The organism is Serratia sp. N21D137, from assembly GCF_047530005.1.
Classification (GTDB): Bacteria; Pseudomonadota; Gammaproteobacteria; order Enterobacterales; family Enterobacteriaceae; genus Chania; species Chania fonticola_B.
Genome location: NZ_JBLJAJ010000003.1, coordinates 1 through 57671 on the forward strand (window position 1 = coordinate 1; position 57671 = coordinate 57671).

The following is a 57671-nucleotide window of genomic DNA, read 5'->3' on the forward strand; positions in this document are numbered from 1 at the left end:
GTACGTAATGACATGGCAGATCTCTCATCCCACGGCATAAGCAACTCCACTCAGAAGTACTCATACCTATGTTGTAAGTGTCTACCATGTCCCCGAACAAGTGTTCATGATGTCCCCGGTCTGTACACTCCCACAGTGAGAGGGTTGAGGTGAGGGACGTCACCTTAACTAACCAGTACTCCGCTGCCCCTATCGGGTAACCTCTGCCTTGGCCAACTTTTCGTAATAACACGCCAGTGCGCTGTGATCGGCATTGCCCAGACCATCTGCGCGCAGCGCCTGCATCATTTCCATCACCGCAGCGGTCAACGGTAGCTGCACCCCCACGCCATGGGAGGTATCCAGCGCGTTGGCCAGATCCTTGATGTGCAAGTCAATGCGGAAACCCGGTTTGAAATTGCGATCCATCACCATCGGTGCCTTGGCTTCCAACACCGTGCTGCCCGCCAGCCCACCACGGATCGCCTGGAATACCAGGTCTGGGTTGACCCCGGCCTTGGTGGCCAACACCAGCGCTTCGGACATGGCCGCAATATTCAGCGCCACGATCACCTGATTCGCCAGTTTGGTGACGTTGCCAGCGCCAATATCGCCAGTGTGCACCACCGAACCGGCCATGGATTTCATCACGTCAAAACAGCGATCAAACACCTCTTTATCGCCGCCCACCATCACCGACAATGTGGCATCTATCGCTTTAGGCTCACCGCCGCTCACCGGCGCATCAAGCATGGCGATCTGTTTGGCAGCCAGGGCTTCGCTGATTTCACGGCTTGCCAGTGGAGCAATAGAACTCATGTCTATCAGCACAGTCCCCGCTTTGGCTCCCTCAATCAGGCCATTTTCTCCCAATGCCACTTCCCGCACCTGCGGTGAGTTAGGCAACATGGTGATCACGATATCGCTCAATGCGGCCACCGCCTTTGGCGTGGCGGCAACATCGGCACCCAGCGCAGCCAGTTCAGCCACCGCTTCGGCATTGCGGTCCATTACCACCAACGAATAACCCGCCTGCAGCAGGTTTTTGCTCATGGGTTTCCCCATAATGCCCAAGCCAATAAATCCAATTTTCATCCCGTTCCCCTTATTCAACAGCCTGTTTAAACCGATCGCACAAGGCCTGCGTGGCCGTGCGGAATACGCCAAGATCGCTGCCGACGGCCACGAATCTGGCTCCCCATTCCAGATAACGGCGGGCATCAGCGTCAGCCGGTGCCAAGATGCCGCTGGCTTTTCCGTGCGCGCTGGCTCGCTCAAAAATATGACGGATCACCGCCTGCACCTCCGGGTGATTTGGCTGGCCGAGATACCCCAAAGCGGCGGAAAGATCCCCCGGCCCGACAAAGATGCCGTCCACGCCCTCTACGCCAGCTATCGCGTCCAGGTTATCGACCCCCTGCTGGCTTTCGATCTGCACCAGCACCGCTATCTGCTGGTTAATCTGGGCGAAATAGTCCAGCACGGTGCCGTAACCGTTGCTACGGTGTGACACCGAGACCCCACGGATCCCCGCAGGGGGATAACGCGTCGACGCTACCGCCAACTCTGCCTGCTCAGCACTTTCCACAAACGGGATCAAAAAGTTGTAGAAACCGATATCCAGCAGGCGTTTGATAATCACCGGTTCGTTGCAGGGCGGCCGTACCACCGCGGCGCTAGGGCTGCCCTTGAGCGCCATCAGTTGCGGCACGAAAGTGCCAATGTCATTCGGCGCATGCTCGCCATCCAGCACCAGCCAGTCGAAACCGGCCAGCCCCAAGACTTCGGTGGAGATCGGGTTGGCAAGCGCAGACCAGCAGCCGATCAGGGTTTCGCCCGCGAGCAACGATTGACGAAAAGGGTTATGGCAGCTCTTCATGAAATTTCCTCTGTAGACGGATTAACGCACCAGGCACGGGCGTTTGTTATCAAAGATCCAGCCAGGGATCAGGTACTGCATACCCTGCGCATCGTCGCGTGCCCCAAGCCCGTGTTTCTGGTAAAGCTCATTGCCCTGCATTAAACGATCCCGATCCAGCTCGATCCCCAATCCTGGCCGTTGTGGAACCTGTACGCGGCCACCGACAATCTGCAGCGGTTCCCGCGTCAGCCGCTGGTTGCCCTCCTGCCAGATCCAATGGGTGTCGATCGCCGCAATGTTGCCCGGTGCCGCCGCGGCCACATGGGTGAACATCGCCAACGAGATATCGAAATGGTTATTGGAGTGTGAGCCCCAGGTCAGGCCGAACTCATGGCACATCTGCGCAACGCGCACCGATCCCTGCATGGTCCAGAAATGAGGATCCGCCAATGGAATATCCACCGACTGCAACTGCAGCGTATGCCCCATCTGCCGCCAGTCCGTGGCGATCATGTTGGTCGCGGTAGGCAGGCCAGTGGCACGGCGGAACTCCGCCATCACTTCCCGCCCGGAGATGCCCTGCTCTGCCCCGCAAGGATCTTCGGCATAGGCCAACACGTTACGCAGCTGTTTGCCGAGTGCGATCGCTTCTTTCAGCGACCAGGCCCCGTTGGGATCGAGCGTGATGCGCGCCTGAGGGAAGCGCTGCGCCAACGCCGTGACGGCCTCAGCCTCTTCACTGCCCGCCAATACGCCACCCTTTAGCTTGAAATCGTTGAAGCCATACTTATCAAAAGCCGCTTCCGCCAGGCGCACAATGCTTTGCGGCGTCAGCGCTTGTTCATGACGCAGGCGATACCAGTCGCAGGCCTCATCCGGCTGGCTCTGGTAAGGCAGCGGCGTTTTGTTGCGATCGCCGACATAAAACAGATAACCGAGCATTTCCACCGAGTCACGCTGCTGCCCATCCCCTAACAGGGCCGCTACCGGCACATCAAGGAACTGCCCCAACAGGTCCAGCATCGCTGCTTCAATGCCGGTCACCACGTGGATGGTGGTACGTAAATCGAAAGTCTGTAGGCCACGCCCGCTGGCATCCCGATCGGCAAAGCGTTCGCGCACCCGGTTCATCACGTTCTTGTATTCCCCCAGGGTTTTGCCGACCACCAGGGACTGGGCCTCTTCCAGGGTTTGGCGAATTTTCTCCCCTCCAGGGATCTCCCCTAGCCCGGTATTACCGGCGTTATCCTGCAAGATCAAGATATTACGGGTGAAGAATGGGGCGTGAGCGCCGCTGAGATTGAGCAGCATGCTGTCGTAACCGGCCACCGGTACAACCTGCATGGCAGTAATTTTTGGTGCTGTTGTCATAGAGATGTCCTCAAAATTGTGGGTTCAGTTGCCAAACTCGCCGCCGTGTCATTGCCTGCTGGCCTTAGCCATGGGTTTCAGTTCGATACGCTTGATATCTCCCACGATGAACAGGTAGCTGGCCACCGCCAACAGCGCATGGATCCCGACGTAGACCAGCGCGCCGTTAAACGATCCGGTGGTACCAATGATGTAGCCGATGGCGATCGGCGTGACGATGCCGGAGATATTGCCGAACATATTGAACAGGCCACCGCTCAGGCCGCTGATCTCTTTGGGGGCGGTATCTGCCATCACTGCCCACCCCAGCGCGCCCAGCCCCTTACCGAAGAACGCGGCGGCCATGATGCCCACCACCATCCATTCGGTTTCAACGTAGTTGCAGAAGATCATCGACATCGACAACAGCATGCCCAGCACGATCGGCGTTTTACGGGCGAAGGTCAGCGACTGGGTACGGCGCATCAGGTAGTCGGAAATCACACCGCCGAGCACCCCACCGACAAAACCACAAATGGCAGGAACCGAGGCGACAAAGCCGGCCTTGAGGATCGACATCCCCCGCGCCTGCACCAGATACACCGGGAACCAGGTGATAAAGAAATAGGTCAGCGCGTTGATGCAGTACTGGCCGATATAGACGCCAATCATCATGCGTGATTGCAGCAGCTGCTTGATCTGGAACCACTTCTCGCCTTTGACCTTCACCTGCGTGGCCTGTTTCTGATCCATATTGATCAAGGCACCGCCGGCTTCGATATAGTCCAGTTCCGCCTGGTTGATGCTGGGGTGATCTTTGGGATTGTGCAGCACCTTAAGCCAGACAAAGCTCAGGATGATGCCCAGCCCGCCCATAAAGAAGAACACGTGCGACCAGCCAACGGCATGCGTCAGCCAGCCCATGATCGGTGCGAAGATCACCGTGGCAAAGTATTGGGCCGAGTTGAAGATCGATACCGCCGTGCCACGTTCATGGGCAGGGAACCAGGCGGCGACAATCCGGCTGTTGCCGGGGAATGACGGTGCTTCTGCCAGGCCGACCAGGAAACGCAGCGCAAACAGCGCTATCACGATGCCAAAACCGCTGAAGATATCCACGAAGCCTTGCAGCAAGGTAAACAGCGACCAGATGAAGATGCTCCAGAAGTAGACCCGTTTGGAGCCGAAACGATCCAGTAACCAGCCACCGGGGATCTGACCAATCACATAGGCCCAGGAAAACGCCGAAAAGATATAACCCATTCCAACCGGATCGAGGCCAATATCCTGAGCCATTGCGGTACCGGCAATAGAAAGCGTGGCACGATCGCCATAGTTAAATGAGGTGACGATAAACAGCATTACCACGATCCAGTAACGCTTATTGGTTCGCTTGATGGCACTGTTGGCAGCGCTGATAGTAGACATGGTGCTCTCCTGCATTACTATATTCATCCTGAAAAACCGCTAAAAATAGCTCAGAACGAAAGGTTTAAATTAAATTGCAGCCTTTTTTGAGCAGTTCGATTAATACGGCATCGGCAATTTTTAAACGCATTAACGCTTGGTGGAGAAAAGTATAGGGAACCGGCTGCCGCGACTCATCGGGCAAATAACCCAATAACAGGGCTAATATGGCGGCTTGTTTATGGCGTATGCCCAATCGGGCGCGGGCTGGCTCACGGATCCCCCAGTTGCGTGAGCTATCTCACAGCGGATTAGCACAATGCCAAAGATTGACTCCCGGGAAACGCCAAATCTAGGTCATTTGCATAATGCCCGACACCATTGCGAATGTTATGCTTTTTGCTGAGCCAGTTTTTCGATTATTACCCACGGCGTACATAAATCAGAGTACGTGAGGTTTCACTATGTCCGAATATGCAGTTGGCAGTATTAAAGCATTACCGCGCTATATTCAGGTTCATCGGCAAGATAACGTCGCCATTGTGGTTAATGACTATGGATTGCCTAAAGGGGCAAGCTTCCCTTGCGGTCTGACATTATTGGAGCATATTCCCCAAGGGCATAAAGTTGCGCTGCAAGATATTCCTCAAGACGGCACTATTTTGCGCTATGGCGAAGTGATTGGCTTTGCCGCACGGGATATTCGCCGTGGCAGTTGGATTGATGAATCGCTGGTATTGCTTCCCCCGGCCCCCGAGTTGGCCAGCTTGCCACTAGCCAACAATGTGCCCCAGGCATTACCGCCTCTGGAAGGTTATACCTTTGAAGGCTACCGTAATGCCGACGGCAGCGTTGGCAGCAAGAACCTGTTGGCGATCACCACCAGCGTGCACTGCGTGGCCGGTGTGGTGGATTATGTGGTGAAAATCATTGAGCGCGACCTGCTGGCGAAATACCCCAACGTTGACGGCGTGGTGGGTCTGAATCATCTCTATGGCTGTGGCGTCGCCATCAACGCTCCCGCAGCGGTGGTCCCTATCCGCACCTTACATAATCTGGCGCTCAACCCGAACTTTGGCGGCGAAGTGATGGTGGTGGGGCTAGGCTGCGAGAAGTTGCAGCCGGAACGCCTGCTGCAGGGAACCCCAGATGTACACCCCATCTCCGTGGATGAAAGCCGGATTGTGCGCCTGCAAGATGAGAAACACGTTGGGTTTCAGGCCATGGTGGCCGATATTCTGGCCGTGGCAGAGCAGCACCTGCAACGCCTGAACCGTCGCCAGCGGGAAACCGTGCCGGCCTCAGAGCTGGTGGTGGGGATGCAATGTGGCGGTAGCGATGCCTTTTCCGGGGTGACGGCCAACCCGGCGGTAGGTTTTGCTTCCGACCTGCTGGTACGTTGCGGGGCAACCGTGATGTTCTCCGAAGTCACCGAAGTGCGTGATGCCATCCACCTGTTAACCCCACGGGTTGCCGATCAACAAGTTGGCAAGCGCTTACTGGAGGAGATGGCCTGGTATGACGATTACCTCAACCAAGGGCAAACCGATCGCAGCGCCAACCCTTCACCCGGCAACAAGAAAGGCGGTTTGGCCAACGTGGTGGAAAAGGCATTAGGCTCGATTGCCAAATCTGGCAGTAGCGCGATTGTCGAAGTGCTCTTCCCCGGCCAACGCCCCAGCAAACGTGGGCTGATTTATGCTGCCACTCCCGCCAGCGACTTTGTTTGCGGCACGCAGCAGTTGGCTTCCGGCATTACGGTGCAAGTGTTCACTACCGGCCGGGGAACCCCTTACGGCCTGACTGCCGTGCCGGTGATCAAAATGGCAACGCGCAGCGCGCTGGCCGAACGCTGGCACGACCTGATCGATATCAACGCCGGAACTATCACCACCGGGGAGGCAACCATTGAGCAGGTGGGCTGGCAACTGTTTGAACTGATCCTGGATATCGCCAGCGGCCGCAAACAAACCTGGTCAGATCAATGGGGTTTGTTCAACGCGTTGGCGGTATTTAACCCGGCACCGGTTACTTAAGTGCAACGCCCCTCACCCTAACCCTCTCCCCAAGGAGAGGGAACCGAACGTGCAACTATTTAGCCTCCCGACTCCGTATTAGCTGGGGGTTTAAATATCGCGACACTGAAGCTTGAGGCTGGCGTACAGCTAGCCTAGTCTTCATCAAGCTGTAACCCCACATACAGCAACAGGCGTGCATCGAAATTGGCCAGGTTCAACCCGGTGAGTTCGGATATGCGATTGAGACGATACTCCAGCGTATTGCGATGAATATAGAGTGCCTTGGCGGTCGCGGTGGGTTGCACATTATTCAGAAACCAGGCGTTTAAGGTACGCAGCAACAACCCATTTCCGTCCATGGCCTTCAAACGCTCCAAAGGCCGAGCCAGCTCATCCGCCTGCCAACCGCTACGCAGGCTGCCCAGCAATACCGGCAGCATCAGATCCTGATAATAATAGGCCCATCGCTCAGGCATGCGCTGCTTGCCAACGGCCATGGTGGTGCGCGCAGTGCGATAGGAACGCACCAGGCTGCCTGGGCCAACGAAATAGTTGCCGAGCGCAATACGCACTCGTAAACGGCTGCTTTCATTGATCCGCACCAGCAGATTCTCCACTCTCCGCCGATGGGCCTCGGCATCCCAACGCCCATGGTGATTCAGCGCCGGTTTAAGTACCACCATTTCACTGAGAGAAACAATGGCGATCAGGTTGTCACGTTCCGGCAGCGTCAGCAGGTCCTGTAACTGCTGCAACTCGGCCATGGCGCTGTCGACTCCCAACTGGCCGCTATCCACCTCCACTACCGCCGCGACGCGGGGCTGGTTGGGATCTATCCCCAGGCGGTGCGCCCATTCCATCAAGGCCGGTGACAGATCCTCCGTACGGATCAGGTTCAACACGAACTCTTCACGAAAGCGGCTGTCCTGCGCCAACAAACTCAACAATCGCGCCTGCTCCAGCATCATTTCAGCGGTCATGCAGACCAGTTCACCGTACTGCCGCAGTTGCACCGGATCGCCGGTCAGGCCGATGACCCCAACGATATTCCCGTCAACGTGCAACGGCAGATTAATACCGGGCCGAACGCCGTGCAAATGACGGGCAACGGCATCGTCTATAGCGACCACCCTGGCCTGAGACAGCACCAGCAATGCCCCTTCATGCAGTTCCCCCAGCCGCTCAGGATCGCCACTGCCAATAATCCGGCCCCGGTTGTCCATCACGTTGATATTGCTATCAATAATTTTCATGGTGCGAGCGACAATTTCCCTGGCTAGCTTGGCATCAAGATGATACTCCGCCATTGCGTCTTATCCCCGTCGGATGATAAACCAACGTTCAGCATACCGACGCGCCTCTACTGGCACATTGTGCAGATGCCCAAATGCGTTTTGGCCGGGCGTGAGTTTGTGCTCAAACTCACAGTTTTTAGCCATAAAAAAAGGCACGCCGAAGCGTGCCTCTGTAGAACAACGTGACAACATTACTGCATCAGCAGATACAGCGTCGAGTCGCCACGTTGGATGTTCAACGCCAACACCGCAGGCTTGCTGTCGAGCACCTTACGCAGTTCGCCCAGGTTAGTGATCGGCTGCTGGTTCACACCCATGATCACGTCGCCTTTTTTCAGCCCGATGCGCGCAGCGGCACTGCCAGGTTTCACCTTCTCAATCTTCACACCTTTCACTTTGTCGGTGCTGTTGCTCAGTTCTGCACCTTCAATGCCGGTGTAAATATTGCTGGAATCAACCTGCTCCTGGCTGCTTTGCTCAAGCGTTACGTCAATGGTCACCGGCTTGCCGTCGCGGATAATACCCAGCGCCATCTTGGTGCCCACCGGCAAGCTGCCGATTTCAGCACGGAACGACGCAAAGCTGGAGATGGCTTTACCGTTCAGGGTGACAATCACGTCACCGGCCTTGATACCGGCCTTGGCAGCGGAGGATTTCGGCACAACCTGGCTGACGAATGCGCCACGCTGGGCGTCCACTTTCATCGCTTGCGCCAGCTCGGAGTTCAGCTCGGTACCCATGATGCCCAGCTCACCGCGTTTAACCTGGCCATATTCCACCATTTGCGAGGTCAGGTTTTTCACCATGTTGCTTGGAATAGCGAAGCCGATACCGATGTTGCCGCCGTCCGGCGCCAGGATCGCAGTGTTAATGCCAACCAGCTCACCGTTCAGGTTAACCAACGCACCGCCGGAGTTACCCCGGTTGATCGCCGCATCGGTCTGGATAAAGTTTTCGTAGTTTTCAATGTTCAAGCCGCTACGCCCCAAGGCAGAAACGATCCCGGAGGTCACGGTTTCACCCAGGCCATACGGGTTACCGATCGCCACGGTGTAATCACCCACGCGCAGCTGCTCGGAATCGGCCATTTTGATCGCTGACAGATTTTTGGCATCTTTCAGCTGGATCAACGCGATATCAGAACGCGGATCCTTGCCGATCACCTTGGCTTCAAAGCGACGGCCATCGCTCAATTGCACCGTGATCTTGCTGGCATTGTCTACCACGTGGTTGTTGGTGACCACATAGCCTTTGTCCGCGTTGATGATGACGCCTGAACCCAGGGCCTTAAAGGCTTCCTGGGTAGTTGGCCCACCCGGTGCGCCACCTTGGCACATTGGGGAACCTTGGAAGGGTGAACCATCCTGGCAGAACGGCGACATTTGCTGTACCGTTTTCGCATTCACCGCGGCACTTCCTTCCACGTTAATGCTTACCACTGAAGGCATCACTTTTTCCAACATCGGTGCCAGGCTTGGCATCGGTTGGGCGCTAGTGGAGGCAGAAGCCGTTTCTGCGGCGTTGGCGGTAGTTACCGGACCCATTGCCAAACCAATACTCAAAGCCAGGGCGCTTAAAACCAGTGCTGTTTTTTTCATCTGTGTGTCTCTTAAAAGTCGTTCAAAAGGAATACCGGGTCTTGGTGCTTAGTAAGAGCCTGCTGATAAGCTGAAGTTCCCCTGGTGCGGCGGGCTAATAGTAAACAAATATTGTCGGTCTTTACAAAACTCGAAATAATGTTCCAGCTTGAGAGTTATCTCGCTAAAATAAGCGAGAATTATCTCATGATTTTATTCCGCCGCCATTAAACGACGATATTCATCATAGGCATAAAGGTCGGTCATGCCGCTGATATAATCCTGTAACAACCGCGCCCGGAAATAATATTCCCTAATAGCCTGCTGCTCGGCAGAAAGATGCTGCAAACCTTCCACCGCCTCGACATAGGCCAGGCGATGTTTGGTCGAAAGCTTGTGAAACAGCCGCGTTTCAATCGGGAACGCCCGGTGGCTGTCTTCCCGCACCAGCTGGCTGAAATCGGCCAGCGACATGGCCAGCAGCGGGCTATAAATGTCCAGCAGGCCGTTGATCACCCGGTAACCCTGGAGTTCCAACTGCTCCACTTCCGGGTGGTTGAACACGTGTTTGAACGCAACGTTCTTGAAGATAGCCAGCAGGCGGCAAGCCGGGCTGGCATCCTCCAACAAGGCTCCGTTAAAGTGGCCGTGATACACCGAGTCCAGGTTATCAATAAACCGCTGGGCCGCATGGGGAACCAATTTGACAACGGTAAATACCCGCAGATACATAAAGAACTGATCTTCTGAACTGCGACGCGCCCCGCTGCGCTCTATTTTGCGAAACGCACTGGCCACGGTCTTATCAAACAGATCCCCTGGAGCAATCTCGCCCCATTCCTGGGTTAAATGCTGATACAGCTGCTCCACGGTAAAGATGTTCTTTTCTACCGCGTCTTCCAGATCGGCCACGCAATAAGAAATATCATCGGCGGCTTCCATAATATAGGTGAGAGGGAAACGATCGAACTCTCCCATATGTAATTCACGCCGCAAACGATCGACAAAGGCTTCTTCCGCCAGATAAAACCCCGGCTTCTTCATCAGATAGCTGTGGCTGGCGGGAATATCGCTCGCCCAATAGGCCGGGCGGGTATATTTCAGGATGCAGCCAACCTGCGCATAGGTCAGGTTCAATTTCAGCAACGTGTAGACCAGGCGGATCGCCTGAGCATTGCCCTCAAAATGGCTGAGATCGTGGCGAATACGGCTGCGCAGCCGGTTAAGGTCGCTCTCCCCTTCATGCAGGCGTAACACCTCTACCTGGCAGCGATCGTGGCTACCCGGCTCACTGCCACAGCTGGCGGGATCGAGCCGCTGGCGGAACCAGTCGTTGATGGCCGATTCGCCGAAATGGCCAAACGGCGGATTGCCGATGTCGTGCATCAGGCAGGCCATTTCGACAATGCTCTCGAAAGGATCGAGCAGCATGCTCAGGCCAAGCGCATCAATACGCTTTTCCTGTTTGAAGCGGTTGAGGATCTCTTTGGCAATATGCCGCCCCACCTGTTGCACTTCCATCGAGTGGGTCAGACGGCTGCGCACCGCCGCGTTACGCTCCAGCGGAAACACCTGCGTTTTCTGCTGCAAACGGCGTATCGCCGCAGAATTGACAATGCGACCGCGATCGCTCTCGAACTGGCGAATGATGTCGTACTCTTCTTCGGCTTCAATCGGCTTGCTAAAAGGCCGCTGAAAGCTGATCTTCTGCTTAAAGTCGATCCCGGACATCTGTTTCTCCTCCCGTTGCGCATTCCCTCCGTGATAACAATTCCCGGCGGCGGATGCAACGGTATTGCGGATTATCTCTCTCACAGAGCCATGATAGACTATGGCGCAATTTCCATACCCTATCAGCGAGTATTATTTATGAAAGTAGGCATCATCGGCGCAATGGAAGAAGAAGTTACCCTGCTGCGCGAGCAAATTGCGAACCGCCAGACCCTGCAACGTGCGGGTTGTGAGATCTATACCGGCCAAATCAACGGCGTGGAAGTCGCCCTGCTCAAATCGGGCATCGGCAAAGTGGCAGCGGCCCTGGGTACCACCCTGCTGCTGGAACAGTGCCAACCCGATGTGGTGATCAATACGGGTTCCGCCGGTGGCCTGGCCGCTACGCTGAACGTGGGTGATATCGTCGTGTCTGAAGAAGTGCGCTATCACGACGCAGACGTGACCGCCTTTGGCTACGAACCGGGCCAGATGGCCGGTTGCCCGCCAGCTTTCGTTGCCGATCCTGCGTTGATCGAGTTAGCGGAAAACTGCATCAAACAGCTTAACCTGAACGCGGTACGCGGCCTGATTTGCAGCGGTGACGCCTTTATTAACGGTGCCGAGCCTCTGGCCCGCATCCGCAACACCTTCCCAACCGTCGCCGCCGTTGAGATGGAAGCCGCCGCCGTTGGCCACGTTTGCCATCAGTTCGGCACGCCATTCGTGGTGGTACGCGCGATTTCCGACGTTGCCGATAGTGAATCCCATATGAGCTTCGACGAGTTCCTGGCGGTGGCCGCCAAGCAGTCCTCGCTGATGGTCAATGCCATGCTGCAAGCCCTGGCCAAGCGCGGTTAATGTGAAGCTGCGTCTGTGCGCCCTGCTGAGCTGGCTGATCCTGGGGATGCTGCTGCCTGCCAGCGCCGCCCAACGGGTGATCAGCCTGGCACCGAGCACCACGGAGCTTGCCTACGCGGCCGGTATGGGGGATACCCTGCTGGCCGTCAGCGCTTACTCCGATTATCCCCCTGCCGCCAAACAGTTGGAACAGGTCGCCTCCTGGCAAGGGATCAACCTGGAACGGATCCTGGCGTTGAAACCCGATCTGGTTCTCGCCTGGCGTGGCGGTAATCCCCAGCGGGTATTGGATCAGCTCGCCTCCTTCGGCATCCCGATTTTTTATGCAGATGCCAAGAATATTGACGAGATCGCCCAGTCGCTGGATGCGTTGGCGCAGTACAGCCCTCATCCGGAACAGGCACATCAGGCCGCTGCCAGCCTCCGCCAACAGGTAGAGGAGCTGAAAACGCGCTATGCCGGCAATTCGCCAAGGCCAGTGCTGCTGCAGTTTGGCACCCAACCGCTGTTCACCAGTTCGGCGGCCACGTTACAAAGCCAGGTGTTGTCCTTGTGCGGCGCAGAGAATATCTTTGCCGATAGCCCCGTGCCTTGGCCGCAGGTGAGCCGTGAGCAAGTGCTGGTGCGTAAACCACAGGCCATAGTGATCAGCGGGAATGCCCAGCAGATCGCCAATGTGAAAGCCTTCTGGGGCCCACAGCTGGACGTGCCGGTGATTGCCCTTGAGGAAGATTGGTTTAACCGTGCCGGGCCACGCATCATGCTGGCGGCACAATCACTGTGCGGTCAATTGGCGGAGATCCATTGATGGTATTTTGGCTGGATATTCTTGGTACGGCGGTGTTTGCCATTTCCGGCGTGTTGCTGGCGGGCAAATTACGGATGGATCCCTTTGGTGTATTGGTACTGGGGGTAGTGACCGCGGTCGGCGGCGGGACGATCCGTGATATGGCGCTCGCCAACGGCCCGGTATTCTGGGTAAAGGATCCCACCGATCTGGTGGTAGCGATGATCACCTGTGTGCTGACGCTGCTGCTGGTACGCCAGCCGCGTCGGTTGCCGAAATGGATCCTGCCGGTGCTGGATGCCATCGGGCTGGCGGTGTTCGTCGGGATCGGCGTCAATAAGGCGTTCGCCGCAGGCAGTGGACCGCTGGTGGCGGTCTGCATGGGAGTGATCACCGGCGTCGGCGGCGGGATTATCCGTGACGTGCTGGCCCGTGAGATCCCGATGATCCTGCGAACCGAGGTCTACGCCACCGCCTGCATCGTTGGCGGAGCGGTGCACGTCACGGCGTTCTACAGCTTTGGTATGCCGTTACAGCATGCCATGATGTTGGGGATGATCATCACGCTGGGCATCCGCCTGGCCGCCATTCGTTGGCATCTGAAACTACCGGCCTTTATCCTCGAACAGTAACTCTTGCCTCCGCCAGCTTCGGCGGAGGCTTTGCTGTTAATTAGTATATTCGACTATTATATAAGCAATGTGCTATTATTTTGCGCTATTAAAATGCGCTTGAATAATGTAATCATCCAGTTAACTCTTCGTTAAAAATTATCCCGCGCCATTAAGTTCCGTTCACTTTTGCCGATAGGTCCTATTGCTGTGGCCTGCGGATAGGTATTGTTTTGAATTTAAGCATGAAGAAAAATCTTTTGATCGCCAGCACACTGTTGTTGAGCAGCAGCGTGCTGGCCGAAAACACCAGCGGCAAGATGGGTATCAGTCTGACGATTGTGCCCACCTGCAGCGTAACCACGACCGGCAACACGCCACAGGTAGAATGCGGCAATGGCACAGTCTTACAGCCGAAGATGAGCCATAGCAAACGGATAGTAGACGATCGGGAAAGCGAACTGATCACCGTGGAATGGTAGGCACAAAAAAACCCGCGCACCGTACAGGCAGGCGGGTTTTTTAACGGCGGCAGATCAGATACTGAATGAAGAACCGCAGCCGCAGGTGGTTTTGGCATTCGGGTTAGTCACGATAAAGCGTGAACCTTCCAACCCTTCGGTGTAATCCACCGCGCCGCCAACCAGATATTGCAGGCTCATCGGATCAACCACCAGCGCAACGCCCTGTTTCTCGATGGTCATATCGCCGTCGTTGATCTTGTCATCAAACGTGAAGCCGTACTGGAATCCACTGCAGCCACCACCGGTAATGTAAACCCGCAACTTCAGGTTTGGATTCTCTTCGTCAGCAATCAGGAATTTCACCTTGCTTGCTGCTGCCTCGGTAAATTGCAGGGGCAGTGCTGTTTCATCACTCATACTCGTTACTCCCAACAGTGTTTCACATCAGGCGACGACGACGGTAACCTGATTAATGGTGCTGATTATCTAATACCTGAGTGTTGCGTTCAAGTATTCACCGCATTTGTTGTATTTTCTTTACCTGTTTTCTCGGCCAATGCCTGCTGCTGCCTTTGTAAGGTGCGGGCTAAAATGGCGGAATACAATGGCTTACCGCCCAGGAACTGCGCCACCAGGGTCGCGCCGAGGCAGGTAATAATCATCGGCAAAATCAGCTGATAGTTATCGGTCATTTCCAATACCAGCACAATACCGGTTAACGGGGCACGCACGGTAGCAGCAAACAGCGCCCCCATGCCCGCAATAGCAAAGGTGCCAGCCTCAAGCCCATACTCTGGGAACAGGTGAGCGCCAAAAAGACCAAAAGCGGTGCCTAGCAGCGTCCCCAGGGCGAGCATCGGTGCAAAAATACCGCCCGGTGCGCCTGAACCGAAGCAGAGCACCGTGGTGATCACCCGTGCGATAAAGATAAACAGCAGCATGCCGACGCTGTAATTACCCGCCGCCGCGATCGGAATCAAGGCCGAACCGCCACCCGCAGCTGCTGGCTCGATCAGCCCAAGCACGCCACAAGCGCCCCCTAGCAGAGCACCAATCAGCAGGAACTTGCTCATCTTGCCACCATGAAAACGGGCAAACATATCCTGGGTACGAAACACCAGTGCGTTAAACATCACCCCCACGGCGCCAAACACCGTCCCCAGCACCAGGTACAACCACAGCGTATTGAGCGGTGCCGAAGCAAGTTTACCCACCTCGATCAGCGGACTTTCACCATTAAAAATGCGAAAGACAATGCTCGACATAATCACGCCGATAAACACCGCCTTGATGGAGATCAGGTTGTAACGAAACTGCGGCCGCATCTCTTCGATCACGAACAAGATCCCCGCCAGAGGCGCGTTGAACGCGGCGGAGAGACCCGCTGCAGCACCGGTGGCCAGCATGGAGTGGCGCGCTTCCGCACTGCGCATACGGAAAATATCCAACACCATTCGCCCGGCATTGGCCCCCATCTGTACCGTCGGCCCTTCACGCCCTAGTACCATGCCTGCACCGAGCGTCCCCATACCACCGATAAATTTCACCGGGATCACCCGCCACCAGCGCACCGGGCGTAACTCTTCCAGTGCCCCTTCGATCTCTGGGATCCCTGATCCCCCGGCCTCTGGCGCAAAACGTTTGACCAGATAAAAGCCAAAAGCGGCCAACATGGCTGACAATATAAACGCCAGCGGCCACACCAGGAACGAGGAATTGGCAACAGAGGCCAGGCCCGACAGCCGCTGCTGCTGTACCCACTCCACCGCTTTATCAAAAGCGACGCCCAACAATCCCGCCAACGTCCCTACCACCGCCGCCATGATCAGGATGACAACCGGCGTTTTATCCTGGCGAATAAACTGACGGACTCTATAGTTGCGAGTCAGGCGCGCGCCTGAAGCCGCAGGAGGCTGTTGCTGTAATTCAGTCATAGTGGGTTCATTATTGAATTGAAAAATCAGACTAATAGCGATGTAAGCTATTCTAGCTCAGTCGTTGTCCTACCGCCCCCACAAAATCGGTATCGGTCCATGATCGTTTCATAACTGCGTACACTCCTCTAGAATAGCGCGGTCAAATCATTCAACAGCAAACCCAGGAGCCGGTTTATGAGCTTACACAGTAAGTCCGAAAGTCTGTACGCCCAGGCGCAACAGCTGATCCCAGGCGGAGTCAACTCCCCAGTGCGTGCATTCACCGGTGTAGGCGGTACCCCGCTGTTTATCGAACGTGCCGACGGTGCCTATCTGTTTGATGCCGATGGTAAAGCCTATATCGATTATGTCGGTTCCTGGGGCCCGATGGTGCTGGGCCATAACCATCCGGCGATCCGCAATGCGGTGATCGAGGCGGCACAGCGCGGCCTGAGCTTCGGCGCACCTACCGAGATGGAAGTGAAAATGGCCGAGTTGGTGACCAATCTGGTGCCAACCATGGATATGGTACGTATGGTGAACTCCGGTACCGAAGCCACCATGAGCGCCATTCGTCTGGCTCGGGGTTACACCAACCGCGACAAGATCATCAAGTTTGAAGGCTGCTACCACGGCCACGCCGACTGCCTGTTGGTGAAAGCCGGTTCCGGCGCACTGACGCTGGGGCAGCCGAACTCACCGGGCGTGCCGGCAGACTTCGCCAAGCACACGCTGACCTGTACCTATAACGATCTCGACTCCGTGCGTACCGCATTCGAGCAGTACCCTTCAGAGATCGCCTGCATCATCGTTGAGCCGGTGGCGGGCAACATGAACTGCATTCCACCGCTGCCAGACTTCCTTCCGGGCCTGCGCGCCCTGTGTGACAAGTATGGTGCGCTGTTGATCATTGACGAAGTGATGACCGGTTTCCGCGTCGCGCTGGCCGGTGCTCAGTCTTATTACGATGTGGTGCCAGATCTGACCTGCCTGGGCAAAATTATCGGTGGTGGCATGCCAGTGGGGGCCTTCGGTGGCCGCCGTGAAGTGATGGCCGCTCTGGCACCTACCGGGCCGGTGTATCAGGCTGGTACGCTGTCCGGCAACCCGATTGCCATGGCCGCCGGTTTCGCCTGCCTGACCGAGGTTTCCCAGGTTGGCATTCACCAGACCTTGACCGAACTGACCAACAAGCTGGCAGAAGGCCTGTTGGCGGCGGCCAAGGCAGAGAATATTCCGTTCGTGGTCAACCATGTAGGCGGCATGTTCGGGCTGTTCTTTACCGATGCGCCAACGGTCACCTGCTATCAGGACGTGATGGGTTGCGATGTCGAGCGCTTCAAGCGCTTCTTCCATCTGATGTTGGATGAGGGGGTTTATCTGGCCCCGTCGGCGTTCGAGGCTGGCTTTATGTCTGTCGCACACAGCGAGGAAGATATTCAGCGCACCGTCGATGCCGCGCGCCGCTGCTTCGCCAAGCTGTAATCTGCTGGCGGGCGCCACTCTGCGCCCGCCGTTATCTTCAGAGCAAGGTACCGTAAATCGTCAATATCGCCACGACGACCACCACAATCAGGGTCACTTTACGCGCTAACGTTACCGCGGCGCGCGGCGTCTGAACCGGGTCCATATGCGGTTCACGGGCCAGAGAGAACTGCGCCAAACGCGTCAATACCTGATACTGCGAAGTATGACGATCCCCCAGCGAAGCAAACCACGCGGGCAGCGCCCTTTCGCCATGTCCAATCAGCGCATACGCTACCCCTGCCAGACGAACCGGGATCCAGTCCAACACATGCAGCAGGAAGTCGATCCCCGTTTGCGAGCGTTGCAGCGGTGTATGATGCCGTGCCAGCCAGGTTTGGTAGGCCCGCAGAAAAGCATAGCCCGCCAGAGCGAGCGGCCCGTATGGCCCGCACACCGCAAACCAGAACAGCGGTGCCAAATAGTAGCGATAGTTAATCCACAACAGGGCATTTTGCAGTTCACGCAGGCGCTCTGCCTCGCTGCACTGCACCGGTAAACCGTGGATCAGCGCCAGCTCTTCCGCCATCTGATCGCTGGCGTGGGTATCGCCCTGCCGCGCGGCCTGCAAATAGGCCCGATAATGTTTGCGTGTGATCCCGGCCCCAACGCACAGCAGACCCATCACAATCCACAGCAGTAGCGCCACAACGCCGAAGAACAGGCCCTGGGCCAACCACAGAATGCCCCAGACGATAAACATCCAGACCAGGGTCATTGCCAACGTTTGTGCCAAAGAAAACCGATGCAGCCGCTGAAACACCACTTCTAAACGATGATCCAACTGCCAATGCTCACCCAGTTTAAAAAGGCGTTCCCACGCCAAAACCAGTAACAGCGTAAACAGCGTCATTAGCTAATCCTCTCCTTCTGTCTGTTCCCCAGCATAATGCTTGCGATGGGACGAGTGCCAGCAGCAGAGTAGCATGTTTCCGCGAAGTGAATTTAATGCGTTGATAATAAATGGATTTGTTACCTGCGCTGTCACATCAAGCACTGTCCCCGGCAGTCGCGGCCTGTGGATGCCAGTCAGTACAAAAAATATCTTAACGTACACTCTTTTTCGTTTCTCAAAGGTAGCCCTAAAATAACGCGGTGAATGGCCTATATCCAGTATCTTATTAATACTGAATATAGGCCTGATTACCCCATGATGAAAACGTTATGGGTTAAAAAATACGTTCGTCACCATTGGCCTTCAATAATATTAAGGCTCCAACGCTTCCGTATATTCAGACACACTCACTCTAATTGCTGAGTATTGGAAAGTATTCACGGAAAGAGGGTAATTAGAGGGATCACTGAATGGCTCTTTATACCTTACCACGGAGTAACCGAAGGAATCGGGAACGATCACTTCTGTGGCACTTTGACTTGTCTGATAGTATTGCCCATCGGATAAATCCTTAAATGCGAACTGGTAGGTAGTATTTCTCTGGAGCAACCCATTATCATCGACACTACGATCATCATTGGTCATCCAACCGCCTGTTAGACGAACATAAGTATTATCAATGGTATCGCCAACTTCTGCTTTATACAGTCGATAGAGAACATTTAACGGTAGCTTTTTCATAGTAAATCCTCGTAATACACCTGTGGTGTAAGTTATAAGTTATTGCAAAATTCTATTGATAATTTTATTAACCCAGCAGAACACTGTCTGGATAAACAGTATGTCAAATAAGGGAAGGTTGAGATATTCAATGCGGTTGTGCTGTTGGTAGAACAACTTGCAGCATGGCTAAGGTGGCACGCCGTAGGGGCGCGGCATGTGTTAAGGTCAGATGTGGACGTAAAATTGTGGCACATTCAGTCCCCTCTCCCTGTGGGAGAGGGTTAGGGTGAGGGGGATTACAACATCACTAACCTATTGATATTATGTAGAACTCGCGACTGGCACGGGGCTATAAAACAGAGTAGCATGTGCACTCACCGCTTATAGCCCATTTCCGGAGTTTGCCATGCCGACCCGTCGCTACAGTGCCGACAGCCGCCGTACCGCGCTTCTCGAACGTATTGCCAATGATGTCCCTGCCGCCGTCGCCCAGGCGCTGAGCGAAGATCTGGGGGGCACCGTGGATGCCGAGCGCGATATCACCGCACAACTGCTACCCGCAGATAAGCAGGCCAATGCCACGGTGATCACCCGTGAACCCGGCGTTTTCTGTGGCCGCCGCTGGTTGGAAGAGGTTTTTATCCAACTGGGTGGACAGGTGAAGATCGAGTGGTTGGTGGAAGATGGCGATAAGCTGGTGCCCAACCAGCCGCTATGCCGCCTGAGCGGCCCAGCGCGTATACTGCTGACAGGCGAACGCACCGCGCTGAACTTTGTGCAAACGCTCTCCGGCGTAGCCACGGCGGTAAGCCGCTATGTAGCGTTGCTGCAAGGCACACAAACCCGGCTGCTGGACACCCGCAAGACACTGCCTGGCCTACGCACCGCGCTGAAATACGCCGTGCTGTGCGGCGGTGGCAGCAATCACCGTCTCGGCCTCTCGGATGCTTTCCTGATCAAGGAAAACCACATCATTGCTTCTGGCTCGATCAAAAACGCGGTAGAGAAAGCCTTCTGGCTGCATGCCGACGTGCCGGTAGAAGTGGAGGTCGAATCGTTGGATGAGCTGCAACAGGCGCTGGATGCCGGTGCCGATATTGTGATGCTGGATAATTTCAGCGTCGAGATGATGCGTGATGCCGTTGCCCTGGCCCAGGGACGCACGCAGTTGGAAGTTTCCGGCAACGTCACCGATCAAACCCTGCGCGAGTTTGCCGAAACCGGGGTGGATTATATCTCTGTCGGGGCGCTGACCAAACACGTTACCGCGCTCGATCTGTCAATGCGTTTTAACTGAGCCTGTTATTGGCAACGCCTCTTCCTGGGGCGTTGTACCTTATGTGAGAGCCACTCACACTGCATCTCCCTATCTACCAATGCGGATTCAAGCGAACACGTTGATAAGCTCAGCAATAGTACCAAAGGCTTGGGGTCAGTTCCCCGACCATCTGGACTCCGTCATGGGGCAGCCAACTGTCGGTAAAGACGCGTTGTATCGCGATAAGCTGGGCATAGTGGCGGATCCCCAGCTTGTGCATGGCTATGCCCTTCTGTGTGGAGATGGTTTTGATACTGCGCCTCGTCAGCGCGGCAATTTCAGCGGGAGTCATGCCCTGTATCAGGTACTCGACCACCTGCCGCTCTCCCATAGACAACGTTTCCTCATCACACCCCGGTAAAGTGCAGCCAGCCCGGCTATCCTCACCCAACAGAATCTGACGTAAATGCGTATGCCACAAGACTAACGGTTGTCCCAGATCCACGATATGTCTCACCCCCAGACGGCGCAACCGAGTCACCAGATAAGGAATGGGGTCATCCAGAATAGCCATCAGCGCAACGCCGGGAAAAGAGATCCGCACCTGCTGAATAAAGCGCAAGGCTGACAATAAGTCTGCCTGTTGCCCAACGTGCAATGACATAACCAGCACATCCACCGGCTGTTCATCCAGATACCATTGCGCTTCAGCGGCTTTCTGGCAGTGCCAGACCCGCGATAGCGAGTGGGTATTGAGCAACGGCCAGATCCCAGCCTGAAAGAAACGGCACGGTGAAACGACTGCCACCCGGTACCGCTTCTGGCTAATCATGTCGCGACATACCAGGGGGAATTCGGCGCGTTGTAGGGCGCATCGGTGACCTGACTGCGTAAATGCTGGAACAGTTCCGCATCATTGCGAACCCCCAACTTGCGCATGCTATTGCACTTATGTGCGCTGATGGTTTTGACACTGCGATGCAGTAAATCAGCCACGTCAGAAACGCTCATTCCTTGCTGCAAGTACTCCAGTACCTTATGTTCCGCCTGCGTCAACACCACCAAGCTGTCCTGCACTTGCGCAGGAGTGGCACTGTGCAGCAGGTACATGGCCATACTGGGGCTACAAACCTTGGCACCGGTCAGCGCCTGTGCCATATCACGGCGAGTCTGCTCCTGCGACTCCTGGCGGGCAAGCAGGCTGATGTGCGGCCGGAGATTCAATCGCGTCAACAACGCAATGTCCCGGCAATAGGTGCACACCACAATACGCAGCGCGGGCGCACGTTCAGAGAGCATCAGCAACTGTTGCGTGTCGCGGGCAATCTCCTGCGGCGAGCCACTGAGCACCACCGCCAACAGGTCAATCTGTGGCGGCGCCCATTGCGCCAGCAATTGCTCAAGCGAAGAGACCATCACCACCAGATGCATAGGGGGATCAAGGTTCTGAATAAAATGTGCCATCCCTGCCTGAAGCAAGGGGATAGGGGCAACAACGGCTAATTTGACAACCGATAAAGGCGTATTCATGAGCGACTCCTAGATCAGTAATCCATTACGCGCCAGGTAATCTCCACGGGTATAGAGATCGCTATCACTATGGAAACCGAGCTTAATCATGGCACGGCGTTTATGGGTGCTGATGGTGCGTACATCCCGAGCTAGCACCCGCGCCGTGTCGGTCACGGTTCTGCCAGCAAACAGGCACTCCAGTACGTCCATCTCACGTCCGGTTAGCGATAATGACGGCGCGCCATTGCCAATCAGGTTCACCGCCGACGGGCTAAGACTGGACAACCCCGCCATCGCGCAGAGAACGCCTTGTGTCAGTGATGACAGGGGATCCTGTTTAAGGTAGATACCGCTGACCCTCAACGTTCTCAACTGTGCAAGCAGGTGCGGTTCCTGCAAAGAGGTGGCGACGATAAGCGGCACCCGTGCCCAGTACTGGCGTAAATGGCTAATCATTCGCAGCCCCTCCAATACCGACTCACCTTCGCCACAGAGTTCGGTGATCACCACATCCACCTTGCCTTGCTGCATCGCCACTGGCAGATCGCACACCTTTTCTACGTGCACACAATCCATGATCTGAAACTGTGGTGGCTGGAATGCAGAGCAGATCCCGGCACGCGTTATCGGGCAAGCATCCATGAGCAATACCCGGTCGATGCGGCATGCCGTCTGCATTTTCGGTAGGGGTGTGTTGTTCCATACGGTTGATGTCATCATGATAATAGTTCCGTTATTAATGACTCAGCTTGTCCTGATAGGTGCTGGCACCCAAAATAGACTCGGGTGCCGATGTTAAAGCTTGCTACGCCAATACACACAGCGGCCAGGGAAACCAACGCCGGCCGTCTAAACTTGACCGTGTTTTACCCGCCGCGATAACTGACTTGGCTCATCAGTTATAGGAAAAGTCGACTGACATTACCGAAGCAATATTACCCGGCGTAACCACCCCTTTAGCATAAGCACTGGCTCTCAATGCGAATGTTGCCGTGTTTCCTACCACTGTCGTTTCCATGGTAGACCCCGGGTTTTGCAAGGTATACGGGGACACATCTTGCGCCACTTCTACCGCCACGTTATCTGCCATCCCCGTACCGCTAGTCGTCGCGTAACGCCCGCCAGCCTCGGTATCCGCCGTACCGCTGAACGAGGCGGTAACCTTGGTGGTTGCAGTTGGACAGTCCTTCAATATCAGCTTGAATGGCTTCGCCGTGGAGGTGTTTCCTGCCGTCGCCAGGTCCTTCGCCTGACTGGTCCCCAGATCAACGTTCAAGTCTGAGTTGGTGGTATCTACCGTGCAGGGAGAAGCGACCACAACGCCGGTAATATTAACTTGAGTTGGAGCTGCCACTGCCTGATTAACACCGGTCCCCAAAACCAATAAGGCCAGCAGCGTACGTTGAGTTTGTTTTTTCATGAGGTTTCCTTACTGTTCCCGTCTGTATTCAGGCAGGGAATTCCTGCCTGATTTCCTTGAGTTAAAAAAACTTAATTAATTTCTGCATTAATGGTGGCCACGGCATTAAACTGCCCTATCGCCGGGGGATTGCCAGTCACGTTCATCGGTGCCAGACTCATAGAGCTGGTGCCAGTTTGTGATGAATAGTCGAAGGTGACAGGCAGATTTCCATTGACCGGCGGCACGATATTACCGTTCGCGTCACGTACCCGAACCCCGATATCATTATTGTCCGTCTTCAATGCGGTTGGGTCCCCCCCCGATGGCTCACCACTAAAGGATAAGCTGACGACAACACCGTTAGAAATATTGTTACAGGCCAGCGTCATATCAACGACTTTGGGGGTAAACCCCTTGGCAATTTCACCGGGATCCTTGATGTCATTTGACATGATATTGCCAAACTTGACATTAATGACCTGCCCGGCATTAATTTCACAAGATTGTGGTACCGTTACCGATCCGCTCATATAGACAGACGACATCGGCATCCCGCCATAGGATCCACTGACTTTTGAGCCATAAAGGTCCAGGATCTTAGTGCTTGGGATGACGACCTGCCCCACAAATGGCCGGGTAAAGTATAAAGACACATAGCCATTAGCACCGGATATCCAGTTCGTTACACCCGAACAGGCGCTGACAAATTTATTGCCCTCGTCGTTGAATGGGGTGGCTACGTGTTCCCTCCTTTCCCCTCCAATCCATAATTCAGTAGCCACTTCCAGATATTTATTTAATGAATAAAAATGTAATCCATCAAAGTCCCGCGTAGCTGTCAGATTGCCCGGTACCACTGCCTTATAGTAGGTTATGGCCGGGGTGGTACAATCACAGTTGGCAGCGTAATTCGCCGCTAAATTCCACTGGTAGGTTCGATTAAAATACATGCCAGCCTTGTTGTCCGCTGGATTGTCGTACTGTTTGACAAAGGGGAAGTTATATATCTGCGTGCCGCGTACAGTGGTACACCACCCGGTTGCCGCAAAGCTTGATACGGAAGACAGGCACAGCAGGCCGCCCAATGTTAATTTAACTAACCTGATTAACTTCATCATCGTTCCTTACCGGCACTGCGCATTCAGCATCTGAATGCCAGCACTTTCCGTTGTCTGTTTTGTCAGTGAGTAACTCACCTGACACTGTTGGTCTGAACCGCTGCCCCACTTCACATTCAGGCTGCCGCTGTCTGCCATCCCGGTCAGATAAACCTGGCCACCGTCCCCGACGATAAAGCCCTGTGCCGTTTTCTGTGCCGGATCGCTCACCGTGGCACCGAACGGTACCGGTGCGCCGCCCTGGCGTAACAGAGTCATCAGTATTCGCTGGCCCACGTTGGCCTGGAAGTTGGCTCGAACTACAGCACCACGGGTTGGCACCACGTTCTGAGAGGTCAACTCCACCTCAACGTCATCCGCCAAAGTCTCGGTATTCAACTGCACCTGATTCTTGCGATAAGGACTGACGTACGGCACGATGGCATAACCACGCCAGTCGGTTTTAACCCCGGTCTGGTTGTTAACCCCCGTGCCACCAGCTCCTGGCGCTTTCACCAGCGCAATGGTTTCCCCCAACGGCTGGCCGAAGGTCACCCCGTCCTGGTGCGCTATAATGCCGCCCTGCAGGCCGTAGTTCAGTCGTTGATTGTTGCGATCGTAGGCATAGCCCGCCAACACTTCCCCATAGGTACCGCGATAGTCGGCATTCAGGTTGCCGCCGTTGCCGATGCCCTTGTTGCCATAGCTTTGCTGTACGCCCCAACTCAGGTTGTTGTCCGCTAACGCCGTACCGTTCAGACCGACGGAGTTGTTGGTGGACCCCTTCTGGCTGGTGTTCAGGTTGTAGCTGGCATAAGTCCTGCTCAACCAACGATCCAGCGGCATGCTGACGTTAAGCGCAAAGATCTGATCGCGGTCATAAATGGCGCCACTGCTGTTGCCACTGGCCGTCGAGTTTTCGTTATAGCTGTAGCTCAACCCGTAGCTGATACCGTTCCAGCTGTTGTTATAGCCGACACCAATCGAGCGTAAGGTACGATCGCTGTTCCAGTAATCTTCGCTGACCCAGTTTAATGACAGGGTTCCCGCCGCATCTCCCAGGTTCTGGCTGATGGTCAACTCGCTGCGGTTGCGCTTGCGGTCGGTGAGCCGGTAACTACTACCGTCACGGTAGGTGTCCAATACTTCCTGCAAACTGTAGTAGCCCGCCGTTGAGTAACGGTATCCGGCAATCGAGAAGTTGGTACCCGTCTGTACCAGGTTCTTGCTGTAACGAACTCGCCATGATTGGCCATCGGTCTTAGGTTGGTCTTGCATCGTAGACCATGCCTGGGTCACGTCTGCCGATATGGCACCGATGTCACCCATGTTCTTGCCCAGCCCCAAGGCCACAGACTGGTACTTACTGGCAAACTGGCCACCGCCGTAGGCGGTAAAGCCATTGGGTAAACCATAAATCGCTGTACCCTGGCTAAACAGGGTCTTGTCTATGCTGTTGTCATAAGAACGGTACTGCCCGCTGGTGAGCGAGTACTTCAAACGACCTTGACGCTGCAGCACGGGCAGCGAGGCAAACGGCACCACCATCTGCTGTTGGCTACCGTCGGCTTCCTTAATGGTCACCAGCAGGTCGCCGCTGCCCCCGGTAGGGAACATATCGTTGATTTCAAACGCACCTGGCGCCACGTAGGTCTGGTAAATCACATAACCGTTCTGGCGGATAGTCACCTGCGCATTGGTTCGTGCAATACCCCGTACCATTGGCGCATAGCCCTTCAGGCTGTCCGGTATCATTTCGTCGTCAGAGGCCAACTGCCCACCACGGAACGGTACGCTGTCGAACACGTCCGAAGGCGAACTGCTATCCCCCAGCGTCATCTGACTTTTCAGCGCGATAATGTCACGCTGGGCATAGGTATAGATGGTGTCCCATTTATCCTGGCCGTCACTGCTTCGGCTCCAGGTCGTGTAGTTACGCAACCGCCACGCCCCGAGGTTGACACCCGGCCGCAGGTTGACGAACTGGCTGTTGCTGTCTTGGTTATTCCCATTGCGTGCATAAGTGTTGGCTCCGCTCATGCTGTAGTTGAGCAGCAATGCCGGGATACCTTGATCCCATTGGCTTTCAGGAACGTAACCACGCGCTTTCTGTGAGAGGGCTGCCTGAGGAATACTGATCAGTAATTGCTGTTCGCTGAAACGGAACTTGGCGCTGGCCTGGGGAATGGCACTGATGTTGGCGCATTGTGACTTGGCATCACCGAGCCCTGGGAATAAATCGGTTTTCACCCCCAAGGCATTAAGTTGCTCTACGCTCAGACAAGGTTGCAGATGCTCTTTGCCATCATCCCCTTTTTGCATACTGAACGTCACATCTCGTGTGTCCTGCTGTTCGTTATTGAGATAGATATCGACCCGATAGGTGCCCGGTGCCTGACCTATGCCTTCTTCAAAAACCGTTAAATCTGTTGCGCCCTGGTTTGGGTTATCCATTTGCAGCAGTGCAGGGTTAAAATAGTCACGCGCCTGTACGCTAAAAGATAGGGTTCCCATCAATGCCAGCTGGGTAGCGATCAAATACGCCAACCGGCTGACGCGCGGCGAGTGCCCGGCCTGGCTTTTATAATTATTCATCCGTTTGACTCCATTGCCTACAGGGTGAAACTACCCCTGTGTCCTGTGCCCCACAGCCTGTGGGGATCCCTGCTCTCTGAAGGCTATAACGACGCGAGTTGCTCTTTGCTTACCGCCCCGTAATCATTGATAATTTTCCAACTGAGCGGGCCGCCGCTCACTCCGGTTGGCAGTGCAAAGCTTGCCGTACTCATCGGAGCCACATAGGTCACATCGCTCAATTTCTTGCCTGCAACCTTCACCTCATAGAAGTTCATATAAAACGGCGTCGGGTTGTTCACCTGCAGGTGATTACCACTGCGTTGCCAGGTCAGTTTCTCTGTGACTTGCTCCGGCGTGCCTTTGATGCCCTCCGGGCGGTAAATCAGCTTGATGCGCGTCTTCACTGCAATTTGCAGCGTATTGCGGACTTCAGCTTTGCTGGCTGCGGGGATGGACTTGATGTTCATCCAATACAACGATTCTTTATCTGAGGGCAGATTGCCCCCGGCACGCACCACGCGCAGGACGTTTTTCTGGTCGCCATCCAGGCGGAACAGCGGTGGGGTCACCACAAAGGGGGCTTTCTCAGCGCCACCTGCGGTGGTCTCTACCCAGGTCTGGATGAGGTACGGCCCCTTGTCCGGGTTACTGACGCTCAGTGAAGACTCCTTTTTACCGCCTTCATAAATCAGGCGCGTACCGCCCACAACCACACCGGCCTGAGCAGCACAGCTCATCATCAGCAAGCTCGTCAGCACCGTGGCAGGAATAAATTTCATACAAACACCCCGTGAAATGAGACATAAAGGCCAGCTCAACTACCGCCGGCCTGAAATCAGAACAACTAATCTCTACGTCGAATTGGTAAAGTCTTAGTTGTAGTTAAGGGTGAAGCTAGCGGTGGAGTTCGCAACACCAGAAGTGATGGTGGCGGAGGTAGAGATATAGCGTGCAACGAAGTTCAGATCGTTGTTACCCACAACCAGTGGATATGATTTAGATGCGGTAAACAATGGAACCACAGCATTAGCGTCATCGCTCAGCTGAATACCAACACCCGTTGCGCCACCAGCAGTCAGTGCCAGAACGGTGTTGTCACCAGATACAGCGATACCGTCAAATTTGACTGAAGCTTGAGTTGCCGCAGCCGGGCAACCTGTCAATTTGATGGTGAAATTGGTTGCAGAAGATTTAACACCCGCAGTCGGAACGCCACCCACGTTGAAGGAAGTGGTGGCGACTTCACCCAGATTCACCTGCAGTGGGCTGCTTGGGTTGTTAGTCACAACACAAGCGTCATCGGTGATTTTACCAACGAAATCGACTTGACCATCAGCAGCGGCAGCAGCGGTAACGGCAAACACAGAGGAGGCCAATACGGCAACAGCAATCAGATTCTTTTTCATACAACACTTTCCTTTAATGTAATGCACCCATGTGCATAGCAAAATTAATTGACATAGCCTTATGTCGTTCCCTGTTTATTTAGCTCCAAGCGAGAACCTCTCCCGTTAAATAACCCATCAAGCCGTTAAGCCTTATCGCACCGACGAGTCATTTTGAACTAAAGTGTACCGTCCAATTATTTATGCTAAATATCACACTTAAACAGCATTAAATTCCAATAGGTGATCAATTAATAAACAATAGTAAAAAATTAAAGCTATGCTTGGTATCGAGGGGGGATTTTATAGAACCATCAGAAGTGGGCTTGAACAGCCACTATTGGGGAAGGTCAATAATGAATAACTGGCTAGAAATAAACACAAATCATTGATATATATTGTTATTTTAAAATTAAGAATGTACCTACAACAAATTTGTTGACTCGCGAAAAGATAATCCCTAGAGTGCGTGACAGTTTAGTTCAAAGTGTACCGGGTGAATTAAATCATTACATTTGTTTACCAGACTTCTTTAAATCTCCGCGCGTTGCTGGCCGTATAAAGTACGGTGTGCTGAATATTCTTATGCCCAAGAAAATCCTGAATCAACCGAGTATCTATCCCGCGGTCGGCCAGCGCGAATCCACAACCATGTCGCAGCATGTGAGGATGGGCGTTAACCTCCAGACCAGCCAACTCGCTGTAATTACGCATTAACCAATAGATACGCTGGCGGGATAGATGATTCCCTTTCTCGGAAAGGAATAACCAGTCGCTGTCGGCGCCTCGATAAGTACGTCTGACCTTTAACCAGGCGCGTAACGCTTTATGTTCTTGGGCATATAAAGGATGAATGGTGGAAAAGCCGTTTTTCAGGCGATGGATATAAATGCTTTTACCCTCCAAATCGATATCGGAAAGGCGCCAGCGGTTGATCTCACTGACGCGACATCCGTGGATAAAACACATCCAAATCAAACAGTAATCGCGTTCGGCATGTTTACCATGCTGAGTAGCTCCTAGCAGACGCGCAACTTCGGAAGGAGTCAGATGCTTGCGATTATTCATAGTGCCTCACTGTGACTTTACTAAAAAATGTGCAGGGCTATTCATCCTTTTACATACCTACAAGATTCATAGGATCGCTGATGCAAGAGTTGCTACAGCTTCAACCTATCCCAGAATCAGTATAGCGGAGAGGAAAAAAGACAACAGCCATGGAATTGCTAAGGATATCCGACAAAAAAAAAGAAACGCCATAGAAAAGCCAATGATCTATGATTTAAAGGGTTATTCTTTCTTAAGTGTGAGATAAATCCGAAAAAACTCATTCTCAATGTAATGAAATGCTCTATCAATAATGAGTGCAGAAGCCAACGCTGGATTGATATATTATATCTTCATAACATTCTTATCCATGACTGCATAATAGGTTAGAGGTGGCTATATATACGATAGTAGACTCAACCTAGATTGGATGAGTCTAACTATTATAGATGAATTAAATAAACTGCTTTTCAAGCAGATTTTAATTATATTCTGATCGAACGAAAACGCCCCGCGTTACTGGCTGTATAAATTACCGTATTCTGTATATTTTTATGGCCCAGATAATCCTGGATTAAGCGAGTATCGATGCCGCCATCAGCCAGCGCATAGCCACAGGCGTGGCGTAACATATGCGGATGCACGGGGACATTCAGTCCAGCAAGTTCACCATACTCGCGAAACAGGCGATGCATCTGCTGGCGAGAAAGCCGCCCCCCCTGGCGTGAAAGAAACAGAAAATCACTGTCTGCTTCAAGATATTGCGGGCGCAGAGCCAGCCAACTGACCAGAGCGGAGTGCTCACGCGGCTGGATCGGATGTTGGACAGAAAAGCCATTTTTCAGGCGATTAACGTACAATTTTTTGCTAAGTAAATCCAAATCTTGCAGGCGCAGATTACAGAGTTCGGAGACGCGCAATCCATGAATGAAGCAAACCAGCAACATACATTTATCGCGGACGGTATTCTTATGCTCAGGAATTGCATCAAGTAAACGCTGTACTTCATCCATGCTCAAAAACTTACGATTGGTGTTAGCCGACATGCGGTATTTCCCTATACACATTTTTCCAGATATTGGATTTAACGACATAAGAAAATTCTGGTCAAGCTACAACCTGATGCTCATCATAACTTTGTGGAATAAATCGAATTTCAGCGGGTTTAGTGCCATTAATTCATTTCACATCGTAGTAATAACGTGTGGGACAGTCTGTTTTTTCAACAGGCAATTCTAACATCGGTGCTTTATTTAACCACGCAAACCGTAAGCTAGACTCACCATTTGATAGAAGGAGGGGGTGATCGTAGATGCTCTGAAGTAAGGAAATAGGGAGTTATCGAAAACGCTTGGGGTATGCAGAGATACCCCAATAGAAGAGTTAATCAGGCTTACCTTAGACGGTCAAACCCCCGTCAAGGATCAGGCTTTGGCCTGTCATATAACGGCTATCATCTCCGATGAGAAACGCGGTGGTACGCGCTACTTCGCTGGCTTTGCCCAGGCGGCGTAGAGGGATTTGCTTGCGCAGCGCCTTCAGCGCCTCCGGCGGAATGGCCTGCGTCATCTCGCTTTCGATAATCCCGGGCAGCAGACAGTTCACCCGGATACCAAAACGGGCCACTTCCAGCGCCAGAGATTTCCCCAGGCCGATCATCGCCGCCTTACTGGCCCCATAGGCCGTTTGCCCGATGTTGCCCTTGATGCCCGTCACCGAAGACATCAGCACCATCGCCCCTTCCCCCTGCGCCATCATGGCGGGCAACAGGTGCCGATTCCAGTAGAAGATGGCGTTGAGGTTGGTGTCGATCACCTGCCGCCAGCGCTCCCCGGTTTGCTGGATATGCAAACCATCCTGCGTGATCCCGGCGTTATGGATCACCGCAAAAGGCGCGCCAAGGCGAGCCAGCAGTTGTGGAGCCACAACATCCACTGCCTGCTCATCGCTGCCGTCACAGACACAGCTCTCCACCAACCCCGGCAAACCCGCGCAAGCTTCTATAACTGCCGACTCCGCCTCAGAGCCACTACGGCAGGTGAACACCACGTTCCACTGCCTGGCCAACTCCTCCACCAACGCCCGACCAATCCCCCGGCTACCGCCAGTCACTAACACCCATTGTTTAGTCATAGGATCACTGTTGCGCGTCGACCAGGCTTTGACACAGTTCACCCAGCGTCATATTCGGCTTGTCGATGAACATTTCGGCAGTCAGCGTGGCCCCAAACTCACGTTTGGCCAACACCATCAACTCCACATAGTCCAGGCTGTCCAGCTTCAACTGATGCAGCGGCATCTCTGGCGACAGATCGCTCATTTCGAGATCTTTGGCATCGCAAATCATTTCAGTGACGGTGTAATAAACCTGTTGATACTTTTCCATGATGAAATCCCTGTAGTTAATTGTCGGCCAATGGCCATGTTTTTAAGGTCACCGAGGTGACGAGCAACGGATACTGCTGCGTTCTGGCCTCGATCACCGCACGTAGCACAAACCCGTTGCTTCTATCCCCAATAATCAGCATCGGCTGGATGTGGTAATACAACCGATCTTCGGATTCAAACAGCGCCGTGGGGGTAAACAAACGGGCGCTGAAGTGAGTTTCATGGTGCGTTTGCACCACCGGGATCTGGGCAAACACGTCGATCAACGTGGCGGCCCGGAGTTCAGGTAATGCGGTGGCTAGCGCCGCCAACGTTTCCGGAGACTTGACCAACAGTTGGAACAGCAGGGCATCGAAAAAACTCCACGCCTGCGTGGCTTCCAATGCCTGCCCCGGGAAGGGCTGGCAAAGCGCCATCACCTCGGCCACGGTCAGCGCATGTTCGTGATTGCAAGCCGCCAGTTCCAACGGGCGGCCCGCAGCCAGCTTGCTATTGAAGCAGTTTTTCTGCGTCGCGCAATCCAACAACTCGCCGGTGATCTGTTTGCCGTTAGCCCCAATCAGCAAGTCATACGGCGTCTGGCACAGCACCGGCCGACGCATGCGGGTACTGAATACATAAAAGTCATGTTCCGGCGGGCTTGCAAGCAGCGCCGCACTCAACAGACGTTTCATATCCAGCATTGCCCGCATCCCGTGAACGCTCAATTGATCGGCCCCCATTTTGCGGACGTGTTGCAGATCAAAGTGGATCGGGTTGTAGTCACCGGAAAAGGCGGCCCACTCCTCGGCATCGCGCAGGGTGTAGTTGAGGATCATGCTCATGCCTGCCCAATGACCAGCGCCGCGTTGGCACCACCGAAGCCGAAGCTCAGATTCAGGATGTTCTGCAATTTGGCCGGGCGGTGCCCTTCACTGATGTAATCCAGATCGCACTCCGGATCGGCATTTTTCAGGTTACAGGTGGCTGGCATCAACTGATGCTGCAACGCCTGCAGGCAGATAATGGACTCAAAACTGCCCGCCGCCGCAATCAGGTGTCCAGAGTAAGACTTGGTGCTGGAAAGCGGCGTGCGGTAGGCCGCCTCGCCAAAGGCCAGCTTGATTGCCTGGGTCTCATTCAGATCGTTGAGCGGCGTGGACGTGCCATGGGCATTGATATAATCGATATCTTCCGCCGTCACCCCAGCCTGGTACAGCGCGTGCTGGATGGTTTTCACCCGGGCAATCTTGTCTTCCGCTGGCGCGGTAAAATCAAAGGCATCGGAGTAGTTGCCGTAGCCTTTGATCTCCCCAAAGATCGTTGCCCCACGCGCCAGTGCGGCTTCGCGCTCTTCAAGACACAGTACGGCAGCTCCCTCAGACAGCACAAAGCCGTTACGATCGAGGCTAAAGGGGCTGCAGGCCTTGCTAGCATCGTCCTGTTCACTTGCCAGGGCGCGCAGAATATCGATGTTCCACACGGCTGCATCGGTACGCAACGACTCACCGGCACCGGCCAACATCATCGACGCACGGCCGCTGCGGATCACCTCGGCCGCATCACCAATGGCGATCGTTCCGGTGGCGCAGGCGGCAATCGGGCTATTTTGATAACCACGCAGGCCCCAGAACAGGCTGCACGCTGCCGTAGCCGCATTCGGCATGGACAGGAAGCAGCCAAACGGTGAGCCCAACCCCGTACGCAGATAGCCTTCGTAGTTAAGATGGGTTTCATCCTGACCCGCCCAGCCGCTGCCGATGATAGTGCCGCAGTCCAGCAGATCGTAATACGCCGCCGGGCTCTCACCGTGGAAGGCCATCTCCATCGCTTCGCGGGCCGCCCCCAGCGCAAGACGGGCAAAACGTGGCAGACGACGGCGGATCGCCGCCGGGACGCCCTTCAGGCTGGGTTCATCGTCGATCACGCCGAAGAAACGTGACTGGATCCCCTTGGCAGACATATCGACATGGCGATAGCCCAGTTGATAATCCATGATCGCTGCCCAGCTTTGCTCGGCATTCATCCCTAATGGTGTGACCGCACCGAAACCTGTAACCACCACGCGACGTGGCAAAGCATCTTTATTCATGACTTCATCCTGTTATATCACCGTTTTTTCCACACCGCCGCCCAACGCCAGCCACAGTTTCATGGTGGCATTGAGGTAGTTGTACTGTAGATCTGACAAATTGGTTTCGATGGTCAGCAAATCGTCCTCGGCATCCAGCAAGCTCTGGAAAGAGACCGCCCCCGCCTGGTACTGGCTTCTAGCCAATACCAGCCGCTGCTGGCTAAGCTGCAGATTCTGTTGCTGATTGATTTTTTGCTGTTGATAGCTGAGCCGTTGCGACATGGCGTTATCCACGTCGGACAGCGCGCTATAAACCTTGCTGCGGAAGACGATCGCCGCCTGTTTGACGTCAAGATTGGATTTCTCAATGGTCAATTGCACCGTGTTCCACTGCACAAACGGCAGCGCAGCGTTGGCTCCCAGCGTCCTGACAGGATTGCTGAACCATTGAGAGAAAATGCTGCTGGCAGAGCCGAGTGACGCAGCCAGTGACAGCGATGGATAGAAGCTTAAACGCTCCACATCCGAACCGGCCAGGGCTGCTCGCAAACGCCCTTCCGCCGCCTTCACGTCTGGACGGCGGGCAATGACCTCAACCGGCAGCACTTTGGCAATTGGCACATCCTGATTGATGTCCAGCGAGCTGCGCTCTGCCTGGCGATCGGTGGGCGAACGGTTAAACAGGATCGCCAGCGCATTACGGTTCTCTTCCCGCTGCTGTTGCAACGTGCGATAGGTGTTCTCGCGATTAAGCAACGACTGTTTCGCCTGTAACAGATCGAGCTGTCCGGCAGCACCGGAAGCATAACGTGACTGCACCAGTGCCAGCGTCTGCTGGCTGATTTCCAGGCCCGCTTTCTGCTGTTTTATCTTCTGGTTAAGGTTGGCGATCTGCCAATAATACTGCGCCGTATTGCCGATCAGCGTTAGCGCGGTGTTTTGCCGATCCTGCTCCGTGGCTTCAGCCTGCCACTGCGCCTGTTCTCTGGCACGTGCCAATTTCCCCCACAGATCCAGCTCATAGCTCAGCGACAACGTCGTGCTGTAAGACTCCGTCGGGGTGGTATTGCTACGCAGGTTCTTACTGTTGTTGGCGTTACCCTTAACTGAAACATCAGGCGTTAAGTTGGTATCGGTTAACCCGGCCGCCAATCGGGCCTGCTGGAGCTGTATGCCCGCGATGGCCAGATCGTTGTTGCTGGTCAGCGCGCGTCCGATCAGCATCGAGAGCTGTGGATCCGCGAAGTTATCCCACCAGTGGTCAGTGTGTTGCAGATAGCCAGAACCGGTATCCTGCACTCGCCACTCAGCGGGCACCGACAACATTGGCCGCTGATAGTCGCTTTTCGTCAACGAGCCACAACCGCTCAGCAGCAGGGGCAACAGCATCACCAGAGAAAGTTTGTTGTTCGTCATTCGCGTGCCAGCGCCTCCGTGGGATGAAGACGTGCCGCATTGCGCGCCGGGAAGAAGCCAAAACCCAGGCCGATCAGTGCAGAGAACCCGCAGGCAAGTACCAACGGTGGCCAGGTAAAGATCATGGTGAACTCTTTGGTTACCCACGAGAAGATCATCCCGGCCAACCCGGAGCCAATAATGCCGATCAGCCCGCCAAGCGAGCAGATCACCATTGCCTCAATCAGGAACTGGCGCATAATGTCCGCTGGCCGCGCACCGACCGAAAGACGAATGCCAATCTCGTGGGTACGCTCGGTGACCGACACCAGCATGATGTTCATCACACCAACGCCTCCCACCAGCAGTGAAATCCCGGCAATAGCGGTGATCAACAGATTCATCGAATCCGACGCCTTGCGGATGGCCTGCGTCATCTGATCGTTGGTCTGGGTGTAAAAGTCACGCTGGCCATGAGCCTGTTCTACTAGTTTTTCCACGCGTCCCTGAACCTCATTCGGTGAAAGCCCGTCACGTACACGCAAGGTCATGGACTCGATCGGCATATCACCGGACATACGCTCCAGCAGCGCGGTATAGGGCATCCAGGCGCCCAGCATCATGCCGCTGAATTTGCCGCCTTTACGTTCGGCAACGCCGATCACCCGGTAAGGCGTACCGCCAAGCTGGATGATTTCCCCTTCTGGTGTTTCATCCGTTTCAAACAGCGTATCGCGTAATTCCGGATCAATAATTACCACCGGTTCCCGCTCGTCCAGATCGCGCTGGGTAAAACCGTTACCAGAGATAAAATGCAGGCCCTGCACGCGGAAATAGGCATTGCTGATGCCAGAAATCGCCACCGTAACCTCTTTGCCACCGCGCACCGCGGTAACCGCTGTGCTGACCACTGGCGATACACTGTCGACATAAGGCTGGCGAGCCAACAGTTCTACATCGGAAACCTTCAATGCGCGCGCAAAGTCAGGGCGCACTTTCCCTCTCCCTTCACCAGGGCGGATTTCCAACGTACTGTTGCCCAGTTGGCCGATCTCCCTGAGAATATTTTGCCTTGCACCCTCACCCACCGCCATCGACGACACCACGGAGGAGACGCCGATAATGATGCCCAGCATCGACAGGAAGGCTCTGGCACGGTGCCCCATCAGCGCACGCCAGGCCATCTTGATCGCCTCTTGCACGCTCTGCCAGAACGGGTTACGCCCAGTAGCAGCAACCACCGGCAATACGGGACGGGTTTCCAGTGGCGCAACCGCTTCATTGCACCGATCGGCAATAATTTCACCGTCGCTGATTTCGATAATACGCTGCGCCTGATTGGCGACATCCCGATCGTGAGTGACGATAATGATGGTGTGCCCCGAGCGATGCAGAGAGTGCAGAATCTCCATTAACTCCTGCCCACTGGCGCGATCGAGCGCCCCCGTCGGTTCATCGGCCAGAATGATTTCGGCCCCGTTCATCAACGCTCGGGCAATACTGACGCGCTGCTGTTGCCCGCCGGAGAGCTGCGCCGGTTTGTAGTTCATCCGCTGTTGCAACCCAAGCCGGGTAAGCAGGTATTCAGCCCTCGTCTGACGCTCCGCCGCTGGCATGGCGGTATACAGGGCAGGAATGGCGACGTTTTCGCTGGCGCTCAGGTACGGCATCAGGTGATAGCGTTGGAAAATAAACCCGATGTACTGGCTGCGTAATTGGGCCAACTGCTCACTGCTGGCGAGTTGGGTGGAGATCCCCTTGATCTGCATCTCCCCCTCGGTTGGCTTATCCAGGCAGCCGATGATATTCATCAGCGTGGATTTCCCCGAGCCGGACGCCCCCACGATCGCCACCATCTCGCCAGGCTGGATGGATAGGGAGACATTTTTCAGCACCGCTACCGTCTGCAACCCGGAGACAAAATGACGTGAGATCCCGCTCAGTGAAATCAGCGCAGGGGTTGGCTTAACCATTGCTAGCGCTCCCCATCAACACCACGCGGTCGCCCTCTTTCAGTCCTTCTTTCACTTCGGCAAACTGGCGGTCGTTCAAGCCGATGCGAACCCATCGTGATTCAAGCTGTTTGCCGTTCATCACCTGCACCTGATAACGATCTTTACCCTGTTGTTCACCAAAGGCGGCCACCGGGACACGCAGGGCGTTCTTCGCCTGCTCGGTAATGATAAATACCTGAGCGGTCATAGAGGTACGCAGCAGACGTTTGCTGTTGGCAATGGCAAATACCCCACTGTAATACACCGCCGAGGCTTGCTGATTAGAGGAACTGGACGGGTTATCTTCCCGCAAAGCGTCGCTTGGCGCTTCCTGGATCGAGCCCATCACGCTTTCGTAACGCTGCTTGGGATCGGCCACCACGTAGAACCACAGCGGTTGCCCCACGCGTACCTTCAGGATATCGGTCTCTGAAATACGGGTGTGTACCGTCATGGTATCCACATCCGCCAGCACCAGAATGGTCGGGACGGTCTGTGACGATACGATGGTCTGCCCTTCCTTGGTGACGATCCCCAGCACTTCACCGTCGATCGGCGCAACGATGCGGGTAAAGCCCAGATTGGCCTTGGCGGTTTCCAGCTCCATCTGCGCCTGGACGATCTGCGCATCGTTGACCTTCAACTGGGCAACCTGGGTTTGGAACTGCGCCTGCGCCTTTTCCAATTCGCTTTTCACCCCAGAACCATCACGATCCAGCTTTTGCTGACGCTTCAGTTCCTGTTGATACTGTTTAAGCGTTGCCTGGGTGACTTGTTTTTGTGCTTCGGCACTTTGCAGGGCTGCCTCAGATTTACGCAGTGCGTTTTGTTGCAAGGTCGGGTCGATTTCCGCCAGCAGTTGCCCGCGGGTGACACGATCGCCCTGCTTCACATACAGCTTTTGCAATTGTCCGTTAACCTGGGCACCAACGCTGACCTGCAGTGCCGGTTTAAGAATGCCGGTGGCAAGCACGGTTTTTTCGATATCGCCACGGGTGATCTCTTCGGTGTCATAGGTATGATCCTGCGCTGGTGTCGAGACGTACCAGACGATCGCGCCGATCAAGGCCACCAGGCACAGCAAGGCGAGCATTACCAGACGGCGAGCCTTGCCAAACATCTTCAGCTTCATCAGCACACCGCCGTAGTCAGTGTCGGAGATGTTTCGACGCTGGCCACATGGCCATTGCTCACGCGGAACACCCGATCAAACATCGGTAATACGCTCTCGCTGTGCGTCACGGTGATCAACGTTTTATGCCGTTCGCGACAATGCGCCAGCAAGGTGGCCATCACCTGATGCGCCGTTTCTTCATCCAGATTGGCCGTAGGTTCATCAAGCACCAGCACCGGGCGATCGCTGTACATGGCCCGAGCCAACAGTAGACGTTGGCGTTGCCCCTGAGACAGCCCAGCATGGCTTTCACGGATCAGGGCATTCAGGCCGCCCGGCAATTTCTCGATCACCGGGGCAAGATTCAGCCCCTCCAGCGAGCGCTCAATCTGCCGATGCTTTTGCTCATTAAAGTTCTCATCAAACAGCGTGATGTTTTCCAACACCGTGGCATTGAACAAGATGTCCTCCTGGCTTTGCAGGAAGAACAGCGCATGCACCTGCTGATAATCGAGCGGCTGACCATCCACCATGACGTCCCCTTGCTGTGGTGGCATCAGGCCGGTCATCACCTTCAGCAAGGTGCTTTTACCCGCGCCAGATTCACCGATAATGGCAATGCTTTGGCCCGGCGTGAGCGACAGCGAAAGATCGTGCAGCACCGGTTGCTGGGCGTCATAGGCAAAGGCAATATGGTGATAACGCAGCAGCGAGGTGAACGACGGGATGGGCGCAGGGACCGCATCATTGCCTGGCTCCGGTGCAGAACGTGACGGAAACAGATCCCGCGCGCGGGTATCAATCACGTTCAGCTGATTCTTTTGCAGGATGGAATAGAAAATTTTGGTGATGTAAGAGGTGAAAATTTCACGCACAAAGCTATAGGCAAAGAACTCCCCGAGCGTGATAGTTTCGTTTTTCAACAACGGCAGCGCCAGGAACATAAACAGCACCATCTCCAGGCTGCCTATCAACTGATACAGGCTGCTTTTGACCTGCTCGTACATTCTCTGTTGCTGGCGGCAGGTAAACAGCGCCAGGGCATATTTGGCAAACAGGCCCTTGCGTTGACTATCGAGCCCAGCAGACTTGATGGTGGCGAACCCTTGAATGCTCTCCAGGATAAAGTCGCTCTGATCGGCCGTTTTGACCTGCATTTGCTGGGTAAAATAGCGGTCACGATAGATGGCCCAGATGCTAACCAGCCCCATCAGGGTGACACTGATACCAGACACCATGGCCAGCAGTGGACTCATGTAGCACATCACCGCTAGCGCGATGGCACCGATGATCCAGTCGGTACGCAGGCCGTTATCCAGCTCGATTTTAATGCCCGAGGCCATCTGCCAACTGGCAAAGCGGCTAAACACGTCACCTGGTGCACGTTTATCAAAGAAGTTCAGCGAGTTACTCAGCAAGCGCGAGAAGCCCGCCACGCTGTTGACCACCACAAAGCGTTTAATAAATCGCTCGGTGATCCAGCGCACGCCGAAGGCCAACGTGGTCGAAACGACAAACGCCAGCAGGAAGTAAAAATAGGGGAAATCTGTTTTTCCCGCAGAGGAAAAGACCTGGTTGATGGCGCTACTGACCATCGTCGGCATGATAAACAGGGTTAACGAGATTAGAAACGCCAGTATCATCAACCGGTAAATGCCGGGGATACGTGCCGTTTCTTTCAGACTCATGGTGTCGAACATGCGAAAGCGCTTACTGCGCTGCACGTTGGCCAGCGCCTGCGGATCGGGCTGGGTTTCATTGTCCAGCACCAGCGCAAAACCGCTGATGTCCAGCTTTAGCGCATCGATAGGCAGGAGTTGTTGGCCGATACCCGGATTCATTACGCAGACATGGTTGCCTTTACGGTAGGCCAGCACCACGTAATGGCTGGCGCCATAATGCAAAATGGCGGGCAGCGGCAGTTCTGCCAGTTCGTCATGCTCAAAAGCCACGGGATAAGCGGGCATCGCCAATTCGCCCATGATATCGCACAGCCTGGCCAGCGAGGTGCCATGCTGCGAGGCCGGATAGCGTTCGCGCAGGCTTTCCAGCGAGACATCAATCCCCTGGGTTTCCGCCATCATGGCGATGCAGGCCAGCCCACATTCATTCGTTTCGCCTTGAAAGACCAGCGTCGGGATTATCTTTTCCATGATCTGACTTCTTCAATTTCCGGTTTATTCATTGATAAAAAATAACGAATGTGCGTGCCATAACAGCCAGTCCTCGGGGTGGCGGACGATCGAACTCTCAACAATTTCCGGCAGCCTGGCCTTCACACTGCGCGCCGGCATCGGCGGGTCAATGTGGATTTTTATCTCTTTGTCGTAATACAGGTAATAAAACACCACCTGCGCCGACAGCGCTCGGGCAATGCGGATCACGCCGCTGTGCAAATTGGCCGGGCGATCAAACAGACGACAACTGAGCTTTGCCGTTTGCGCCGTATTGGTATTGACGGTGTAATCCGGCGAGATATCCGGAAAAATCATGATATTGCGTTGATGATCGGCCGCTTCCATAATCGCCCCCATCAGATTGCCGGCAATTTCACGGTTATCATCATGGATCGAGCAGTAGGACAGATTAACGCCCCCTAATTCCCGCGCCTTGGCGTGATACACCTCCACGCTCACGGAGACAATGGCCGTCGCCTTTCCCGGAAATACCCCCGCACCGACCATACCGGCCAGCACGTCAGAGAGCATATGCAGCGGTGCCAGCACCACTGGGTGCCCAGCCTGATGCAAAGGCTCGACGACCGCATTAAGTTCTGCCTGGCAGCGAGCCAGTTGAGCTGCGACCTGAGGGCTCTGACCGTAGGTTGCGGCCAGCTCCAGTAAACGGCGGCGCTGACTGGTGCGGGCAAAATTCCCTTGGTAGTCAGCCCCGAGCAGGGATTGCTTGTTCGCCTCGGCCACAAAGGCGCGCCGACGATCTCCCCGGTTACCTAATCGCAGCCAGCGGCCCAGTGCCGCCAGCCCAAGGAACCAACGGTAGCTGCCATGGCGCAGCAGCCAACAAACCGTCTTGCCGTATGCCCTGCGCAAGGGCAACAAAACGCGAGCAATGCCTGTGAGCGCCTCTCTCCACGTCAGATATATCCATACGGCAAATAAACGCATTATTTCTCCAGCGGTTTATCATTCTGCAACAATGACAGCAGATGATCGGCAAACTCAGGGAAATCGCGATCCTGCACGGCCATCCACTTTTTGTTGACGATAAACGTTGGGGTCGCCCTGATTTTGTAATGCCCGGATACTTTGGTCATATAGTCCAGTAGCTCTGCTACCTGCGGTGTCTGGCTTGCCTTGTTATAGGCATCAAGATCGATACCGTTTTTCGTTAACCATTTATCGCGATTGACCGGGTTACTTAAATCAATTTTACCTTTGATAATGGCGTTATAAGCGCTCTCACGGTGCTGTGGTTCAATGCCCATCACCGTCAGCGTGGCAAACAACGGGGCAAAGCTCGCCAGGCCATCATTGTTTTGGTTGGCGATATGCACACGGACCAGTTGAGTCCCGGCGGGCATCCGCGCTTCCATCTTGGCAACATTCTCTTCGTTCAAGGCGCAATAGTGGCAGCCGTAAGAGAAGATCTCGATAATCGTATTATCCGTGTTTATCGGGCTGGTTTTAACGTCGCTCTCGCTGACCATGGTCAGAGCCTGTTGTTCAGGACCGGCATTCTGATTCAGCACAAAATAGTGGAAATAAGCCGTGGTGATCAGCGAAGATATAATAATAACCAAAAGGGTATAGGCGAAAAGATAAAAGGGCTTCTTGAACATGAGCGCTACGTCCTAAATTACATATACCCAATATCTTTCAAGGTTGCATGTGAATAATCACAAACCTTAATGTATAAGGGTAAATCGATTAGCACTTAATAACGGAGGGATATTGATTGTTTTAGTCAGGCAGGCTGCAATAATCCTTGCAGCAGTCACATCCCTGTCCATTAAAAATGCACGAGAATCAAACAGGCTGATGCGATAAACCTCACCGCACCAGCACTGGCATCAGTCCCTGTCAGACAGGGAACCAATGTTTACATTATGGCTGGGCAGGGCAGCTGCTCAGTGGAACTGGCTTGCTGTCAACGCTAACAACCTTGCCATCTTTGTCTACACAAGTGGTAACCGCATTACAAGTAGTTGGGGTAATGTTTACATACTCAACGCTACAGGTTTTGCAAGTGCCGCCAACGATTGTGCTAGCTTCAGAAACGTTTAATTTTTTCACAACATCATCCTTATATAAAAGTGAAATAAATAGCCCTAGTTATGTCTATCATCAACGATAGAACAAATCTACGCTCAATATAAAGGCACGATAACCCATGCCTTTATTAAAGCGCAGAATAGATGATATTTATTAACTTCTCTGTTACGGCGAGGGCAAAGATACCGTGATCTCCAAAGCAGATCAATGGTATTTTTATTGATAAATATTATATAAGAATTATATTACGGAATTATTGATAAAGGAGTATTCTTAGAAAAAACAGGTTCCACACTCTAAAAAACAGGGTTAAACCCTATCGTTATCGCATTAATTAAAAAAAGCCAAATACAGGATCATTCTTACCTCATAAGAATAATCATACCTTGTGAGTGGAAAATTTTAGATAAAAAACGGACGCTTTCCAGCTTAGTCAACGGCTCTGGCGGATGAGGTAATACGCAAACAGGCATCATTTCCTCCCGGTTGTGATGCACTACGCATTATTTTTCAACGCCGCGTAACACGGACGTATTGTGGTGGAACAGCCACGCATAATCCGCATTCCTCCCTCGCTACCTGCCGTTGGCCATTTTAACGTTGCCTCCTGATGACACGGAGGAAACAACAGATGGAAACACAACGCGGTTTTAGCCTAATCGAATTGATGGTGGTGATTGCCATCGTCGCCATCCTCAGCGCCATTGGCATCCCCGCCTATCAGCGCTATATCCAGAAGGCCGCCATGACCGATATGTTGCAGGCCATGGTGCCGTACAAAATGGCGGTTGAATTGTGCGCATTGGAAGGCGGTGGCCCGTCTGGCTGCGATGCTGGCAGCAAAGGGATCCCTGCAGGAGCGACAACACGTTACGTCAGCAGTATCAAAGTCACCGGGGGAACCATCAGCCTGGTCGGCACACAGAGCCTGCAAGGCCTGACGGTGACGCTGGCTCCCACAATGGACTCCACCGGCCCGATGCGCTGGACGCGCCAATGCAGCAGTAGTAACTCCAGCCTGCAGGAAACCTGCCAGGAAGTTTTCCGTTTTGATGATGCAGCGCAGTAGTAAAGGAGGGACGGCATGGAAATCAGCGATGAAATCCACACGCTGTGCCAACGCTATCAGGCACTGGCACTCAGCGAAGACGAGCAGCGGCTGACTATCGCCCTGCATGGTGAAATCCCTGCGGCACTGGTGAGCGCTTTGCGTTTCGCCACCGGCAAAAGCGTGGGGATTGAGCAATGGCCCGTTGCGCGGCTGGAACAGGCACAGAATCAGCGGCAATCCCTCGCCCTGGTTCCACCGCCGGAAAATACCGAGGAGCGGCCCCCTTCGCTAAACGACGACAGCGACACGCCGGTGGTGCAATTTATTAACCAAACGCTGCGTAGCGCCATTCAACGGCGTGCCTCTGACGTGCATTTTGAACCTTATCAGCAGCGATTCCGCGTCAGACTCAGGATCGACGGTGTGCTACAGGCGATCGCCTCTCCGCCCTTTTCTCTGGCGGCCAGGATCACTGCCAGGCTGAAGATCATGGGGCAACTGGATATCGCCGAGCGCCGCCTGCCACAGGACGGCCAACTCAGCGTGCAGCTGGATAATGCCAGTTTCTCAATGCGGATCTCCACCTTACCCACGCTGTATGGCGAAAAGGTGGTACTGAGGATCCTGCAAACCGATCGCCAGGAGCTGCCGCTCGAGCAGCTTGGTATGAGTCTGGAAGCACTTGGGTGGTATGCCAATGCCCTCTGCAACCCGCAAGGCATGATCCTGGTAACCGGCCCGACTGGCAGCGGTAAAACCGTGACGCTGTACAGCGGGTTACGCCAGCTGAACGATGCGCAGAGCAACCTGTGCAGCGTTGAAGATCCCATCGAGATCCCGGTGTTCGGTATTAACCAGACGCAGATCAACAGCAAAACCGATCTGGACTTCGCTCGCGTGTTACGGGCCCTGCTGCGCCAGGATCCGGATGTCATCATGATCGGCGAGATCCGCGATAAAGAAACGGCAGAAATTGCCGTCAAGGCGGCACAAACCGGGCATTTGGTGCTATCGACCCTGCACACCAACTCCACCTGCGAAACGTTGACCCGCCTGACCCAAATGGGCATTCCCGGTTACCTGCTGGCGGCCTGCCTGAAACTGGTGATCGCCCAGCGCCTGGTGCGACGTTTGTGCCCCCATTGCCGCTATCCACAAGTTGAGATCCTGCACTTCCCGGCTACCCTTTGGCCGGAACCCCTGATCCCGTGGCGTGCAGCTGGCTGTGAGCATTGCTTTGGCGGTTATTACGGCCGGATCGGCGTTTACGAACTGCTGAAGATCACACCCGAAATCCAAAATGCCCTGATGCAAAATGCCTCGGCGATCCAGTTGGCCGATATAGCACAGCAGCAGGGCCAAACAACGCTGCTACAAGCGGGCCTGGAGCTGGTCGCCAAGGGAATAACCTCGCTGGAGGAACTGTACCGCGTAGTCGGGGTGAACACTCAAGGTGAGAGTACAGCATGAGAACTCGCCGTCTGTTTGTTTGGCAAGCCATCGATAGCCAAGGTGGAATTCGCAGTGGCGAACTGCTGGCGGAGGAGAAAAATCAGGTCTATCAGCATTTGCTGGAGCAAGGATTGCAGCCTTACCAGCTGGGGGCGGGGAAACGGGTCTCCGCACGTCAATGGCGTGGCGAGCCGATGATCCAATTCACCCGTCAGTTGGCAACTCTGCTGCAAGCCGGGTTACCGTTGGTCAATAGCCTACAGTTGCTGGCTCAGGAGCATCAGTCGGCGGCCTGGCGCTGTCTGTTGCTGGAAATCAGCAATAGCGTGGCGATGGGGCAACCCTTTTCCGAGGTGATCGCAGACCAACATCGCGTATTCCCGCTAATCTACCGCCAACTGATCGCCATCGGCGAATTGACGGGTAATCTGGATCGCTGCTGCCTACAGTTGGCACAGCAACAAGAAGCTCAGCAAAGGCTACAGAAAAAAGTGCTGAAGGCGCTGCGCTACCCGCTGTTTATCTGCCTGGTGGCCATTTCAGTCACCATACTGATGTTGGTGATGGTGCTGCCAGAGTTTGCCAAGATTTATCAGTCATTTGACGCCCCGTTGCCCTGGTTTACTCAAAGGCTGCTGGCACTGTCCGGCGCATTGATTGCTACCGGGCCTTATCTGTTGCTCACGGTGGCTGGGCTGGCAGGATTTTATTGGCGTAGGTTGCATCCGTTAGCCGATTGGCAACAACGTGAGCAGGCAATGTTGCTACGCATTCCGTTGATTGCCTCGTTGGTCAAGGGCAATTGCCTGAGCCAGGTGTTCCGTATTCTGGCCATGACGCAGCAGGCCGGATTGACGCTGGTGGCAGGGCTAAGCGCCGCGAAACTTTCGGTGAATATTGTGTTTTATTGCCAAGCGCTGACGGCGATCGAACAGCAGCTCTCTCAAGGGTATCCTTTCCATAGCGCACTAGCTCAACAGCCGCTGTTTCCTTCGCTATGCCAGCAATTAGTGCGGGTGGGGGAAGAATCCGGCACGCTCGATGTCCTGTTGGACAAGCTGGCGCTTTGGCACGAACAACAGACCTATGAGCTCGCCGATACGCTGGCGCAAACGCTGGAACCTTTGTTGATGATAGTGGTTGGCGGGATTGTAGGTACGTTGGTGATCGCGATGTATTTGCCGATATTCCAACTGGGGAATGTACTGGGGTAATGCTTTCAATTTTTCCCCTGTTTGATACGGGCGCAGCATTGCTGCGCCCCTACCAGGTCAGGCAATTATTTGCTGCCGAAAACGCGGTTTTCCTGCTCCGCTACGCGGATAAAGGTGGTGCGTTTGGTCAGCTCTTTCAGACGTTCTGCGCCCACATAAGTACAGGCAGAACGCAGGCCACCGAGGATATCACGCACGGTAAACTCGACTTCACCACGCAGCGGCAGCTTGACGGTTTTACCTTCCGCAGCACGGTAGCCAGCTACACCGCCCACATGGCGTTTCATGGCAGACTCTGAGCTCATACCGTAGAACAGCATAAACTTCTCACCGTTTTCTTCCACCACGGTGCCTTCACATTCGTCGTGCCCGGCCAACATCCCGCCCAGCATGACAAAGTCTGCGCCGCCGCCGAAGGCTTTCGCCACATCACCCGGTACGGAACAACCGCCATCGCTGACAATCTGCCCACCCAGACCGTGCGCAGCATCGGCACATTCGATGACCGCGGAAAGCTGCGGATAGCCCACGCCGGTTTTCACACGGGTGGTACAGACCGAGCCAGGACCAATCCCGACCTTGACGATGTCGGCACCGGACAGCACCAGCTCTTCCACCATTTCACCGGTAACCACGTTACCCGCGCAAATCACATGGCTAGGGCAAGCTTCACGGGCTTTTTTCAGGAAGGCAACAAAGTGTTCGGAATAGCCGTTGGCCACGTCGATGCAGATAAATTTCAACGCTGGGGAAAGGGCCAGGATCTGCTTCATCTTGACGAAGTCGGCTTCAGAAGTGCCGGTAGACACCATCACATGACGCAACACGGAGTCGGAAGAGCGCTGAACAAACTCGGCCCATTGCTCAACGGTGTAGTGTTTATGAACGGCGGTAAGGACGTCGAAGGTTGCCAGGGCCTCGGCCATGCGGAAGGTGCCAACCGTATCCATATTGGCGGCAATAATCGGCACACCGGACCAGTTGTAACCTGAATGTTTGAAGGTAAACTGGCGCTCCAGTTCAACTTCCGAGCGGCTTTTCAGCGTGGAACGCTTTGGGCGGATCAACACATCTTTAAAGCCTAACTTCAAATCTTCTTCAATACGCATGACTTATGATTTCCTGGTTTTTGGCGACGGATCGCAAGGGGATTTCGAACCTAGTTATTGCCAGTTCCAGTGATGCTATCATACGCACTAATAATCGCTCGGCAAGACTGCGATTTCGCCTTTATTTACGGTACAATCCCACAAATTTACCTGCGACATCCCAATGTGATTGCTACCTCATTTTCCCAATGCTGCGGCTCAAATTACCCCTATCAAAACACCAGGCACAGGGCAAGTCACACGCACCCGCTTGCACTTCTGCGCGATCGCTTTATGATTCGTTTATTATTTTTGGCGAATATCAGGATCCCCTTTGACCATGGCCTACCTAGTGGCATTAACCGGCGGTATCGGCAGCGGTAAGTCCACCGTTGCCAACGCCTTTGCACGTTTTGGCGTGGCCATTGTGGATGCGGATATCATTGCTCGCCAGGTTGTTGAGCCTGGAACCCCGGCATTGGATGCCATTGCGGCACATTTTGGTAATGAAATGTTGCAGGCGGATGGATCCCTCAACCGTGCGGCTTTACGTCAGCGGATCTTCAGCGATCCCGACGAAAAGCGCTGGCTAAACCAGTTGCTGCACCCGCAGATACAGCGGGAAACGCAACGCCAACTAGCCAACGCCCAGAGTTGTTACGTACTATGGGTTGTCCCCTTGCTGGTAGAAAACGGCCTGCAGGATCGTGCCGACCGCGTTTTAGTGGTGGATGTCGACAGCGAAACACAACTAGCCAGAACCATGGCCCGCGACGGCATCAGCCGTCAGCAGGCGCTGAATATTCTGTCTGCACAGGCCACGCGCGAACAACGTCTGGCCGTAGCGGATGACGTAATTGACAATAGCGGTAGCGCACAAGGAATTGAATCCCATGTCGCCGCATTGCATCAACACTATATTGAGCTGGCAACCTCAGCGACCCGACAGGATCACACCGAATGAGTGACGCTTCCCCGACCGTTCTCTTTGAACACCCGTTAAATGAAAAAATGCGCACCTGGCTGCGGATCGAGTTTTTATTACAACAACTGCATGGCCAAAGAGCACTGAGCGAAACCGCTATCGCCCTGACCTTTTTCCGTACCGTTGCGGACCTGCTGGACGTATTGGAACGTGGCGAAGTGCGCACCGAACTGCTCAAAGAGCTGGAACGCCAGCAGCAAAAATTACTGCAGTGGGCAGAATTGCCCGGTGTCGATATCTCGGTGGTCAATCAGCTACGCAGCCAGTTGAAAGGCTGTGCATCTGCACTGATGTCTGCTCCGCGTATGGGCCAGGCGCTGCGTGAAGACCGGCTGATTAGCCTGGTTCGCCAACGTCTGAGCATCCCCGGTGGCTGTTGCAGCTTTGATTTGCCTACACTGCATATGTGGATGCATGTGGCACAAAATGAGCGTGATGCCGACGTGGCAGAGTGGTTGCAAACCCTCGAACCCTTGAATCAGGCGCTGACCATCGTGTTGGATCTGGTGCGCCAGGCCGGGCCGTTCCGCAATCAGATCAGCCTCAACGGCTTCTTCCAGGATAACGCCGAAGGGGCCGATCTGTTACGCTTGCGTATTAATCTGGCTTACCAGCTTTACCCGCAGATTTCCGGCCACAAGACGCGCTATGCCATCCGTTTCCTGCCGCTAGACAGCGAAAACGGCACAGTGCCAGAGCGTCTTACCTTTGAGCTGGCCTGCTGTTAATCACCCCTTGGGTTTAAGAGGGAGAAAGGAATGAATATGACCGTAGTAAAATGTCCAACCTGTGGCAAAGGCGTGGTATGGGGTGAAGTGAGCCCATATCGTCCATTCTGCTGCAAGCGCTGCCAGCTGATCGATCTGGGTGAATGGGCCGATGAAGAGAAGCGCATTCCGAGCAACGAAGATCTGAACGAAAGTGAAGATTGGAGTGAAGACAGAGACAGCAACAACCATTAAAACGGTATTATTGGCCTGGCCTTGCCAGGCCGAAAATTAACTACACGGCACTGGCCTGCGCCACCAACAGCTTGATGATACTGACGTTGGCTTCGGGGAACTCTTCCTCACGCAGGTCGGCCTGCTTTACCCAACGCATCGGCTGCCCTTCACGGCCATAGGGTTCGCCCGCCCAATCCTCCACCAGATAGAAATTCAGCGTTACGATCCGATCGGTGAAGCGGTGTTCCAGCACCTCCAGTAACCGTGCCTGATTGGCGCGGATCCCGGTTTCTTCCAGCAATTCGCGGCCTAATGCCTGCTCCGGCGTTTCGCCCTGCTCAATCTTGCCGCCAGGGAATTCCCAAAAGCCAGCCATGTGCGAATCCGCAGCGCGGCGTGTGATGAAGATTTCCTGCTGTGGGTTACGGATAATCCCTACGGCGATGTTCAGGTGCTTCATCGCATCCTCCAGAAGTTACTACTTAAAAAAAGGGCTCAGCATGCTGAGCCCTTACCGTTAACCGTTCACTGCACCCGGCTTACTTTTGCAGGCGGCCGTGGCACTGCTTGTATTTCTTACCGGAACCGCATGGGCAAGGATCGTTACGCCCTACTTTACGTTCAGCAACAGCAGGAGCGTTCGGATCGGTGACCGCCAGGGCATTTTCTTCCTGGTGGCTCAACTGTTGCTGGCGTGCCAGACGCTCGGCTTCTTCACGGCGTTGCAGCTCCAGAGCTTCAACCTCTTCCGGCATGCGTACCTGAACCTTGCTCAACACGCTGATCACTTCATATTTCAGCGATTCCAGCATGGTGGCAAACATGTTGAAGGACTCACGCTTGTATTCCTGCTTCGGATCTTTTTGCGCATAGCCACGCAGGTGGATACCCTGACGCAGGTAATCCATTGCCGCCAGGTGCTCTTTCCACAGGGAATCCAGCGTCTGCAGCATCACGCCTTTTTCGAAGTTGCGCATCATTTCGGCGCCAACAACCTCTTCTTTGCGCAGGTAATCTTCCTTCGCCTTCGCCATGATACGTTCACGCAGCGTTTCTTCGTGCAGCTCAGGCTCTTTATCCAACCACTCGGCGATCGGCATATCCAGATCGAAGTCGTTTTTCAGGCGTTCTTCCAGCCCTTTCACGTCCCACATTTCTTCCAGCGACTGCGGCGGAATGTAGCTGTCGATGGTGGTTTTGAACACGTCTTCACGGATACTGTTGATGGTTTCACTCACGTCGGACACGTCGAGCAATTCGTTACGCTGGCTGTAGATCGCACGGCGCTGGTCGTTGGCCACGTCATCATATTCCAGCAGTTGCTTACGAATATCGAAGTTACGGCTTTCAACCTTGCGTTGCGCATTGGCAATGGCTTTGGTGACCCACGGGTGCTCGATGGCTTCGCCATCCTTCATACCCAGTTTACGCATCATGCCTGAAACACGATCCGAGGCGAAAATACGCATCAGCGCATCTTCCATTGACAGGTAGAAGCGGGAAGAACCGGCATCACCCTGACGGCCGGAACGGCCACGCAGCTGGTTGTCGATACGGCGTGATTCGTGACGTTCGGTACCGATAATGTGCAAGCCACCAGCGGCCAATACGGCGTCGTGGCGAATTTTCCAGGCCGCTTTGATTTCGGCAATCTGCTCTTCTGTCGGATCTTCCAGATGGGAGAGTTCGCTCTGCCAGCTGCCGCCCAACACGATATCGGTACCACGGCCGGCCATGTTGGTGGCGATGGTTACCGCAGCAGTCTGACCCGCATTGGCCACAATATCCGCTTCCATGGCGTGGAATTTGGCGTTCAGAACCTTGTGTTCGATCCCAGCTTTGGTCAGCTCACGGGAAACCACTTCGGATTTCTCGATCGAGATAGTCCCCACCAGCACCGGCTGGCCGTTGGCAGTACGCTCACGGATATCTTCAATGATCGCCGCGATCTTCTCTTTTTCGGTCATGTAGACCAGATCCGGCATATCTTTACGGATCATTGGGCGGTTGGTCGGCACCACGATGGTATCGAGCTTGTAGATGGAGCTGAATTCGAAGGCTTCGGTGTCCGCTGTACCGGTCATACCGGCCAGTTTCTCATAGAGACGGAAGTAGTTCTGGAAGGTGATCGAAGCCAGCGTCTGGTTTTCGTTCTGGATTTCTACGCCTTCTTTGGCTTCTACCGCCTGGTGCAGACCATCGGACCAGCGGCGGCCCTGCATGGTACGGCCAGTGTGTTCGTCAACGATAATGACTTCACCGTCTTTAACGATATAGTCAACGTCGCGGGTGAACAGCACGTGGGCACGCAGCGCGGCGGTGACGTGGTGCATCAGCATGATGTTGGTTGGTGAATACAGCGATTCGCCTTCATCCATGATGCCTGCTTCCATCAGCATCTCTTCGATCATGATCAGGCCGCGTTCGGTCAGGTGAACCTGACGTGCTTTTTCATCGACTGAGAAGTGCCCTTCACCCTGGAAGGTGTCGGAGTCTTCTTTTTCCTGGCGGATCAGCTGTGGGATAAGCTTATTAACACGCTTATACATTTCTGAGCTGTCTTCGGCCGGGCCGGAGATGATCAGCGGCGTACGCGCTTCGTCGATCAGGATGGAGTCAACCTCATCCACCAGCGCATAGTGCAGCTTACGCTGTACGCGCTCTTCCGGGCTGAACGCCATGTTGTCACGCAGGTAGTCAAAGCCGTATTCGTTGTTGGTACCGTAAGTGATATCTGCGGCATAGGCTTCACGCTTGGCCGGAGCAGGCATACCAGGCAGGTTGATACCCACGCTCAACCCCAGGAACTCGAACAGCGGACGGTTGTTTTCGGCATCACGCTGGGCCAGGTAGTCGTTGACGGTAACCACGTGCACGCCACGGCCGCTCAGGGCGTTCAGATAGGCAGGCAGGGTTGCGGTCAGGGTTTTACCTTCACCGGTACGCATCTCGGCGATACAGCGGTCGTTGAGCACCATCCCGCCCAGCAGCTGTACGTCGAAGTGACGCATACCGAAGACTCGCTTACTGGCCTCACGCACTACGGCGAAGGCTTCCGGGATCAGGCTTTCCAGCACTTCACCCTTTTTCAGACGCGCGCGGAATTCATCGGTCTTGGCCTGCAGTTCGCTATCAGACAGTTTTTCCATGTCTGGTTCCATACGGTTGATCATCTCAACCGCTTTGCGCATGCGGCGCAGGGTACGATCGTTACTGCTACCAAAAACTTTGGTCAATAGTTTGATTAACATGATTCTTTATATCTCTTACGCGACGACACCATAATGGCCGTCAACAAGCTGTTGTGTTGTTTGTTTTTTTGCTGCCCTGAGGGCAAAGATTAGCCGAGGGCTGCAGGCCCGGCGCGAATACCTTGCACCTGAGCGAGCCACAGCCCGGCCTGATGCTGCGCCAAAGAAGGAACGATGGGGTGATGGGTATCACGAATGATAGTCGGTGGTTTTGGCTCGTGCGTCAGTAGCGCATTGAGCGTGGAGAGCAGGGCAAGCTGAGCCACCTGTAATGGCGGTTCAACCGCAACGGCCTCCGCTTCCTGCACTCGGGCATAGACGGCCTGAGGTGCCAGAGCAAAAGAGAGGTGACGAATGACGGTTCGAAGCGCATGCTGGTGCCAGTAATCAACGTTAAACGTTGGGCGACGATGCACTTCTTGCAGTAACGCCAGGCTGTTAAAGGCGTGACTGACGGAATTTTGCCGGTTAAGGCTGGACGAGGTGCTCGGTAATGCGCTTTGATCGACGGTGCCGGACAGATTTTGCGGTACGCCAAGCGTAGCCGCTACCATCCCCAACAGGAGATGAGGCCAGAAATAACGTCTGCCAAATTGTCGCCAACGATTTAGAATACCGATCACGTGTTTATTATCCGCCGGAGCCCATTATGCGCGATAGCCGTCCACAATTATTAGATATCCTGTTTGACGACGCGTCTGCAACAGAGAAAGGACCGCTGCATAACGTTCAGCAACGCGCTACCGCGCTACTGAAACTCAATCGTGCCGTGAAGGGGTTATTGCCCGCTCAGTTGCACCCTTGGTGCCGTGTCGCCAACTTCAGACAGGGTATTTTAGTGCTGGAAACCGCCAATGCCAGTTGGATGATGCGCTTACGCTATGAACAACCCAGCCTGCTATCCGCACTACGAGCGCAAATTCTACCATCTTTGTCTTCAATCGACATCAGGATTAATCCCTCGTTGATGGCAAAAGGCAGCAGCCAGGTACAAAACCACGGCAAAAGCACGGAAAATGGCCAGCAAGCAGAGGTGCCTATGCGTCATTTGAGCCTGGAAAGTGCGGATGCATTACGGGGATTGGCGGCGCAGAGCCCAGAAAAATTGCGCAAGATATTAGAACGACTGGCCGCGTTGGCAGGAGAGAGAGCCAACGAGACCGGTCGTAATAAGTAATTGACGTCTTGGCCGCTTAGGCCAGTACGGTTGACGGAGCCTTGAATGCCAACGGCATTTCGGCTTCATCCTGGAATGTCACGAATTCCCAAGCTTCCTGTTTCGCCAGCACGGCTTGCAGCAGCTTGTTGTTCAGCGCATGGCCTGATTTGTACGCGGTGAACGCGCCAATGATGTTATGGCCGCACATGAACAGATCGCCGATGGCATCCAGCATTTTGTGGCGCACGAATTCGTCTTCGAAGCGCAGGCCGTCTTCGTTGAGGACACGATAGTCATCCACCACAATCGCGCAATCGAAGCTGCCGCCCAGGGCCAGGCCACGGGACTGCAGATACTCGATATCACGCATGAAACCGAAGGTACGCGCACGGCTGATTTGGCGTACGAACGAATCGGCTGAGAAATCCAGACGATAGCGTTGGGTACTGGCATCAATCGCCGGGTGGTTGAAGTCGATGGTGAAGTCCAGGCGGAACCCGTTATGCGGGGACAGCTCTACCCACTTGTCGCCATCTTCAACACGTACGGTGTCTTTCAGACGCAGGAATTTCTTCGCCGAATTCAGCTCTTCGATGCCGGCATCCAGCAACAGATAGACAAACGGGCTGGCACTACCGTCCATGATCGGGATTTCGGCAGCGTCAACTTCAATAATGATGTTGTCGATACCCAAGCCCGCCAACGCAGCATTAAGATGCTCAACGGTGGAAATACGCACGTCTGACTCATTCACCAGGCAAGTACAGAGCATGGTATCACGCACGGATTTTGCATCAGCCGGGAAATCAACCGGTGGATTCAAGTCAGTGCGACGATAGATGACCCCGGTATTAGCCGACGCTGGGCGCATTGTCAGCGTGACTTTCTTGCCGGTATGTAAACCGACACCCGTCGCCTGAACAATACGTTTTAATGTCCTTTGTTTGATCATCGTTTTATCTCGCAATGTTATCAATCCAACCAGCCCAGCATACAGCAAGGCCGGCGGGACAGTTTAGCACAAAGAGCGGAGATTCCAAATTATCAGCTTATTCCTAATCTGCCTGCTTGCGCAGGAAGGCCGGAATATCCAGATAATCAGGCTCTTTGTTTGGTTGCGCGCTCTGATCGTTTACCACCTTGGCGGCAGGTTTCACTTCCTGCTGCAGCGGTGACATACCATGCTGCTGGTAACGGTGATCCATCACTGGCTGGCTGGCCTGTTTATTGGTTACCAGGGTGATTTCAGGACGTTTGTCCATACCGATACCGGTCGCAACTACGGTCACGCGCAGTTCGTCGTTCATTTCCGGATCCAGCGAGGTACCGATTACCACGGTCGCATTGTCGGAAGCGAAAGCACGGATGGTGTTACCCACGGTTTCGAACTCATCCAGACGCAGGTCGAAGCCAGCGGTGATGTTGACCAGCACGCCACGGGCGCCGGACAGGTCGATATCTTCCAGCAGTGGGCTGGAGATCGCCATTTCCGCCGCTTCTTCGGCACGGTCTTCGCCACAGGCAACGCCAGAGCCCATCATCGCGTAGCCCATTTCGGACATCACGGTGCGCACGTCAGCAAAGTCGACGTTCATCAGGCCCGGACGTGTGATCAGTTCGGCAATACCCTGCACCGCGCCTTTCAGCACGTCGTTGGCCGCGCCGAACGCGTCCAGCAGAGAGATGCCACGGCCCAGAACTTTCAGCAACTTGTCGTTCGGGATGGTGATCAGCGAGTCCACGTGCTTGGACAGCTCGGCGATACCCTGCTCCGCGAATGCCATGCGCTTCTTGCCTTCAAAGTTGAATGGCTTGGTCACCACGGCCACGGTCAGAATACCCAGATCTTTTGCGACTTCTGCCACCACTGGCGCAGCACCGGTACCGGTACCGCCACCCATGCCGGCCGCGATGAAGACCATGTCTGCACCTTCCAGGGCGGCGCGCAGGGCTTCACGGTCTTCTTCCGCTGAATTACGACCCACTTCCGGGTTCGCGCCTGCACCCAGACCTTTGGTAATACCGCTACCAATCTGGATGGTTTGGCCAACTGCCGTTTTACGTAGCGCCTGAGCGTCTGTATTAACGGCGAAGAATTCAACACCTTCGATGCGCTCGCGCACCATGTGTTCAACGGCATTGCCACCGCCACCGCCGACGCCGATGACTTTAATCACCGCGTCATTGGTTAGTTCCATTGGTTCAAACATAGTTTCTCTCCGTTTTGTGCCTGTCGCTGCGAGATCATAAAAAGATTACTCAGCATGATCTCTTTGTCTAAACATTAAAACTCTTTTCTCAGCCAGCTATTGATGCGTTTAAACCAATTGCCCACCGAGGCGCGTTTTTCTACTTCTGCCTCACCGCTCAGGTGAGACTCTTTTCCATAGTGCAGTAGCCCGACCGCTGTAGAATAGTAAGGCTCTTGCGCGTAATCCGTCAGACCCGTGATGTTCAAGGGTTGGCCGATGCGTACCTGGGTATGGAATACCCGTTGCGCACAGGCTGCCAGGCCATCAATCTGGGCGGCACCGCCGGTCAGCACAATACCCGCTGCCAGATGATGCTTCACCCCTTGCTGACGCAGTTGCTCCTGCAATTGCAATATTTCATCGTTAACCAGATTCAACAGTTCGGTGTAGCGCGGCTCAATCACTTCAGCCAATGTCTGTCTTTGCAGACTCCGAGGAGGCCTTCCCCCCACGCTAGGAACCTCAACACTTTCATCCTTGCTAACAATCGACCCAAGTGCACAACCGTGTCGAACTTTAATCGCTTCCGCGTCGGTCGGCGGCGTGCCGAAGGCGTAGGCGATATCGCTGGTGACCACGTTCCCGGCGTAAGGGATCACTTTGGTGTGGCGCAGAGCACCGCCGGTATACACCGCCATATCCATGGTGCCCCCGCCGATATCTACCACACAGACGCCGAGTTCGCGCTCATCTTCGGTCAGCACCGCATAGCTGGCGGCCAGACCGGCGAAAATCAGTTGGTCCACTTTCAGACCACAACGTTCCACTGCTTTGACAATGTTCTTGGCCATATCGTTATGGCAGGTGATCAGGTGGACCTTGGCCTGCATACGCACGCCGGATAACCCAACCGGGTTTTTGATGCCTTCCTGATAGTCGATGGCGTATTCCTGAGGGATAACGTGCAGGATGCGGTGTTCGTCGCGCACACGCACCGACTTGGCGGTATGCACTACGTTCTCCACGTCTTCCTGCGTCACTTCCTCTTCGGAGATCGGCACCATCCCGATCTCGTTCTGACAGCTGATATGCTTACCCGACAAGGCCAGGTAAACCGAAGAAATCTGACAATCCGCCATCAGTTCGGCCTGGTCAATAGCGCGCTGTACGCACTTGACTACCGATTCCAGATCGTTAACGCCACCCTTATCCATACCGCGAGACGGGCAACTGCCCACCCCGATAATGTTGACCATGCCATCGGGCAAAACTTCCCCCACCAATGCGGAGACTTTTGCGGTACCGATCTCCAGTCCAACTACCAGTTTTCTGTCCGTCGACTTGATCATTGTTGTTTTGCCTGTGCCTGATTCTGTTGCTGATTACTGTTTGGTCGATCGCCCATGGCTGCCTGCGGGTCGATAAACGCCGGAGCCCAGCCGACTGAGGCACCGGAGTCATAGCGTAAATCGACATAGCTGACGCGCTTGTTTTCCGCCTGCGCCTGCTGCAACAGCACCGGATAAAGCCCGATGAAGCGTTGCAAGCGACCCATGCGATCGTCACGTCCCAGTTCCAGCCGAACATCGTTATCCAAAGCCAACTGCCACGAATGGCGGGCCGTCATGGACGCCATCTTAAGCTGGTACTTGCTGGCTGCCAGCACGCCGTTCATCGCGCGGTAACCTTCCAGAACATCCTGTTCGCTGCCTTCCGGACCATAGAGCAACGGTAATTTCTGATTGCCCAAACGCTGTGCCGGAATGCTGAACGACTTGCCCTCGGCATCAACCATGTGCAAATCATTCCAATGCGCCACCGGGACATACTCCACCAGGTGGATTTTCAGCTCATCCGGCCACTGTTTACGTACGCTGGCCTGCTTGACCCACGGCAGACGCTCGATCTGCTGCTGGATGATGTCCACATCCTGCGTCATAAAGGTGCCCGGTGCTCCCAAAGC

54 protein-coding genes (1 of these 54 running past the window's edge) are annotated in these 57671 nt (G+C 54.5%); 14 read left to right on the forward strand and 40 right to left on the reverse strand.

Features of this window, described 5'->3' with window-relative positions; all coding sequences use genetic code 11:
- Positions 1–189: 189 nt before the first annotated feature.
- From garR to ACMV5H_RS03270, 4 genes are read right to left on the reverse strand one after another with little or no spacing between them, the layout of a single operon-like run.
- Positions 190–1074 carry a 2-hydroxy-3-oxopropionate reductase gene (garR, locus tag ACMV5H_RS03255; RefSeq protein WP_414821452.1) on the reverse strand — a complete coding sequence of 295 codons (885 nt, stop codon included), beginning with the start codon at positions 1072–1074 and terminating at the stop codon, positions 190–192.
- 10 nt (positions 1075–1084) lie between these two features.
- Positions 1085–1858, reverse strand: coding sequence for a 2-dehydro-3-deoxyglucarate aldolase (garL, locus tag ACMV5H_RS03260; RefSeq protein WP_414821453.1), 774 nt, complete (start codon positions 1856–1858; stop codon positions 1085–1087).
- A 21-nt stretch (positions 1859–1879) separates the two neighbouring features.
- A complete protein-coding gene (gene gudD, locus ACMV5H_RS03265; protein ID WP_414821454.1) occupies positions 1880–3211 on the reverse strand; it encodes a glucarate dehydratase in 1332 nt (443 codons plus the stop codon).
- Positions 3212–3259: 48 nt separating this feature from the next.
- Complete coding sequence (locus ACMV5H_RS03270) at positions 3260–4618, reverse strand: MFS transporter (protein WP_024483471.1); 1359 nt, start codon at positions 4616–4618, stop codon at positions 3260–3262.
- 443 nt (positions 4619–5061) lie between these two features.
- Between ACMV5H_RS03270 and garD the strand changes: the two genes are divergently transcribed.
- On the forward strand, positions 5062–6633 hold the full coding sequence (garD, locus tag ACMV5H_RS03275) for a galactarate dehydratase (protein ID WP_414821455.1): 1572 nt from the start codon (positions 5062–5064) through the stop codon (positions 6631–6633).
- A 134-nt stretch (positions 6634–6767) separates the two neighbouring features.
- Here the strand turns inward: garD and ACMV5H_RS03280 are convergent, their stop codons facing one another.
- The 3 genes from ACMV5H_RS03280 to dgt form a co-directional block, all read right to left on the reverse strand.
- Positions 6768–7922: a CdaR family transcriptional regulator gene (locus tag ACMV5H_RS03280; RefSeq protein WP_414821456.1), complete on the reverse strand. Its 1155-nt coding sequence runs from the start codon at positions 7920–7922 to the stop codon at positions 6768–6770.
- A 179-nt stretch (positions 7923–8101) separates the two neighbouring features.
- Positions 8102–9508, reverse strand: coding sequence for a serine endoprotease DegP (degP, locus tag ACMV5H_RS03285; protein ID WP_059199772.1), 1407 nt, complete (start codon positions 9506–9508; stop codon positions 8102–8104).
- A gap of 192 nt (positions 9509–9700) precedes the next feature.
- Entirely contained in the window at positions 9701–11218 is a 1518-nt protein-coding gene (dgt, locus tag ACMV5H_RS03290; RefSeq protein ID WP_414821457.1) for a dGTPase, read from the reverse strand.
- A gap of 138 nt (positions 11219–11356) precedes the next feature.
- Here dgt and mtnN point away from each other — a divergent pair, with 138 nt between their 5' ends.
- The 4 genes from mtnN (at position 11357) to ACMV5H_RS03310 (ending at position 13938) form a co-directional block, all read left to right on the forward strand.
- On the forward strand, positions 11357–12058 hold the full coding sequence (mtnN, locus tag ACMV5H_RS03295; RefSeq protein ID WP_024483476.1) for a 5'-methylthioadenosine/S-adenosylhomocysteine nucleosidase: 702 nt from the start codon (positions 11357–11359) through the stop codon (positions 12056–12058).
- 1 nt (position 12059) lies between these two features.
- Positions 12060–12866, forward strand: a complete 807-nt coding sequence (gene btuF, locus ACMV5H_RS03300) for a vitamin B12 ABC transporter substrate-binding protein BtuF (RefSeq protein WP_414821458.1) — start codon at positions 12060–12062, stop codon at positions 12864–12866.
- Positions 12863–13477, forward strand: coding sequence for a TRIC cation channel family protein (locus tag ACMV5H_RS03305; protein WP_059199769.1), 615 nt, complete (start codon positions 12863–12865; stop codon positions 13475–13477). Before btuF ends, ACMV5H_RS03305 begins: the two co-directional genes overlap by 4 nt.
- 224 nt (positions 13478–13701) lie before the next feature.
- Complete coding sequence (locus tag ACMV5H_RS03310; protein ID WP_059199768.1) at positions 13702–13938, forward strand: hypothetical protein; 237 nt, start codon at positions 13702–13704, stop codon at positions 13936–13938.
- Positions 13939–13992: 54 nt separating this feature from the next.
- On the opposite strand, the gene erpA is transcribed toward ACMV5H_RS03310, so the two are convergent.
- The gene (gene erpA / locus ACMV5H_RS03315) at positions 13993–14337 is read right to left on the reverse strand and encodes an iron-sulfur cluster insertion protein ErpA (protein ID WP_021179368.1); all 345 of its coding nucleotides are present in this window, start codon (positions 14335–14337) and stop codon (positions 13993–13995) included.
- 89 nt (positions 14338–14426) lie between these two features.
- Positions 14427–15854: a H(+)/Cl(-) exchange transporter ClcA gene (clcA, locus tag ACMV5H_RS03320; RefSeq protein ID WP_414821459.1), complete on the reverse strand. Its 1428-nt coding sequence runs from the start codon at positions 15852–15854 to the stop codon at positions 14427–14429.
- A gap of 177 nt (positions 15855–16031) precedes the next feature.
- Here clcA and hemL point away from each other — a divergent pair, with 177 nt between their 5' ends.
- The gene (gene hemL / locus ACMV5H_RS03325) at positions 16032–17321 is read left to right on the forward strand and encodes a glutamate-1-semialdehyde 2,1-aminomutase (RefSeq protein ID WP_071682213.1); all 1290 of its coding nucleotides are present in this window, start codon (positions 16032–16034) and stop codon (positions 17319–17321) included.
- Between the two features lie 37 nt (positions 17322–17358).
- Here the strand turns inward: hemL and ampE are convergent, their stop codons facing one another.
- The gene (gene ampE / locus ACMV5H_RS03330) at positions 17359–18213 is read right to left on the reverse strand and encodes a beta-lactamase regulator AmpE (RefSeq protein ID WP_059199766.1); all 855 of its coding nucleotides are present in this window, start codon (positions 18211–18213) and stop codon (positions 17359–17361) included.
- Between the two features lie 354 nt (positions 18214–18567).
- Positions 18568–18936: a hypothetical protein gene (locus ACMV5H_RS03335; protein WP_121608725.1), complete on the reverse strand. Its 369-nt coding sequence runs from the start codon at positions 18934–18936 to the stop codon at positions 18568–18570.
- Positions 18937–19324: 388 nt separating this feature from the next.
- Between ACMV5H_RS03335 and nadC the strand changes: the two genes are divergently transcribed.
- Positions 19325–20215, forward strand: coding sequence for a carboxylating nicotinate-nucleotide diphosphorylase (nadC, locus tag ACMV5H_RS03340; RefSeq protein WP_414821460.1), 891 nt, complete (start codon positions 19325–19327; stop codon positions 20213–20215).
- 109 nt (positions 20216–20324) lie between these two features.
- Here the strand turns inward: nadC and ACMV5H_RS03345 are convergent, their stop codons facing one another.
- The 21 genes from ACMV5H_RS03345 to ACMV5H_RS03445 all read right to left on the reverse strand — a co-directional run bounded on the left by ACMV5H_RS03345 (position 20325) and on the right by ACMV5H_RS03445 (position 42393).
- Entirely contained in the window at positions 20325–20984 is a 660-nt protein-coding gene (locus ACMV5H_RS03345; RefSeq protein WP_166734100.1) for a helix-turn-helix transcriptional regulator, read from the reverse strand.
- A gap of 20 nt (positions 20985–21004) precedes the next feature.
- On the reverse strand, positions 21005–21706 hold the full coding sequence (locus ACMV5H_RS03350; protein ID WP_218519880.1) for a helix-turn-helix transcriptional regulator: 702 nt from the start codon (positions 21704–21706) through the stop codon (positions 21005–21007).
- Positions 21707–21715: 9 nt separating this feature from the next.
- Positions 21716–22408 (reverse strand): response regulator transcription factor, encoded by a 693-nt coding sequence (locus tag ACMV5H_RS03355; RefSeq protein ID WP_080661042.1) that lies wholly within the window; start codon positions 22406–22408, stop codon positions 21716–21718.
- Positions 22409–22583: 175 nt separating this feature from the next.
- The gene (locus tag ACMV5H_RS03360) at positions 22584–23108 is read right to left on the reverse strand and encodes a fimbrial protein (protein ID WP_223537436.1); all 525 of its coding nucleotides are present in this window, start codon (positions 23106–23108) and stop codon (positions 22584–22586) included.
- Between the two features lie 71 nt (positions 23109–23179).
- Positions 23180–24208, reverse strand: a complete 1029-nt coding sequence (locus ACMV5H_RS03365; protein ID WP_223537435.1) for a fimbrial protein — start codon at positions 24206–24208, stop codon at positions 23180–23182.
- 6 nt (positions 24209–24214) lie between these two features.
- Complete coding sequence (locus tag ACMV5H_RS03370) at positions 24215–26782, reverse strand: fimbria/pilus outer membrane usher protein (protein WP_218519881.1); 2568 nt, start codon at positions 26780–26782, stop codon at positions 24215–24217.
- An 83-nt stretch (positions 26783–26865) separates the two neighbouring features.
- A complete protein-coding gene (locus tag ACMV5H_RS03375; protein ID WP_021179357.1) occupies positions 26866–27543 on the reverse strand; it encodes a molecular chaperone in 678 nt (225 codons plus the stop codon).
- Positions 27544–27636: 93 nt separating this feature from the next.
- Positions 27637–28170, reverse strand: coding sequence for a fimbrial protein (locus ACMV5H_RS03380; protein WP_059199759.1), 534 nt, complete (start codon positions 28168–28170; stop codon positions 27637–27639).
- 498 nt (positions 28171–28668) lie between these two features.
- Positions 28669–29217 carry a tyrosine-type DNA invertase gene (locus tag ACMV5H_RS03385; protein ID WP_039995509.1) on the reverse strand — a complete coding sequence of 183 codons (549 nt, stop codon included), beginning with the start codon at positions 29215–29217 and terminating at the stop codon, positions 28669–28671.
- A 464-nt stretch (positions 29218–29681) separates the two neighbouring features.
- Positions 29682–30242 (reverse strand): tyrosine-type DNA invertase, encoded by a 561-nt coding sequence (locus ACMV5H_RS03390; protein WP_094982140.1) that lies wholly within the window; start codon positions 30240–30242, stop codon positions 29682–29684.
- Positions 30243–30594: 352 nt separating this feature from the next.
- A complete protein-coding gene (locus ACMV5H_RS03395) occupies positions 30595–31329 on the reverse strand; it encodes an SDR family oxidoreductase (RefSeq protein ID WP_094982141.1) in 735 nt (244 codons plus the stop codon).
- A 4-nt stretch (positions 31330–31333) separates the two neighbouring features.
- Complete coding sequence (locus tag ACMV5H_RS03400) at positions 31334–31582, reverse strand: acyl carrier protein (protein ID WP_414821461.1); 249 nt, start codon at positions 31580–31582, stop codon at positions 31334–31336.
- A gap of 16 nt (positions 31583–31598) precedes the next feature.
- The gene (locus ACMV5H_RS03405; RefSeq protein WP_414821462.1) at positions 31599–32408 is read right to left on the reverse strand and encodes a hypothetical protein; all 810 of its coding nucleotides are present in this window, start codon (positions 32406–32408) and stop codon (positions 31599–31601) included.
- Positions 32405–33655: a beta-ketoacyl-[acyl-carrier-protein] synthase family protein gene (locus ACMV5H_RS03410; RefSeq protein WP_414821463.1), complete on the reverse strand. Its 1251-nt coding sequence runs from the start codon at positions 33653–33655 to the stop codon at positions 32405–32407. Before ACMV5H_RS03410 ends, ACMV5H_RS03405 begins: the two co-directional genes overlap by 4 nt.
- A gap of 12 nt (positions 33656–33667) precedes the next feature.
- The gene (locus tag ACMV5H_RS03415) at positions 33668–35053 is read right to left on the reverse strand and encodes an efflux transporter outer membrane subunit (protein ID WP_414821464.1); all 1386 of its coding nucleotides are present in this window, start codon (positions 35051–35053) and stop codon (positions 33668–33670) included.
- Positions 35050–37005 carry an ABC transporter permease gene (locus ACMV5H_RS03420; protein WP_414821465.1) on the reverse strand — a complete coding sequence of 652 codons (1956 nt, stop codon included), beginning with the start codon at positions 37003–37005 and terminating at the stop codon, positions 35050–35052. Before ACMV5H_RS03420 ends, ACMV5H_RS03415 begins: the two co-directional genes overlap by 4 nt.
- A complete protein-coding gene (locus ACMV5H_RS03425) occupies positions 36998–38158 on the reverse strand; it encodes an efflux RND transporter periplasmic adaptor subunit (RefSeq protein WP_094982143.1) in 1161 nt (386 codons plus the stop codon). The genes ACMV5H_RS03420 and ACMV5H_RS03425 overlap by 8 nt, the downstream gene beginning before the upstream one ends.
- Positions 38158–40293, reverse strand: a complete 2136-nt coding sequence (locus tag ACMV5H_RS03430; protein WP_059199752.1) for a peptidase domain-containing ABC transporter — start codon at positions 40291–40293, stop codon at positions 38158–38160. Before ACMV5H_RS03430 ends, ACMV5H_RS03425 begins: the two co-directional genes overlap by 1 nt.
- Positions 40294–40317: 24 nt before the next feature.
- Positions 40318–41265 carry an ABC transporter gene (locus tag ACMV5H_RS03435; RefSeq protein ID WP_414821466.1) on the reverse strand — a complete coding sequence of 316 codons (948 nt, stop codon included), beginning with the start codon at positions 41263–41265 and terminating at the stop codon, positions 40318–40320.
- On the reverse strand, positions 41265–41939 hold the full coding sequence (locus ACMV5H_RS03440; protein WP_059199750.1) for a DsbA family protein: 675 nt from the start codon (positions 41937–41939) through the stop codon (positions 41265–41267). Before ACMV5H_RS03440 ends, ACMV5H_RS03435 begins: the two co-directional genes overlap by 1 nt.
- A gap of 265 nt (positions 41940–42204) precedes the next feature.
- Positions 42205–42393 (reverse strand): DUF4762 family protein, encoded by a 189-nt coding sequence (locus tag ACMV5H_RS03445; protein ID WP_071926037.1) that lies wholly within the window; start codon positions 42391–42393, stop codon positions 42205–42207.
- 610 nt (positions 42394–43003) lie between these two features.
- Here ACMV5H_RS03445 and ppdD point away from each other — a divergent pair.
- From ppdD to hofC, 3 genes are read left to right on the forward strand one after another with little or no spacing between them, the layout of a single operon-like run.
- Entirely contained in the window at positions 43004–43441 is a 438-nt protein-coding gene (gene ppdD, locus ACMV5H_RS03450; protein WP_059199749.1) for a prepilin peptidase-dependent pilin, read from the forward strand.
- A gap of 15 nt (positions 43442–43456) precedes the next feature.
- Positions 43457–44893, forward strand: a complete 1437-nt coding sequence (gene gspE / locus ACMV5H_RS03455) for a type II secretion system protein GspE (protein WP_414821467.1) — start codon at positions 43457–43459, stop codon at positions 44891–44893.
- Positions 44890–46089, forward strand: a complete 1200-nt coding sequence (hofC, locus tag ACMV5H_RS03460; protein ID WP_414821468.1) for a protein transport protein HofC — start codon at positions 44890–44892, stop codon at positions 46087–46089. Before gspE ends, hofC begins: the two co-directional genes overlap by 4 nt.
- 65 nt (positions 46090–46154) lie before the next feature.
- On the opposite strand, the gene ACMV5H_RS03465 is transcribed toward hofC, so the two are convergent.
- Entirely contained in the window at positions 46155–47198 is a 1044-nt protein-coding gene (locus ACMV5H_RS03465) for a GMP reductase (protein ID WP_021179338.1), read from the reverse strand.
- A 319-nt stretch (positions 47199–47517) separates the two neighbouring features.
- On the opposite strand from ACMV5H_RS03465, the gene coaE reads away from it, so the two are divergent.
- From coaE to yacG, 3 genes are read left to right on the forward strand one after another with little or no spacing between them, the layout of a single operon-like run.
- Positions 47518–48141 (forward strand): dephospho-CoA kinase, encoded by a 624-nt coding sequence (coaE, locus tag ACMV5H_RS03470; RefSeq protein ID WP_021179337.1) that lies wholly within the window; start codon positions 47518–47520, stop codon positions 48139–48141.
- Positions 48138–48890: a cell division protein ZapD gene (gene zapD / locus ACMV5H_RS03475; protein WP_059199745.1), complete on the forward strand. Its 753-nt coding sequence runs from the start codon at positions 48138–48140 to the stop codon at positions 48888–48890. The genes coaE and zapD overlap by 4 nt, the downstream gene beginning before the upstream one ends.
- A 30-nt stretch (positions 48891–48920) precedes the next feature.
- Positions 48921–49124: a DNA gyrase inhibitor YacG gene (gene yacG / locus ACMV5H_RS03480; protein WP_223498881.1), complete on the forward strand. Its 204-nt coding sequence runs from the start codon at positions 48921–48923 to the stop codon at positions 49122–49124.
- Positions 49125–49164: 40 nt separating this feature from the next.
- Here yacG and mutT read toward each other — a convergent pair whose 3' ends face one another.
- The 3 genes from mutT to secM all read right to left on the reverse strand — a co-directional run bounded on the left by mutT (position 49165) and on the right by secM (position 52980).
- Positions 49165–49566, reverse strand: a complete 402-nt coding sequence (mutT, locus tag ACMV5H_RS03485) for an 8-oxo-dGTP diphosphatase MutT (protein ID WP_414821469.1) — start codon at positions 49564–49566, stop codon at positions 49165–49167.
- A 79-nt stretch (positions 49567–49645) separates the two neighbouring features.
- Positions 49646–52357 carry a preprotein translocase subunit SecA gene (gene secA, locus ACMV5H_RS03490; protein ID WP_021179333.1) on the reverse strand — a complete coding sequence of 904 codons (2712 nt, stop codon included), beginning with the start codon at positions 52355–52357 and terminating at the stop codon, positions 49646–49648.
- A gap of 89 nt (positions 52358–52446) precedes the next feature.
- Positions 52447–52980, reverse strand: coding sequence for a secA translation cis-regulator SecM (gene secM, locus ACMV5H_RS03495; RefSeq protein WP_059199743.1), 534 nt, complete (start codon positions 52978–52980; stop codon positions 52447–52449).
- A gap of 26 nt (positions 52981–53006) precedes the next feature.
- Here secM and ACMV5H_RS03500 point away from each other — a divergent pair, with 26 nt between their 5' ends.
- The gene (locus ACMV5H_RS03500) at positions 53007–53534 is read left to right on the forward strand and encodes a DUF721 domain-containing protein (protein ID WP_059199742.1); all 528 of its coding nucleotides are present in this window, start codon (positions 53007–53009) and stop codon (positions 53532–53534) included.
- A gap of 16 nt (positions 53535–53550) precedes the next feature.
- On the opposite strand, the gene lpxC is transcribed toward ACMV5H_RS03500, so the two are convergent.
- The 4 genes from lpxC to ftsQ all read right to left on the reverse strand — a co-directional run.
- Positions 53551–54468 carry a UDP-3-O-acyl-N-acetylglucosamine deacetylase gene (lpxC, locus tag ACMV5H_RS03505; RefSeq protein ID WP_414821470.1) on the reverse strand — a complete coding sequence of 306 codons (918 nt, stop codon included), beginning with the start codon at positions 54466–54468 and terminating at the stop codon, positions 53551–53553.
- 103 nt (positions 54469–54571) lie between these two features.
- On the reverse strand, positions 54572–55726 hold the full coding sequence (gene ftsZ / locus ACMV5H_RS03510) for a cell division protein FtsZ (protein WP_024483522.1): 1155 nt from the start codon (positions 55724–55726) through the stop codon (positions 54572–54574).
- A 74-nt stretch (positions 55727–55800) separates the two neighbouring features.
- Positions 55801–57057 carry a cell division protein FtsA gene (gene ftsA, locus ACMV5H_RS03515; RefSeq protein WP_004950148.1) on the reverse strand — a complete coding sequence of 419 codons (1257 nt, stop codon included), beginning with the start codon at positions 57055–57057 and terminating at the stop codon, positions 55801–55803.
- On the reverse strand, positions 57054–57671 hold the 3' portion of the coding sequence (ftsQ, locus tag ACMV5H_RS03520) for a cell division protein FtsQ (RefSeq protein ID WP_059199741.1). Its footprint extends 237 nt past the window's final position; the window shows 618 of its 855 coding nt (coding positions 238–855); the start codon falls outside the window, past its right edge — the gene reads right to left on this strand; the stop codon is at positions 57054–57056. The genes ftsA and ftsQ overlap by 4 nt, the downstream gene beginning before the upstream one ends.

What these genes read in the sequence shown, in the direction of transcription:
- ACMV5H_RS03385 (WP_039995509.1), bottom strand. Translation starts at nt 29,217, where the DNA reads ATGAATAATCGCAAGCATCTGACTCCTTCCGAAGTTGCGCGTCTGCTA.
- ftsZ (WP_024483522.1), bottom strand. Translation starts at nt 55,726, where the DNA reads ATGTTTGAACCAATGGAACTAACCAATGACGCGGTGATTAAAGTCATC.
- mutT (WP_414821469.1), bottom strand. Translation starts at nt 49,566, where the DNA reads ATGAAGCACCTGAACATCGCCGTAGGGATTATCCGTAACCCACAGCAG.
- ACMV5H_RS03430 (WP_059199752.1), bottom strand. Translation starts at nt 40,293, where the DNA reads ATGGAAAAGATAATCCCGACGCTGGTCTTTCAAGGCGAAACGAATGAA.
- ACMV5H_RS03375 (WP_021179357.1), bottom strand. Translation starts at nt 27,543, where the DNA reads ATGAAATTTATTCCTGCCACGGTGCTGACGAGCTTGCTGATGATGAGC.
- gspE (WP_414821467.1), top strand. Translation starts at nt 43,457, where the DNA reads ATGGAAATCAGCGATGAAATCCACACGCTGTGCCAACGCTATCAGGCA.
- degP (WP_059199772.1), bottom strand. Translation starts at nt 9,508, where the DNA reads ATGAAAAAAACAGCACTGGTTTTAAGCGCCCTGGCTTTGAGTATTGGT.
- clcA (WP_414821459.1), bottom strand. Translation starts at nt 15,854, where the DNA reads ATGACTGAATTACAGCAACAGCCTCCTGCGGCTTCAGGCGCGCGCCTG.
- zapD (WP_059199745.1), top strand. Translation starts at nt 48,138, where the DNA reads ATGAGTGACGCTTCCCCGACCGTTCTCTTTGAACACCCGTTAAATGAA.
- ftsA (WP_004950148.1), bottom strand. Translation starts at nt 57,057, where the DNA reads ATGATCAAGTCGACGGACAGAAAACTGGTAGTTGGACTGGAGATCGGT.
- ACMV5H_RS03310 (WP_059199768.1), top strand. Translation starts at nt 13,702, where the DNA reads ATGAAGAAAAATCTTTTGATCGCCAGCACACTGTTGTTGAGCAGCAGC.
- ACMV5H_RS03400 (WP_414821461.1), bottom strand. Translation starts at nt 31,582, where the DNA reads ATGGAAAAGTATCAACAGGTTTATTACACCGTCACTGAAATGATTTGC.
- ACMV5H_RS03335 (WP_121608725.1), bottom strand. Translation starts at nt 18,936, where the DNA reads ATGAAAAAGCTACCGTTAAATGTTCTCTATCGACTGTATAAAGCAGAA.
- ACMV5H_RS03280 (WP_414821456.1), bottom strand. Translation starts at nt 7,922, where the DNA reads ATGGCGGAGTATCATCTTGATGCCAAGCTAGCCAGGGAAATTGTCGCT.
- ACMV5H_RS03420 (WP_414821465.1), bottom strand. Translation starts at nt 37,005, where the DNA reads ATGGTTAAGCCAACCCCTGCGCTGATTTCACTGAGCGGGATCTCACGT.
- yacG (WP_223498881.1), top strand. Translation starts at nt 48,921, where the DNA reads ATGAATATGACCGTAGTAAAATGTCCAACCTGTGGCAAAGGCGTGGTA.
- ACMV5H_RS03465 (WP_021179338.1), bottom strand. Translation starts at nt 47,198, where the DNA reads ATGCGTATTGAAGAAGATTTGAAGTTAGGCTTTAAAGATGTGTTGATC.
- ACMV5H_RS03365 (WP_223537435.1), bottom strand. Translation starts at nt 24,208, where the DNA reads ATGATGAAGTTAATCAGGTTAGTTAAATTAACATTGGGCGGCCTGCTG.
- coaE (WP_021179337.1), top strand. Translation starts at nt 47,518, where the DNA reads ATGGCCTACCTAGTGGCATTAACCGGCGGTATCGGCAGCGGTAAGTCC.
- gudD (WP_414821454.1), bottom strand. Translation starts at nt 3,211, where the DNA reads ATGACAACAGCACCAAAAATTACTGCCATGCAGGTTGTACCGGTGGCC.
- mtnN (WP_024483476.1), top strand. Translation starts at nt 11,357, where the DNA reads ATGAAAGTAGGCATCATCGGCGCAATGGAAGAAGAAGTTACCCTGCTG.
- ACMV5H_RS03380 (WP_059199759.1), bottom strand. Translation starts at nt 28,170, where the DNA reads ATGAAAAAGAATCTGATTGCTGTTGCCGTATTGGCCTCCTCTGTGTTT.
- ampE (WP_059199766.1), bottom strand. Translation starts at nt 18,213, where the DNA reads ATGACGCTGTTTACGCTGTTACTGGTTTTGGCGTGGGAACGCCTTTTT.
- hemL (WP_071682213.1), top strand. Translation starts at nt 16,032, where the DNA reads ATGAGCTTACACAGTAAGTCCGAAAGTCTGTACGCCCAGGCGCAACAG.
- ACMV5H_RS03355 (WP_080661042.1), bottom strand. Translation starts at nt 22,408, where the DNA reads ATGATGACATCAACCGTATGGAACAACACACCCCTACCGAAAATGCAG.
- garL (WP_414821453.1), bottom strand. Translation starts at nt 1,858, where the DNA reads ATGAAGAGCTGCCATAACCCTTTTCGTCAATCGTTGCTCGCGGGCGAA.
- ACMV5H_RS03370 (WP_218519881.1), bottom strand. Translation starts at nt 26,782, where the DNA reads ATGAATAATTATAAAAGCCAGGCCGGGCACTCGCCGCGCGTCAGCCGG.
- ACMV5H_RS03405 (WP_414821462.1), bottom strand. Translation starts at nt 32,408, where the DNA reads ATGAGCATGATCCTCAACTACACCCTGCGCGATGCCGAGGAGTGGGCC.
- dgt (WP_414821457.1), bottom strand. Translation starts at nt 11,218, where the DNA reads ATGTCCGGGATCGACTTTAAGCAGAAGATCAGCTTTCAGCGGCCTTTT.
- hofC (WP_414821468.1), top strand. Translation starts at nt 44,890, where the DNA reads ATGAGAACTCGCCGTCTGTTTGTTTGGCAAGCCATCGATAGCCAAGGT.
- ACMV5H_RS03500 (WP_059199742.1), top strand. Translation starts at nt 53,007, where the DNA reads ATGCGCGATAGCCGTCCACAATTATTAGATATCCTGTTTGACGACGCG.
- ACMV5H_RS03425 (WP_094982143.1), bottom strand. Translation starts at nt 38,158, where the DNA reads ATGAAGCTGAAGATGTTTGGCAAGGCTCGCCGTCTGGTAATGCTCGCC.
- secA (WP_021179333.1), bottom strand. Translation starts at nt 52,357, where the DNA reads ATGTTAATCAAACTATTGACCAAAGTTTTTGGTAGCAGTAACGATCGT.
- ACMV5H_RS03390 (WP_094982140.1), bottom strand. Translation starts at nt 30,242, where the DNA reads ATGTCGGCTAACACCAATCGTAAGTTTTTGAGCATGGATGAAGTACAG.
- ACMV5H_RS03435 (WP_414821466.1), bottom strand. Translation starts at nt 41,265, where the DNA reads ATGCGTTTATTTGCCGTATGGATATATCTGACGTGGAGAGAGGCGCTC.
- erpA (WP_021179368.1), bottom strand. Translation starts at nt 14,337, where the DNA reads ATGAGTGATGAAACAGCACTGCCCCTGCAATTTACCGAGGCAGCAGCA.
- ppdD (WP_059199749.1), top strand. Translation starts at nt 43,004, where the DNA reads ATGGAAACACAACGCGGTTTTAGCCTAATCGAATTGATGGTGGTGATT.
- nadC (WP_414821460.1), top strand. Translation starts at nt 19,325, where the DNA reads ATGCCGACCCGTCGCTACAGTGCCGACAGCCGCCGTACCGCGCTTCTC.
- ACMV5H_RS03415 (WP_414821464.1), bottom strand. Translation starts at nt 35,053, where the DNA reads ATGACGAACAACAAACTTTCTCTGGTGATGCTGTTGCCCCTGCTGCTG.
- lpxC (WP_414821470.1), bottom strand. Translation starts at nt 54,468, where the DNA reads ATGATCAAACAAAGGACATTAAAACGTATTGTTCAGGCGACGGGTGTC.
- ACMV5H_RS03440 (WP_059199750.1), bottom strand. Translation starts at nt 41,939, where the DNA reads ATGTTCAAGAAGCCCTTTTATCTTTTCGCCTATACCCTTTTGGTTATT.
- garD (WP_414821455.1), top strand. Translation starts at nt 5,062, where the DNA reads ATGTCCGAATATGCAGTTGGCAGTATTAAAGCATTACCGCGCTATATT.
- ACMV5H_RS03360 (WP_223537436.1), bottom strand. Translation starts at nt 23,108, where the DNA reads ATGAAAAAACAAACTCAACGTACGCTGCTGGCCTTATTGGTTTTGGGG.
- ACMV5H_RS03350 (WP_218519880.1), bottom strand. Translation starts at nt 21,706, where the DNA reads ATGAATACGCCTTTATCGGTTGTCAAATTAGCCGTTGTTGCCCCTATC.
- ACMV5H_RS03410 (WP_414821463.1), bottom strand. Translation starts at nt 33,655, where the DNA reads ATGAATAAAGATGCTTTGCCACGTCGCGTGGTGGTTACAGGTTTCGGT.
- garR (WP_414821452.1), bottom strand. Translation starts at nt 1,074, where the DNA reads ATGAAAATTGGATTTATTGGCTTGGGCATTATGGGGAAACCCATGAGC.
- ACMV5H_RS03270 (WP_024483471.1), bottom strand. Translation starts at nt 4,618, where the DNA reads ATGTCTACTATCAGCGCTGCCAACAGTGCCATCAAGCGAACCAATAAG.
- ACMV5H_RS03395 (WP_094982141.1), bottom strand. Translation starts at nt 31,329, where the DNA reads ATGACTAAACAATGGGTGTTAGTGACTGGCGGTAGCCGGGGGATTGGT.